General features: G+C 40.6%; 55 protein-coding genes (1 of these 55 running past the window's edge). 32 read left to right on the plus strand and 23 right to left on the minus strand.

The genetic code is table 11. The annotated features are described in order from the left end of the window. The 7 genes from ACTRWE_RS09915 to tcdA form a co-directional block, all read left to right on the plus strand. On the plus strand, nucleotides 1-354 hold a 354-nt coding region (locus tag ACTRWE_RS09915; protein WP_462879932.1), incomplete at its 5' end, for a ComEC/Rec2 family competence protein. A 60-nt stretch (nucleotides 355-414) separates the two neighbouring features. Further along, complete coding sequence (gene msbA, locus ACTRWE_RS09920) at nucleotides 415-2160, plus strand: lipid A export permease/ATP-binding protein MsbA (RefSeq protein ID WP_350653633.1); 1746 nt, start codon at nucleotides 415-417, stop codon at nucleotides 2158-2160. Then, nucleotides 2157-3137, plus strand: a complete 981-nt coding sequence (lpxK, locus tag ACTRWE_RS09925; RefSeq protein WP_013465020.1) for a tetraacyldisaccharide 4'-kinase — start codon at nucleotides 2157-2159, stop codon at nucleotides 3135-3137. Before msbA ends, lpxK begins: the two co-directional genes overlap by 4 nt. Further along, nucleotides 3127-3324 (plus strand): Trm112 family protein, encoded by a 198-nt coding sequence (locus tag ACTRWE_RS09930; protein ID WP_008112074.1) that lies wholly within the window; start codon nucleotides 3127-3129, stop codon nucleotides 3322-3324. The genes lpxK and ACTRWE_RS09930 overlap by 11 nt, the downstream gene beginning before the upstream one ends. After that, nucleotides 3312-4076 carry a 3-deoxy-manno-octulosonate cytidylyltransferase gene (gene kdsB, locus ACTRWE_RS09935; RefSeq protein ID WP_013465019.1) on the plus strand — a complete coding sequence of 255 codons (765 nt, stop codon included), beginning with the start codon at nucleotides 3312-3314 and terminating at the stop codon, nucleotides 4074-4076. Before ACTRWE_RS09930 ends, kdsB begins: the two co-directional genes overlap by 13 nt. Beyond that, nucleotides 4069-4749, plus strand: a complete 681-nt coding sequence (locus ACTRWE_RS09940) for a TIGR01621 family pseudouridine synthase (RefSeq protein ID WP_016900375.1) — start codon at nucleotides 4069-4071, stop codon at nucleotides 4747-4749. Before kdsB ends, ACTRWE_RS09940 begins: the two co-directional genes overlap by 8 nt. Further along, nucleotides 4750-5547, plus strand: coding sequence for a tRNA cyclic N6-threonylcarbamoyladenosine(37) synthase TcdA (gene tcdA / locus ACTRWE_RS09945; RefSeq protein ID WP_013465017.1), 798 nt, complete (start codon nucleotides 4750-4752; stop codon nucleotides 5545-5547). Between the two features lie 36 nt (nucleotides 5548-5583). Here tcdA and ACTRWE_RS09950 read toward each other — a convergent pair whose 3' ends face one another. The 3 genes from ACTRWE_RS09950 to ACTRWE_RS09960 all read right to left on the minus strand — a co-directional run bounded on the left by ACTRWE_RS09950 (nucleotide 5584) and on the right by ACTRWE_RS09960 (nucleotide 8637). Next, nucleotides 5584-6000, minus strand: coding sequence for a SufE family protein (locus tag ACTRWE_RS09950; RefSeq protein WP_013465016.1), 417 nt, complete (start codon nucleotides 5998-6000; stop codon nucleotides 5584-5586). 12 nt (nucleotides 6001-6012) lie between these two features. Next, complete coding sequence (locus ACTRWE_RS09955) at nucleotides 6013-7239, minus strand: aminotransferase class V-fold PLP-dependent enzyme (protein WP_013465015.1); 1227 nt, start codon at nucleotides 7237-7239, stop codon at nucleotides 6013-6015. A gap of 111 nt (nucleotides 7240-7350) precedes the next feature. Then, nucleotides 7351-8637, minus strand: a complete 1287-nt coding sequence (locus ACTRWE_RS09960; RefSeq protein WP_013465014.1) for a citrate synthase — start codon at nucleotides 8635-8637, stop codon at nucleotides 7351-7353. 406 nt (nucleotides 8638-9043) lie between these two features. Between ACTRWE_RS09960 and sdhC the strand changes: the two genes are divergently transcribed. The 8 genes from sdhC (at nucleotide 9044) to sucD (ending at nucleotide 18902) form a co-directional block, all read left to right on the plus strand. Continuing rightward, the gene (gene sdhC / locus ACTRWE_RS09965; protein ID WP_076916082.1) at nucleotides 9044-9421 is read left to right on the plus strand and encodes a succinate dehydrogenase, cytochrome b556 subunit; all 378 of its coding nucleotides are present in this window, start codon (nucleotides 9044-9046) and stop codon (nucleotides 9419-9421) included. Next, entirely contained in the window at nucleotides 9412-9759 is a 348-nt protein-coding gene (sdhD, locus tag ACTRWE_RS09970; protein WP_013465012.1) for a succinate dehydrogenase, hydrophobic membrane anchor protein, read from the plus strand. The genes sdhC and sdhD overlap by 10 nt, the downstream gene beginning before the upstream one ends. Further along, on the plus strand, nucleotides 9760-11532 hold the full coding sequence (gene sdhA, locus ACTRWE_RS09975; RefSeq protein ID WP_013465011.1) for a succinate dehydrogenase flavoprotein subunit: 1773 nt from the start codon (nucleotides 9760-9762) through the stop codon (nucleotides 11530-11532). It abuts the gene before it with no gap. A 10-nt stretch (nucleotides 11533-11542) separates the two neighbouring features. Next, complete coding sequence (locus ACTRWE_RS09980; RefSeq protein WP_008112091.1) at nucleotides 11543-12259, plus strand: succinate dehydrogenase iron-sulfur subunit; 717 nt, start codon at nucleotides 11543-11545, stop codon at nucleotides 12257-12259. Between the two features lie 87 nt (nucleotides 12260-12346). Next, the gene (gene sucA, locus ACTRWE_RS09985) at nucleotides 12347-15166 is read left to right on the plus strand and encodes a 2-oxoglutarate dehydrogenase E1 component (protein ID WP_064662497.1); all 2820 of its coding nucleotides are present in this window, start codon (nucleotides 12347-12349) and stop codon (nucleotides 15164-15166) included. A gap of 3 nt (nucleotides 15167-15169) precedes the next feature. After that, complete coding sequence (gene odhB / locus ACTRWE_RS09990; RefSeq protein WP_138686938.1) at nucleotides 15170-16687, plus strand: 2-oxoglutarate dehydrogenase complex dihydrolipoyllysine-residue succinyltransferase; 1518 nt, start codon at nucleotides 15170-15172, stop codon at nucleotides 16685-16687. A 176-nt stretch (nucleotides 16688-16863) separates the two neighbouring features. Then, nucleotides 16864-18030: an ADP-forming succinate--CoA ligase subunit beta gene (sucC, locus tag ACTRWE_RS09995; RefSeq protein ID WP_008464053.1), complete on the plus strand. Its 1167-nt coding sequence runs from the start codon at nucleotides 16864-16866 to the stop codon at nucleotides 18028-18030. After that, a complete protein-coding gene (sucD, locus tag ACTRWE_RS10000) occupies nucleotides 18030-18902 on the plus strand; it encodes a succinate--CoA ligase subunit alpha (protein ID WP_024603036.1) in 873 nt (290 codons plus the stop codon). Before sucC ends, sucD begins: the two co-directional genes overlap by 1 nt. 78 nt (nucleotides 18903-18980) lie before the next feature. Here the strand turns inward: sucD and ACTRWE_RS10005 are convergent, their stop codons facing one another. Then, nucleotides 18981-20051 carry a DUF3083 family protein gene (locus ACTRWE_RS10005; RefSeq protein ID WP_008112101.1) on the minus strand — a complete coding sequence of 357 codons (1071 nt, stop codon included), beginning with the start codon at nucleotides 20049-20051 and terminating at the stop codon, nucleotides 18981-18983. Nucleotides 20052-20267: 216 nt separating this feature from the next. Here ACTRWE_RS10005 and glnS point away from each other — a divergent pair, with 216 nt between their 5' ends. Next, nucleotides 20268-21932, plus strand: a complete 1665-nt coding sequence (gene glnS, locus ACTRWE_RS10010; protein ID WP_462879933.1) for a glutamine--tRNA ligase — start codon at nucleotides 20268-20270, stop codon at nucleotides 21930-21932. 65 nt (nucleotides 21933-21997) lie between these two features. Here the strand turns inward: glnS and fur are convergent, their stop codons facing one another. The 5 genes from fur to ACTRWE_RS10035 all read right to left on the minus strand — a co-directional run bounded on the left by fur (nucleotide 21998) and on the right by ACTRWE_RS10035 (nucleotide 24530). Continuing rightward, on the minus strand, nucleotides 21998-22441 hold the full coding sequence (gene fur / locus ACTRWE_RS10015) for a ferric iron uptake transcriptional regulator (RefSeq protein WP_010390113.1): 444 nt from the start codon (nucleotides 22439-22441) through the stop codon (nucleotides 21998-22000). Between the two features lie 182 nt (nucleotides 22442-22623). Continuing rightward, nucleotides 22624-23151, minus strand: a complete 528-nt coding sequence (fldA, locus tag ACTRWE_RS10020) for a flavodoxin FldA (protein WP_008113772.1) — start codon at nucleotides 23149-23151, stop codon at nucleotides 22624-22626. A gap of 13 nt (nucleotides 23152-23164) precedes the next feature. Then, complete coding sequence (ybfE, locus tag ACTRWE_RS10025; RefSeq protein ID WP_008113775.1) at nucleotides 23165-23443, minus strand: LexA regulated protein; 279 nt, start codon at nucleotides 23441-23443, stop codon at nucleotides 23165-23167. 2 nt (nucleotides 23444-23445) lie between these two features. Next, nucleotides 23446-23667 carry a DUF2788 domain-containing protein gene (locus tag ACTRWE_RS10030; RefSeq protein ID WP_008113777.1) on the minus strand — a complete coding sequence of 74 codons (222 nt, stop codon included), beginning with the start codon at nucleotides 23665-23667 and terminating at the stop codon, nucleotides 23446-23448. A 95-nt stretch (nucleotides 23668-23762) separates the two neighbouring features. Continuing rightward, complete coding sequence (locus ACTRWE_RS10035; RefSeq protein ID WP_462879934.1) at nucleotides 23763-24530, minus strand: alpha/beta fold hydrolase; 768 nt, start codon at nucleotides 24528-24530, stop codon at nucleotides 23763-23765. A gap of 314 nt (nucleotides 24531-24844) precedes the next feature. Here ACTRWE_RS10035 and seqA point away from each other — a divergent pair, with 314 nt between their 5' ends. The 6 genes from seqA to ACTRWE_RS10065 all read left to right on the plus strand — a co-directional run bounded on the left by seqA (nucleotide 24845) and on the right by ACTRWE_RS10065 (nucleotide 32244). Further along, the gene (seqA, locus tag ACTRWE_RS10040) at nucleotides 24845-25429 is read left to right on the plus strand and encodes a replication initiation negative regulator SeqA (protein WP_010390110.1); all 585 of its coding nucleotides are present in this window, start codon (nucleotides 24845-24847) and stop codon (nucleotides 25427-25429) included. Nucleotides 25430-25438: 9 nt separating this feature from the next. After that, nucleotides 25439-27076 carry a phosphoglucomutase (alpha-D-glucose-1,6-bisphosphate-dependent) gene (pgm, locus tag ACTRWE_RS10045; protein ID WP_462879935.1) on the plus strand — a complete coding sequence of 546 codons (1638 nt, stop codon included), beginning with the start codon at nucleotides 25439-25441 and terminating at the stop codon, nucleotides 27074-27076. An 81-nt stretch (nucleotides 27077-27157) separates the two neighbouring features. Further along, nucleotides 27158-28210 (plus strand): succinylglutamate desuccinylase, encoded by a 1053-nt coding sequence (gene astE, locus ACTRWE_RS10050; protein WP_036954674.1) that lies wholly within the window; start codon nucleotides 27158-27160, stop codon nucleotides 28208-28210. Between the two features lie 265 nt (nucleotides 28211-28475). Continuing rightward, nucleotides 28476-29690, plus strand: coding sequence for a thiamine pyrophosphate-dependent dehydrogenase E1 component subunit alpha (locus ACTRWE_RS10055; protein ID WP_096038451.1), 1215 nt, complete (start codon nucleotides 28476-28478; stop codon nucleotides 29688-29690). Then, entirely contained in the window at nucleotides 29690-30667 is a 978-nt protein-coding gene (locus ACTRWE_RS10060) for an alpha-ketoacid dehydrogenase subunit beta (RefSeq protein ID WP_013464999.1), read from the plus strand. The genes ACTRWE_RS10055 and ACTRWE_RS10060 overlap by 1 nt, the downstream gene beginning before the upstream one ends. An 8-nt stretch (nucleotides 30668-30675) precedes the next feature. After that, nucleotides 30676-32244 (plus strand): dihydrolipoyllysine-residue acetyltransferase, encoded by a 1569-nt coding sequence (locus tag ACTRWE_RS10065; RefSeq protein WP_058154663.1) that lies wholly within the window; start codon nucleotides 30676-30678, stop codon nucleotides 32242-32244. Between the two features lie 80 nt (nucleotides 32245-32324). On the opposite strand, the gene ACTRWE_RS10070 is transcribed toward ACTRWE_RS10065, so the two are convergent. Then, entirely contained in the window at nucleotides 32325-33494 is a 1170-nt protein-coding gene (locus tag ACTRWE_RS10070; RefSeq protein WP_462879936.1) for a putative manganese transporter, read from the minus strand. Nucleotides 33495-33579: 85 nt separating this feature from the next. Then, nucleotides 33580-35208, minus strand: coding sequence for a M28 family metallopeptidase (locus tag ACTRWE_RS10075; RefSeq protein WP_462879937.1), 1629 nt, complete (start codon nucleotides 35206-35208; stop codon nucleotides 33580-33582). Between the two features lie 107 nt (nucleotides 35209-35315). On the opposite strand from ACTRWE_RS10075, the gene ACTRWE_RS10080 reads away from it, so the two are divergent. Genes ACTRWE_RS10080 through ACTRWE_RS10090 form a run of 3 tightly spaced genes read left to right on the plus strand, consistent with a single transcriptional unit; the run spans nucleotide 35316 to nucleotide 38114 of the window. After that, nucleotides 35316-36128, plus strand: a complete 813-nt coding sequence (locus ACTRWE_RS10080) for a DUF3025 domain-containing protein (protein WP_462879938.1) — start codon at nucleotides 35316-35318, stop codon at nucleotides 36126-36128. Next, nucleotides 36125-36913 (plus strand): ABC transporter ATP-binding protein, encoded by a 789-nt coding sequence (locus ACTRWE_RS10085; RefSeq protein WP_462879939.1) that lies wholly within the window; start codon nucleotides 36125-36127, stop codon nucleotides 36911-36913. The genes ACTRWE_RS10080 and ACTRWE_RS10085 overlap by 4 nt, the downstream gene beginning before the upstream one ends. Further along, on the plus strand, nucleotides 36906-38114 hold the full coding sequence (locus ACTRWE_RS10090; RefSeq protein ID WP_090493040.1) for an ABC transporter permease: 1209 nt from the start codon (nucleotides 36906-36908) through the stop codon (nucleotides 38112-38114). Before ACTRWE_RS10085 ends, ACTRWE_RS10090 begins: the two co-directional genes overlap by 8 nt. A 161-nt stretch (nucleotides 38115-38275) precedes the next feature. On the opposite strand, the gene ACTRWE_RS10095 is transcribed toward ACTRWE_RS10090, so the two are convergent. From ACTRWE_RS10095 to ACTRWE_RS10115, 5 genes are all read right to left on the minus strand, one after another. Then, nucleotides 38276-40000 carry a proline--tRNA ligase gene (locus ACTRWE_RS10095; RefSeq protein WP_033103411.1) on the minus strand — a complete coding sequence of 575 codons (1725 nt, stop codon included), beginning with the start codon at nucleotides 39998-40000 and terminating at the stop codon, nucleotides 38276-38278. Nucleotides 40001-40129: 129 nt separating this feature from the next. Next, nucleotides 40130-40834 (minus strand): tRNA (N6-threonylcarbamoyladenosine(37)-N6)-methyltransferase TrmO, encoded by a 705-nt coding sequence (gene tsaA / locus ACTRWE_RS10100; RefSeq protein ID WP_033103412.1) that lies wholly within the window; start codon nucleotides 40832-40834, stop codon nucleotides 40130-40132. 172 nt (nucleotides 40835-41006) lie between these two features. Next, nucleotides 41007-41576 carry an outer membrane beta-barrel protein gene (locus ACTRWE_RS10105; protein WP_462879940.1) on the minus strand — a complete coding sequence of 190 codons (570 nt, stop codon included), beginning with the start codon at nucleotides 41574-41576 and terminating at the stop codon, nucleotides 41007-41009. A 245-nt stretch (nucleotides 41577-41821) separates the two neighbouring features. Then, nucleotides 41822-42286: an acyl-CoA thioesterase gene (locus tag ACTRWE_RS10110; protein ID WP_024602547.1), complete on the minus strand. Its 465-nt coding sequence runs from the start codon at nucleotides 42284-42286 to the stop codon at nucleotides 41822-41824. Between the two features lie 101 nt (nucleotides 42287-42387). Continuing rightward, nucleotides 42388-44034 (minus strand): electron transfer flavoprotein-ubiquinone oxidoreductase, encoded by a 1647-nt coding sequence (locus tag ACTRWE_RS10115; RefSeq protein ID WP_462879941.1) that lies wholly within the window; start codon nucleotides 44032-44034, stop codon nucleotides 42388-42390. 220 nt (nucleotides 44035-44254) lie between these two features. Between ACTRWE_RS10115 and ACTRWE_RS10120 the strand changes: the two genes are divergently transcribed. The 4 genes from ACTRWE_RS10120 (at nucleotide 44255) to ACTRWE_RS10135 (ending at nucleotide 47184) form a co-directional block, all read left to right on the plus strand. Next, the gene (locus ACTRWE_RS10120; RefSeq protein ID WP_008113816.1) at nucleotides 44255-45004 is read left to right on the plus strand and encodes an electron transfer flavoprotein subunit beta/FixA family protein; all 750 of its coding nucleotides are present in this window, start codon (nucleotides 44255-44257) and stop codon (nucleotides 45002-45004) included. Next, entirely contained in the window at nucleotides 45005-45931 is a 927-nt protein-coding gene (locus tag ACTRWE_RS10125; RefSeq protein WP_462879942.1) for an electron transfer flavoprotein subunit alpha/FixB family protein, read from the plus strand. It begins immediately after the preceding gene. Nucleotides 45932-46118: 187 nt separating this feature from the next. Then, nucleotides 46119-46745, plus strand: a complete 627-nt coding sequence (locus tag ACTRWE_RS10130; RefSeq protein ID WP_462879943.1) for an acyltransferase family protein — start codon at nucleotides 46119-46121, stop codon at nucleotides 46743-46745. After that, entirely contained in the window at nucleotides 46729-47184 is a 456-nt protein-coding gene (locus tag ACTRWE_RS10135; protein WP_462879944.1) for a hypothetical protein, read from the plus strand. Before ACTRWE_RS10130 ends, ACTRWE_RS10135 begins: the two co-directional genes overlap by 17 nt. A gap of 61 nt (nucleotides 47185-47245) precedes the next feature. On the opposite strand, the gene asnS is transcribed toward ACTRWE_RS10135, so the two are convergent. Then, complete coding sequence (gene asnS, locus ACTRWE_RS10140) at nucleotides 47246-48643, minus strand: asparagine--tRNA ligase (RefSeq protein WP_013464983.1); 1398 nt, start codon at nucleotides 48641-48643, stop codon at nucleotides 47246-47248. A 291-nt stretch (nucleotides 48644-48934) separates the two neighbouring features. On the opposite strand from asnS, the gene ACTRWE_RS10145 reads away from it, so the two are divergent. Further along, entirely contained in the window at nucleotides 48935-49369 is a 435-nt protein-coding gene (locus tag ACTRWE_RS10145) for an AAA family ATPase (RefSeq protein ID WP_462879945.1), read from the plus strand. A 3-nt stretch (nucleotides 49370-49372) separates the two neighbouring features. Here ACTRWE_RS10145 and ACTRWE_RS10150 read toward each other — a convergent pair whose 3' ends face one another. From ACTRWE_RS10150 to bioA, 6 genes are all read right to left on the minus strand, one after another. Then, the gene (locus tag ACTRWE_RS10150) at nucleotides 49373-50002 is read right to left on the minus strand and encodes a Vat family streptogramin A O-acetyltransferase (protein ID WP_462879946.1); all 630 of its coding nucleotides are present in this window, start codon (nucleotides 50000-50002) and stop codon (nucleotides 49373-49375) included. Nucleotides 50003-50032: 30 nt separating this feature from the next. Next, nucleotides 50033-51043: an ABC transporter ATP-binding protein gene (locus tag ACTRWE_RS10155; RefSeq protein ID WP_462879947.1), complete on the minus strand. Its 1011-nt coding sequence runs from the start codon at nucleotides 51041-51043 to the stop codon at nucleotides 50033-50035. A 13-nt stretch (nucleotides 51044-51056) separates the two neighbouring features. Further along, complete coding sequence (locus tag ACTRWE_RS10160; RefSeq protein WP_024602540.1) at nucleotides 51057-52556, minus strand: ABC transporter permease; 1500 nt, start codon at nucleotides 52554-52556, stop codon at nucleotides 51057-51059. Continuing rightward, entirely contained in the window at nucleotides 52556-53602 is a 1047-nt protein-coding gene (locus ACTRWE_RS10165; protein ID WP_033103420.1) for an extracellular solute-binding protein, read from the minus strand. Before ACTRWE_RS10165 ends, ACTRWE_RS10160 begins: the two co-directional genes overlap by 1 nt. After that, a complete protein-coding gene (locus tag ACTRWE_RS10170) occupies nucleotides 53603-54415 on the minus strand; it encodes a hypothetical protein (RefSeq protein WP_013464977.1) in 813 nt (270 codons plus the stop codon). A gap of 180 nt (nucleotides 54416-54595) precedes the next feature. Beyond that, the gene (gene bioA, locus ACTRWE_RS10175) at nucleotides 54596-55897 is read right to left on the minus strand and encodes an adenosylmethionine--8-amino-7-oxononanoate transaminase (RefSeq protein ID WP_462879948.1); all 1302 of its coding nucleotides are present in this window, start codon (nucleotides 55895-55897) and stop codon (nucleotides 54596-54598) included. Nucleotides 55898-55992: 95 nt separating this feature from the next. Between bioA and bioB the strand changes: the two genes are divergently transcribed. Both bioB and ACTRWE_RS10185 read left to right on the plus strand, forming a co-directional pair. Then, nucleotides 55993-57033 carry a biotin synthase BioB gene (bioB, locus tag ACTRWE_RS10180; RefSeq protein ID WP_138765408.1) on the plus strand — a complete coding sequence of 347 codons (1041 nt, stop codon included), beginning with the start codon at nucleotides 55993-55995 and terminating at the stop codon, nucleotides 57031-57033. A gap of 55 nt (nucleotides 57034-57088) precedes the next feature. Continuing rightward, nucleotides 57089-57671, plus strand: partial view of an aminotransferase class I/II-fold pyridoxal phosphate-dependent enzyme gene (locus ACTRWE_RS10185; RefSeq protein WP_138765409.1) — the 5' portion only. It continues 572 nt past the right edge of the window; 583 of the gene's 1155 nt are visible here — the first part of the coding sequence; the start codon lies at nucleotides 57089-57091; its stop codon lies beyond the right edge, outside the window.

Raw genomic sequence — 57671 nt, forward strand, 5'->3', positions numbered from 1 at the left:
GCAAACTATAGTGTGCTACTTACCGGTGACATATCAAAAACGCGAGAGTCGCAATTAATTAAAAAGAAAGATGATTTACAAAGTACCGTTTTGATAAGCCCACACCACGGCAGTGACAGCTCCTCGAGTGACGAGTTTATTAAGGCAGTAAACCCAACGATTGTGATTCATTCAAGTGCCTATCAAGGTCAGTGGCAATTTCCAAGTAAAGCGGTAGTTGAGCGTTACAATAAAATAAACGCCAAACAATATAGCACCGGTGATGTAGGACAAGTTAGAGTTGATTTTTATGCTAAGCACCTTGAGCTTACTACAGCTAGGGCGCAGGAAAGTTATTGGTTTATCAAAGATTGACGTTTTGTTTTGCTGTTGCTAAGGATACAATAGAGGCTGTCAGTGGTTTTAGAGAGTGTTATGGATCAAAGTACTACACAAATTTATAAACGGCTTGTTTCTTACGTTGGTGCCTATAAGTCGGTTGCCATCGTCGCAATTATTGGAATGATAGGTTATTCAGGTATGGATGCATTATTCATCCAACTGATGAAGCCGTTTATCGATGAAGGTTTAAATGAGCGTAATAGTCAGGTACTTACTTATGCGCCATTTGTGGTTATTGCGTTGGTGATCGGGCGTGGCGTATTTAATTTTATGTCATCGTACTGTTTAAGCTATGTTGGTTCGCAGGTAGTGCGTGCGCTTCGCCAAGAACTATTTGAGCATATATTACATTTGCCAGTATCGTTTCATGATAAAAACTCGACTGGCGACCTTATTTCAAAAATTACCTTTGATACAGAGCAAGTACAGCAAGCGATTACCAAAGCATTGCTTATTGTAGTTCGTGAAGGCGCTTTTGTGGTGTTTTTACTTGCAGTTATGTTTTATACCAGCTGGCAATTATCGTTAATCTTTTTAGTTATTATTCCATTAGTGGCTATTATTGTGGCGGTGGTATCTAAACGTTTTCGTCATATATCTAAAAATATTCAGTCTGCGATGGGGCAAGTTACCCGCAGCTCAGAGCAAATGCTCAGTGGTCACAAAGTGATCCACGGTTTTGGTGGTCAAACTCAAGAAATCGATCAATTTTCTAAAATTAATAATCATAATCGCCAGCAACGTATCAAAATGGATGCGACTAAGGCGTTAAGTGTCTCTATCATTCAAATTTTAGCCGCCAGTGCAATGGCCGTTATTTTATGGGTGGTGTCTATGCCCTCAATGATAGACAGTATTAGCTCTGGGGATTTTGTAGTGCTCATTTCTTCGATGATGATGTTACTACGCCCGTTAAAACAGCTTGCCAATGTGAACAGCGATTTACAACGCGGTATTTCAGCTGCGCAGAGTGTATTTTTAGTGCTAGATGAAGAAATAGAAAAAGACACGGGCACCTTATCGGTTGATAAAGTTAAAGGTCATATTGAGGTAAAAAATGTCACCTTTAAATACCCAACCAAAGACGAGCCGGTATTAAATAATTTGTCTATGACTATTAAAGCGGGCGAGAGCATTGCGCTTGTTGGCCGCTCAGGCTCGGGTAAATCCACCATATCAAACTTATTACCTCGCTATTATGATTTAGAAGCGCCCAGTGAAATATTACTGGATGGTATTGCTTTAAATGAATATAAGCTCACCGATTTACGTCGTCAATTTGCTTTAGTATCGCAGCAAGTGGTGCTTTTTAATGAAACGATTGCAAATAATATTTGTTATGGCCTCCAACGCGATGTATCGATGGAAGAGCTTCATGCTGTGGCTAAACAAGCTCATGTGTGGGAGTTTGTTAAAGATTTACCGGAGCAACTTAACACTATGGTTGGTGAAAATGGGGTGATGCTTTCAGGTGGTCAGCGTCAACGTATCGCGATTGCTCGCGCAATATTAAAAGATGCACCAATTTTAATTTTAGATGAAGCGACCTCGGCGCTGGATACTGAATCAGAAAAACTCATTCAACATGCCCTCGATACATTAATGAAAGACAAAACGTCTATTGTAATTGCGCATAGGTTATCGACTATTGAAAATAGTGACCGCATTTATGTAATAGACAGTGGTCAAGTTATTGAAAGTGGTACCCATACAGATTTACTTGCTAACGATGGCACTTATTCTGCGTTATGCAAAATGCAGTTTGGTGAGCAAGGGTGAGTAAAATAGAGCAAAGCTGGTATAAACCTTTTAGCTTAATTACGTTATTGCTATTACCACTGTCCGCTATTTTTGGCTGTATTTCTTTGCTGCGTAGATATTGCTATAAGTTTGGCATTTTTAAATCGTTTATCAGCAAAACACCGGTTATTGTGGTTGGTAATATAAGCGTTGGCGGTAATGGTAAAACCCCATTTGTATTATGGCTGCATGATCACTTAATCGCCCAAGGTTTATCCGTTGGTTTAATTAGTCGAGGTTACGGCGGGCAAGCAACTCATTACCCGTTATTGGTTACTGCACAAACGACTACACGAGAGGCTGGTGATGAGCCGGTGCTTTTATTTAACCGTTTACAGTGCCCATTAGTGGTTGGCCCTAATAGGCAACACAATATAGAAAAGCTCAACGCAAACTTTAAGCTTGATGTGATCATTTCTGATGATGGCATGCAGCATTACAAAATGGCACGCAGCATAGAATGTTGTATTGTTGATAGCGAAAGAAAATTTGGTAATGGTTTGCTAATGCCCGCAGGGCCACTGCGCGAAACCGTCTCTCGATTAAAGAGCGTAGACGTAGTAATTGAAAATGGCTCTGAGGGTGAGTTTAGTTATCGCTTGCAGCCATCGGTTATTAAACGCGTTGCCGATAACACGGATATAACGACGCCTTTAAAGGCTGCGCATGCGGTGAGTGCTATTGGTAACCCAGGTCGTTTTGAGGCTTCACTGCAAGCACAAGGTATTAAATTACTGTCTACACATCATTTTCGCGATCATTATGCTTATAGCGCTGATGATTTCGCTCAATTTGGCGATGACTGTGTATTAATGACAGAAAAAGATGCGGTTAAATGCCGTGATTTTGCAAAGCCTAATTGGTATTACCTGCCTGTTGATGCTCAACCAACAGCGGCGGTAATAAACACATTAAATTTACTATTAAAAGAAAAAGGGATCCATCATGGCCTTTGATACGAAGTTACTCGAAATTATTGCTTGCCCCGTGTGTAAAGGTAAGTTGCGCTTTGATAAAGAAAACCAAGAGCTGATAAGTACAGCTGCAAAGCTTGCTTATCCTGTACGCGATGATATTCCAGTATTACTTGAAAATGAAGCCCGAGAATTGTCTCTTGAAGAGGTAGAAAAGTGGAATTCGTAGTAGTTATTCCTGCGCGTTACGCTTCTACTCGTTTGCCAGGTAAGCCACTTGCTGATATTTGTGGCAAGCCAATGATCCAACATGTCTATGAAAAAGCGTGTTTGTCGGGAGCGAGTAAAGTGGTTATTGCCACCGATCATCAAAAAGTATTTGATGCGGCTAAACACTTTACCAATGATGTATTGATGACTCGAGAGGATCATCAATCAGGGACTGAACGGTTAGCAGAAGTCGTTGATTTACTAAATTTATCAGAAGATACTATCGTAGTTAATGTGCAGGGCGATGAACCATTATTATCCCCTGATAACGTGTCACAAGTGGCTACATTATTAGCGCAATCAACCGCGCCTATGGCAACCCTAAGTGTTGCCATTGAAGAGCGTGATGAGGTGTTTAACCCTAACGCGGTTAAAGTGGTCAGCGATATTAATAAAAATGCTTTGTACTTTTCAAGAGCCAGCATTCCATTTGATAGAAGTGCTATGATGGCAGAGCAGCAACCACTTAATTTAGCGCCTTTTCAACGCCATGTGGGTATTTACGCGTATCGCGCAGGGTTTATAAAGCAATATATTCAATTATCGGTATCACCATTAGAAGTTTTAGAATCACTAGAGCAGCTAAGGGTGCTTTACCATGGCTATGCGATTAAAATAGAGCAAACGCTGGTGACCCCTCATGCTGGGGTTGATACACCAGAGGATTTAGCTAAAGTCGTTGCGCATATTCAAAGTAAAGCGCGTGAATAAAGCAGATACGCCTGTGTTAAAGGTGCAATACACGCACGATGATTTTTATATTATAACTAAACCTGCAGGGCTTAATTTTCATTCAGAAGAAAGCCCTGGTTTTGTGTTTCTTGCTGAGCAACAACTAAACGAAAAATTGTTTGCGGTTCATCGTCTAGACAAAGTGACTTCAGGGCTGATCATATTAGCGCGGCATAAAGACGCTGCGGCAAAGTTTACCCAGATGTTTACTGAGCATACTATTAATAAATTTTATTTAGCTGTAAGTGATTCTAAGCCTAAAAAAAAGCAAGGCTGGGTTAAAGGTGATATGGCTAAGTCTCGCCGTGGCACGTATAAATTATTAAACTCACAGAGTAACCCCGCTATTACACGTTTTTATTCGTTTAGCTTTAAAAGCGGTTTTAGAGCTTACCTATTAAAACCCTATTCGGGAAAAACCCATCAGCTTAGGGTGGCATTAAAGAGTATAGGTGCCGCTATATTAGGCGATGCTAGTTATTCTGGGAGTGCCGCTGATCGCACCTATTTGCATGCATTTGCGTTGGACTTTGAGTGGGCTGGGGAACAAATACAACACACTCTGTTGCCAGAGTGTGGAGTGGAATATGCGCAATTAATTAAACATCAAGATTTTGATTCTTGGCAAACGCCTTGGAAATTGGATTGGTAAATGAGTGAACAAGTAACTGATATCCGCTTTGGTGGTATTAAACGACTATATGGTCAACAGCAATTTGAATGGTTACAACAGGCACATTTCTGTGTTGTTGGTATAGGTGGCGTAGGCAGCTGGACTGCAGAAGCATTAGCGCGCACCGGCGTGGGCAAAATTACTCTAATAGATTTAGATGATATATGCGCAACCAATGTTAATCGTCAAATTCATGCGTTAACAGGCACTATTGGGGAAGCAAAAGTGGACGCCATGAAGGCACGCTGCGAGCTTATCAACCCTGAGTGTATAGTTAATGTTATTGATGACTTTATTACCCTTGATAATATTCAAGAACATATTCAAGGTTTTGATTATTTAATAGATTGTATAGATGCTGTAAAAGAAAAAGCGGCGTTAATCGCGCACTGTAAGCGTAATAAAATGCCTATAATTACCACGGGCGGTGCAGGTGGGCAAACTGATCCAAGTCAAATTACATTTGGAGATGTGGCAAAAACGACTCAAGATCCATTGCTTGCAAAGGTGCGCTATATTTTGCGTAAGCAGTATAATTTCAGCTCTAATCCAAAACGTAAATTTAATATTGACTGTGTGTATTCAACAGAGCAGCTTGTTTATCCTGGCAGTGATGGCAGTGTGTGCCATGCGAAACAAAATGCAGATGGCAGTATGAATATGGATTGTAATAATGGCTTTGGCTCAGTGACGATGATCACCGGTAGTTTTGGTTTTTTTGTTGCCGCTAAAGCGGTTCGAAAATACTTAGACAAGCGTGCGCGTCTAAATACTTAGATAAAGTGTTTTGGTTTAATAGTATTTAAAAAGCGCTTAAAGCGCTTTTTGTTTGGCCATGGTTTGTATTGTTTCAACCATGGCTTTTACTCCATTACCCCTTGACGCACTCAAATGACTGATTAAGCCAAGCTTTTCAAATTCATCATAAGCATTTACTGCTAACACTTCTTCGGGTGTTAAACCGTTATACAGGGCTAAAATTAACGCTAATAATCCTTTTACTATGCGAGTATCAGAGTCTCCAATTACAACCAGTGCATTCTCGGTTAGGTCAAACTCGACAAACATCCATACTTTACTCTCACAGCCTGGCACTAACGCATCATCTGTTTTTAATATATTGGCTAAAGGTGGCAGCGTTTTACCGAGTAACATAATTTCACGGTACTTTTGTTGCCAGCTACTACTGCTTTGAATACTTTTAGTTACGAGTTGATATGTGTGTGTCATTATTTATCCAAATTAGTCTAATAAAGCAATGCATTCTTTGAGTGCGGCAATAAATTGGTCTACATCTTTAGTCGTATTATAAAAAGCAAAACTCGCTCTCAGTGAGCCATTTAGGTCTAAATGACTCATTAAAGGTTGGGTACAATGATGACCACTTCGTACAGCAACACCATAGCCGTCAAGTAAAGTTGACAGATCATAAGGATGTTCATTTTTATAATTAAAGCAAAGTGTGCCAATATTCGATTTGAGATTGCTGTAGATAATAATACCGTCTATTTTGCTCAATGCGTTCGCTGCATAAATAAACAACTGCTGTTCATAGTGCTGTAATGTTTGCAGATCAAGCGCCATTAAATACTCAAGTGCAGCGCCAAAACCTAAAACGCCGGCTATATTTGGCGTTCCTGCTTCAAATTTAGCAGGAGCGTCACGATAAGTACTGTGCGTTAAGGTTACTTTCTCAATCATTTCACCGCCTGTTTGATAAGGCGATAGTGCATTTAGGGTTGTATAACGGCCATATAAACCGCCTAGCCCTGTTGGCCCCACCATTTTATGAGCAGAAAACACGTAAAAATCACAATCGAGCTTTTTTAAATCCGGTCTTAAATGCAGCGCCCCTTGTGCGCCATCCACTAAGGTTAGCGCACCTACCGCCTTCGCTGAGGCTATTAAGGGGGCTAAATCAGTAATATTGCCTAGTGCATTAGAGGCGTGAGTAATAGCCAGTAGTGCAGGGTTGGTGCGCTTAATCACTTCACAACACTGTGCTATATCAAATGTAGCATCTGCGTTAAGTGGTAAAGTTTTTAATGTTGCCCCGGTTTGCGCTGCCAGTTCTTGCCACGGCACGATATTAGCGTGGTGTTCGATTGGGCTAATTAAAATAGTGTCAGCAGCTGTTAATGTATTTCTTAAACCATGAGCAACTAAGTTAATCGCTTCAGTGGCGCCTTTGGTCCAGACAATTTCGCTACTGGTTACCTGAAAATAATCGGCAACGCGTTGACGTACTTGCTCATAAGCCGCTGTAGCTTGCTCACTCAGCGTATGACGTCCGCGATGAACATTTGCATTCTGTAAGGTGTAAAACTCTGTGGTAGCGTCAATCACGCATTGTGGTTTTTGTGTTGTTGCTGCTGAGTCTAAATAAACCAAAGGGTAGCCATTGATTGTCTGATTTAGAGTAGGAAAGTCATTACGGATTTTTTTAGGATCAAACGAGGACACAGACATAGGCTCATAAAGTTAATCAAGTGGGCAGGAATTGTAATCTGTTTAAGATAATTCTCAAGTAACATGTAATAAAAAAGGCCGCAGAGGCGGCCTTTTAAACTAACTTAATGCTTAGCGCTTGTCAGTTGCTTTATAATCACGGTGTGTTTCACCTGTGTAAAGCTGACGTGGACGGCTGATCTTGTGGCCAGGTTGAGAAAGCATCTCGTCCCAGTGTGAGATCCAACCTACAGTACGTGCCATTGCAAAGATTACAGTGAACATGCTGGTAGGGATGCCGATTGCTTTTAAGATAATACCTGAGTAGAAATCTACATTAGGGTAAAGTTTCTTCTCAACAAAGTACGGGTCTTCAAGTGCAATTTGCTCTAGTTTCATTGCGATATCAAGTAATGGATCTTGAATGTTTAGCTCTGCTAACACTTCATGACATGTTTGACGCATTACTGTTGCACGAGGATCGAAGTTTTTGTAAACACGGTGTCCAAAGCCCATAAGACGGAACGGGTCCGCTTTATCTTTTGCTTTTGCTACGTATTCGTCAATGCGATCAACTGAGCCAATTTCTTCTAACATGTTTAAACATGCTTCGTTAGCACCGCCGTGAGCAGGGCCCCAAAGTGATGCAATACCAGCAGCAATACATGCATAAGGGTTAGCACCAGAAGAACCTGCTAAACGTACTGTAGACGTTGATGCATTTTGCTCATGGTCAGCATGAAGCATGAAGATTTTATCCATTGCTTTAGCTGTGACAGGGTTTACTTTGTATTCTTCAGCAGGCACAGAGAACATCATGTGTAAGAAGTTTTCTGCATAGCTTAAGTCATTGCGTGGGTATACAAATGGTTGACCGATGTTTGTTTTGTACGCCATTGCTGCAATTGTTGGTAACTTAGCAACTAATTTAATAGCGCTTGTTTTACGTTGAACTGCATCAGTGATATCCAGATCTTCATGGTAGAAAGAAGATAAAGCACCAACCACACCACATAGCATCGCCATAGGGTGAGCGTCAAAACGGAAACCTTGGAAGAAGTTTGCGATTTTTTCATCTAGCATAGTGCTACGAGTGATTTTTGTAGCGAAATCATCGTATTGCTCTTTAGTTGGTAACTCACCATTTAATAGTAAGTAGCATAACTCAACGTAGTTAGAGCTTTCTGCTAACTGTTCGATTGGGTAACCACGGTGTAATAAAACACCCTTGCCACCATCGATGTAAGTGATGGTAGATTCACAAGAACCAGTCGACATGAAACCTGGGTCATAAGTAAAGTGACCATGTGAGCCGAGTGTACGTACGTCAATTACATCTTGGCCAGCAGTACCTTGATAAATTGGAAGTTCGATTGGATCTAGCCCATCAATATGGACTGTGGCTTTCTTATCTGCCATCTATGTATCTCCTATTAAGATAACTATTCTGATTTTTATATTCTAAAATCTATTCTAAGCACATCTTTACATTTTAACGTGAAAGAGGGGTATAAAGTCAATTTTTATAAGTATTATGCACATATGTATAATAAATATTCGGTATAGATTGAATATTATACCATTGGCTAATTCGCAAACGACTCAAAGTAAACAAGAATTGTAAAAGAGTCTCCGGCTATATATACTAACGGAGGTTTTTAACCAATTTGTATTTGGGTAAACTTTTTTTTACATAATAATTTTCATAAAAAGTGAACTTTATTAGTATCAATACGTTTATTTTGATAGTTCCACCAGAAACATTTGGTGGGTTTTAGAAAAACAAGTAGATGAGCCCCACTGCGGGCAAGATGGGCAAGTAACTGTGAAAAAGCAAAGACCTGTAAATCTAGATCTAACAACTATATCTATGCCGGCAACGGCTAAAGCTTCAATTTTTCACCGCGTCACCGGTGTTGCATTATTTTTTGCTTTAACGTTTGTCATTTGGGCTTGGTCAGAGTCTCTTTCTTCAGCTGAAGGTTTTGAATTCGTCAAGAGTCTGTTTAACGGATTCATTGCCAAATTTATAGCTTGGGGCACCCTTTCTGTATTGGGTTATCACCTTATCGGTGGTATCCGTCACATTATTATGGATATGGGGCATTGGGAAGAACTTGAATCAGGCAATACTAGCGCTAAAATTGCGATGGCACTTGGCGTTGTGTTTGCTGTATTGGCAGGGGTGTGGATATGGTCTTAAATCAAGCAACTCTTAAACGTGATGGCGTACAAGATTTTGTATCTTTACGCACAACGGCATTAATAATCAGCGCGTATGCAATCTTTATTATTGGCTATTTTTTAGCAATGCCAGAAGTCACATATGAAGCCTGGACAGGCCTATTCTCAAACCTAGCAATGAAAGGGGCAACGTTAATCACCCTAGTTTGCATTATGGTTCATACCCGTATCGGCCTTTGGCAGGTTCTTACCGACTATGTAAAGAACGCTAAATTGCGTGCTTTTTTAGGCTTTGTACTAAACCTAATGGCTGTTGCTTACGTAGCTGTGGGTTTAATCGTTTTATGGGGTGTTTAAGTGAAATATTCTGTTCGTGAATTTGACGCCGTAGTAATTGGTGCCGGTGGTGCAGGTATGCGCGCTGCTCTTGCTATTACTGAATCTGGCAAAACATGTGCGCTAATCTCTAAAGTTTTCCCGACACGCTCACACACTGTATCTGCTCAAGGCGGTATTACAGTAGCGTTAGGTAACTCGCATGAAGATAACTGGGAATGGCATATGTATGATACCGTTAAAGGTTCCGATTTTATCGGTGACCAAGACGCTATCGAATACATGTGTCAAACTGGCCCAGAAGCTATTACTGAATTAGAAAACATGGGCTTACCATTTTCGCGTTTTGAAAATGGCCGTGTTTACCAACGTCCTTTCGGTGGTCAATCGAAAAACTTTGGTGGTGAACAGGCTGCGCGTACTGCAGCAGCAGCTGACCGTACGGGTCATGCATTATTACACCTTCTTTATCAACAAAACGTTAAAAACAAAACCAATGTATTCTCAGAATGGTATGCACTTGATTTAGTTAAAAACGATAATGGCGATGTAGTAGGCTGTACAGCGATTGAAATTGAAACAGGTGAAATCACTTTCTTCAAATCAAAAGCAGTTGTGTTAGCGACAGGTGGTGCAGGTCGTATTTTCGCATCAACAACCAATGCTCACATCAATACCGGTGACGGTGTTGGTATGGCTGCACGTGCTGGTATTTCTATGCAAGACATGGAAATGTGGCAGTTCCACCCGACAGGTATAGCTGGCGCTGGTACGCTAGTAACTGAAGGTTGTCGTGGTGAAGGTGGTTATCTTTTAAATAAAGATGGCGAACGCTTCATGGAACGTTATGCACCAAATGCTAAAGATTTAGCGTCTCGTGACGTTGTTGCTCGTTCAATGATGACAGAAATTCGTGAAGGTCGTGGTTGTGATGGTCCTTGGGGTCCTCACCTTAAGTTGAAACTTGACCACTTAGGCGAAGAAACGCTTAACTTACGTCTTCCAGGTGTATGTGATCTTGCTAAAACATTTGCTCACGTTGACCCTGCAAAAGAACCGATTCCAGTTATCCCAACATGTCACTACATGATGGGTGGTGTGCCAACAAACGTAAATGGTCAAGTACTTAATATCGATGCTGCTGGCAACGAAAAAGTAGTACAAGGTTTATTTGCTGTTGGTGAGATTGCCTGTGTATCTGTACATGGTGCTAACCGCTTAGGTGGTAACTCATTACTTGACTTAGTTGTATTTGGCCGTGCAGCAGGTAACTTCTTAGGTAAATACCTAAATGACGTTGAAATTTCTAAAGCAGCTTCAGAGTCTGACCTAGAAGCGTCTCTTGCGCGCTTTAACCGTTGGGAAAACTCAACAGCTGGTCAAGGCGAAGACCCAGTTCAAATCAAGAAAGACCTACAACAATGTATGCAGCTTAACTTCTCGGTATTCCGTGAAGGTGACTCAATGGCTACAGGTCTTACTGAACTTAAAGAAATCCGTGAACGTTTACAGCACGCGCGTCTTGATGACAAATCATCAGACTTTAACACCATGCGTATTGAATGTTTAGAACTAGACAACTTAATGGAAACAGCTTACTCAACTGCAGTAGCTGCAAACTTCCGTACTGAAAGCCGTGGCGCACACTCTCGCTTTGACTTCCCAGATCGTGATGACGAAAACTGGTTATGTCACTCAGTATTTAATCCGGTAACGGATGAAATGAGCAAGCGTAAAGTAAACTACGAGCCTAAAACACGTGAAGCTTTCCCACCTAAAGCACGTACCTACTAGGAGCGAGACGATGGCACAAGTACAATTTTCAGTTTATCGTTACAATCCGGATGTTGATAACGCACCTCGTATGCAAGATTACACTTTGCAAACTGAGGAAGGCCAAGACATGATGGTATTGGATGCACTTTTACTATTAAAAGAGCAAGATCCTACACTATCGTTTCGTCGTTCATGCCGTGAAGGCGTGTGTGGTTCAGACGGCGTAAACATGAATGGTAAGAACGGTTTAGCATGTATTACTCCTTTATCTACGCTGCAAAAAAATGGCAAAGGTAAAATCGTAGTGCGTCCATTACCTGGACTTCCTGTTGTTCGAGACCTTGTTATTGACATGAGTCAGTTCTACACTCAATACGAAAAAGTAAAACCGTATCTAATTAATGATGAGCCTGCTGCAGGTGAACGTCTTCAATCTATCGAAGAACGTGATAAATTAGATGGGCTTTACGAGTGTATTTTATGTGCATGTTGTTCTACATCGTGTCCTTCTTTCTGGTGGAATCCAGATAAGTTTATAGGTCCAGCAGGCCTTCTTCATGCTTACCGTTTCTTAGCTGATAGCCGAGACACAGCAACAGAAGAGCGTTTAGCTGACTTAGACGATGCATTCAGTGTGTTCCGTTGCCACAGTATCATGAACTGTGTTAGCGTTTGTCCTAAGGGTCTTAATCCGACCAAAGCAATTGGACAAATAAAATCTATGTTATTAAACCGCTCGGTTTAATTTCTAGTAGACGAAAGATGGCTAATAATTTATTAGCCATCTTGTTATATAACTATTAATTTCTGCGCTAAAAAAAAGGGCTTATAAATGCACGAAGGTGTGATGAAGGCATGGCTAGAATCTTCACATTTAAACGGCGGTAACGTTGCTTATGTTGAAGAGCTTTATGAAGCGTATTTAGACGATGCGACTTCGGTGCCAGAAGAATGGCGAGAAGTGTTCGAACAGTTACCAAAAGTAGATGGTGTGGATGTTGAAGTAAAACATTCAGAAGTTCGTTCACAATTTGCGGCGCTTGCTAAAAACAAGCATAGAGAAGTAGTGGTAGCAGAGGGCAGTGGTGGCGACCTTAAACAGGTTAAAGTACTGCAACTTATTAATGCTTTCCGTTTTCGTGGACACCAAAATGCAAACCTAGATCCACTAGGTATTTGGCAACGAGAACGTGTACGAGATTTAGAGCTAGAGTACCACGACTTATCGGATGCTGACTTTGACCGCGAATTTAACGTAGGATCGTTTGCCGTTGGCCGCGATACTATGCCTTTAGGTGAGTTATACCAAGCACTAAAAACCACTTACTGTGGTTCTATTGGCGCCGAGTATATGCACATCACATCAACAGAAGAAAAGCGTTGGTTACAACAGCGTTTAGAGTCTGTTCAGTCTAGGCCAAAATTTGATAAAAATGAAAAGCTACGAATCCTCAAGGGATTAACGGCGGCTGATGGTCTTGAAAAATATTTAGGGGCTAAGTTCCCGGGTGCTAAGCGTTTCTCACTTGAAGGTGGCGATGCGTTAGTGCCTATGTTAAAAGAGCTTATTCACCGCGCGGGTGAAAGTGGCCAAAAAGAAGCCGTTATTGGTATGGCTCACCGCGGTCGCTTAAATGTTCTTGTTAATGTGCTAGGCAAAAATCCATCAGAACTTTTTGATGAGTTTGCTGGCAAGCACAAAGAAACGTTAAGCTCAGGTGATGTTAAATATCACATGGGTTATTCATCAGATTTCGCGACTAAAGGTGGCAACGTGCACATGGCACTTGCGTTTAACCCGTCGCATTTAGAAATCGTAAACCCGGTGGTTATGGGCTCTGTGCGTGCACGTCTTGATCGTCTTAATGACAAAACAGGCAGCAAAGCACTTCCAATCACTATCCACGGCGACTCAGCAATTGCAGGTCAGGGTGTTGTTCAAGAAACGTTTAACTTATCGCAAACTAATGCATTTAGTTGTGGCGGTAGTATTCGTATTGTTGTTAATAACCAAGTTGGTTTTACAACAAGTAAAAAAGACGATGTACGCTCAACTGATTACTGTACTGATATCGCAAAAATGGTTCAATCGCCAATTTTCCACGTAAACTCTGACGATCCTGAAGCGGTTGCTTTTGTAACGCAACTCGCGCTTGATTTTAGAAATCAGTTTAAACGTGACGTTGTGATTGACCTTGTTTGTTACCGTCGCCATGGTCATAACGAAGCTGATGAGCCTAACGCTACCCAGCCAATTATGTACCAAAAAATTAAAAAACACCCAGTACCTCGTTTAATCTACGCGGATCAGCTGATTTCTGAAGGTTCTTTCACAGAAGATGAAGTGAAAGCACTTGCTGATGATTACCGTAATGGTTTAGACGATGGCAACTGTGTAGTTGAAGAAATACAGCCAGAAACATCACACTCTTCAGATTGGGCTAAGTATGTAGGCCATGAATGGAGTGTTGATTACGATGCTAGCGTTTCGGTAGAAAAGCTTAAAGAACTTGGTAACATAGTTGCAAGTTACCCAGAAGAGTACAAAGCACAATCTCGTGTTAAAAAAATATACGATGATCGTAAAGCAATGGCTGCTGGCGAAAAACCACTTGATTGGGGTATGGCAGAAACTCTAGCGTATGCAACTATTGCAGCTGAAGGCACTGATATTCGTCTAACTGGACAAGATTCAGGCCGTGGTACCTTCTTCCACCGTCATGCGGTTGTTCATAGTCAAAAAGATGGTGCAACGTATTTACCATTACAGAACCTTAGTGAAGACCAAGGTACGTTTGAAGTTTTTGATTCGGTACTGTCTGAAGAAGCGGTATTAGCATTTGAATATGGTTATGCAACTGCAGAGCCGACTTCATTAGTATTGTGGGAAGCACAATTTGGTGATTTCGCTAATGGTGCACAGGTGGTATTTGACCAGTTCTTAAGTTCAGGTGAGCAAAAGTGGGGTCGCTTATGTGGCTTAACGTGTTTGTTACCTCATGGCTATGAAGGTCAGGGTCCAGAGCACAGCTCGGCTCGTCTAGAACGCTTTTTACAGCTTTGTGCTGATCACAACATGCAAGTGTGTGTACCATCAACACCGGCACAAGTGTACGCAATGTTACGTCGTCAATCAGTTAGACCACTGCGTCGTCCATTGATTGTAATGACACCGAAATCGTTATTACGTCATCCATTAGCAACATCGACACTTGAAGAGTTATCTGAAGGTGTGTTCCACAACATCATTGATGAAATTGATGAGATTGATGCTAAGAAAGTAGAACGTGTTGTATTTTGTAGCGGCAAAGTTTACTACGAACTATTACAAGAGCGTCGTAAACTTGAGCAAGACAATATTGCAATTGTTCGTGTTGAACAGCTTTATCCGTTCCCACATGACGAAATGAAAGCAATTATTGAACGCTACCAGCACGTTACTGATTTTGTGTGGTGTCAGGAAGAGCCGCAAAACCAAGGCGCTTGGTACTGCTCACAACATCACTTTGTTGATGCAATTCCTCAAGGTGCAAAATTGAAATATGCAGGTCGTAAGGCGTCAGCATCTCCTGCATGTGGATATATGTCAGTACATACTAAAGAACAACAAGCGCTCGTTGCCGACGCGCTTACTATAGAAAAGAAAGGATAAGCAATGAGCACAGAAATTAAAGTTCCTGTTCTTCCTGAGTCGGTTGCAGATGCTTCCGTTGCTACATGGCATGTAAGTGTTGGCGACAAAGTAAGCCGTGACCAAAACTTAGTAGATATTGAAACAGACAAAGTGGTTTTAGAAGTGGTTGCACAAAATGACGGTGTGATCACTGAAATTTCACAAGAAGAAGGTGCTACGGTACTTGGTGACCAAGTGATCGGTTTAATTGGTGATGCGCAAGAAGCATCACCAAGTAAAGAGTCAAAAGAAGATAGCTCAGCATCAGAAAAATCAGAAGACGCGCCGGCGGCGCAATCAGCACCAGCATCAGAAGGTAAAGAAGTGGATATTAAAGTACCTGTACTTCCAGAATCAGTTGCAGATGCAACAATTGCTACTTGGCATGTTCAACCAGGTGACGCGGTAACACGCGACCAAAACTTGGTTGATATTGAAACAGATAAAGTTGTACTTGAAGTGGTTGCCCAAGAAGACGGCGTTATGGGTGAAATCATTCATGACGAAGGCGACACTGTTCTTGGTGAGCAAGTAATTGGTAAAGTAAAAGCAGGCGCTGCACCCGCTAAATCTGACGCTAAAGCGGACGCACCAGCAGCCAAAGAAGAAAGTTCAAGCGAGAGTTCAGATGTGTTAACGCCATCAGTTCGTCGTTTAATTGCTGAGAAAGGCCTTGATGCATCAAAAATCAAAGGTTCAGGCAAAAATGGTCGTGTGACTAAAGAAGATGTTGATCAATTCTTAAAATCACCTGCGCCAGCGGCAAAAGCAGAAGCAGCGCCAGCAGCACCTATCGGTGACCGTACACAAAAACGTGTGCCTATGACACGTTTACGTAAAACCATTGCGAATCGTCTTCTTGAAGCGAAAAACTCTACTGCAATGTTAACTACATTTAACGAAGTTAACATGAAGCCAATCATGGATCTTCGTAAGCAGTACCAAGAAGTATTTGAAAAGCGCCACGGTATCCGTTTAGGTTTCATGTCTTTCTACGTGAAAGCAGTGACTGAAGCGTTAAAGCGTTTCCCAGATGTAAATGCATCAATTGATGGCGATGATATTGTTTACCACAACTATTTCGACATCAGCATTGCTGTTTCTACACCTCGTGGCTTAGTAACACCTGTACTTAAAGACTGTGACAAGCTATCTGTTGCAGAAATCGAAAAGGGGATTCGTGAGCTAGCGCTTAAAGGTCGTGATGGTAAGTTAACGCTTGACGATATGACCGGCGGTAACTTCACTATCACCAACGGTGGTGTATTCGGTTCGTTACTATCTACTCCAATTATTAACTTACCGCAGTCTTCAATTTTGGGTATGCACAAAATCCAAGATCGTCCAATGGCTGTAAACGGTAAAGTTGAAATCTTACCTATGATGTACTTAGCGTTATCTTACGATCACCGCCAAATCGATGGTAAAGAATCAGTTGGCTTCTTAGTAACAATTAAAGAGTTACTTGAAGATCCAACACGTTTACTGCTGGATGTTTAATTAAGTAGTATGAAATATAAGCTGTGAGTTAAAATCACAGCTTTTTTTTTGTGCCTATGGTCATACTGGGGTTTTCATGTAGCGCCATCAGATCTATACTAGGCACGCAATTTGGGATAGTTGTTTATTTGCATAAATATTCAACTCTTTTAATATAAAAAATTGGATAAAGCATCATGAATTTGCATGAGTATCAGGCAAAACAACTTTTTGCCGAATATGGTTTACCAGTTTCTCAAGGTTTCGCTTGCGATACACCTGAAGAAGCTGCAGCAGCTGCTGAAAAGATTGGCGGCGATATGTGGGTTGTTAAAACTCAGGTTCACGCAGGTGGACGTGGTAAAGCTGGCGGTGTAAAGCTAGTTAAAACTATTGACGAAGTTAAAGCGTTTGCAGCTAACTGGTTAGGTAAAAACCTAGTTACTTACCAAACAGACGAGAAAGGCCAGCCAGTTGCTAAAATTTTAGTAGAAAGCTGTACTGACATCGCTAACGAACTGTACCTAGGTGCTGTTGTTGACCGTGCTTCTCGTAAAGTTGTGTTCATGGCGTCTACTGAAGGCGGCGTTGAAATTGAAACTGTTGCTGAAGAAACACCAGAACTTATCCACAAAGCTGAGATCGATCCATTAGTAGGTCCTCAAGCTTACCAAGCACGTGAGCTTGGTTTTAAATTGGGTCTTAACCCAACACAAATGAAACAGTTCGTTAAGATCTTTATGGGTCTTGGCAACATGTTCAACGATTTCGATTTCGCATTACTTGAAATCAACCCACTAGTAATAACAGATGAAGGTAACCTTCACTGTCTAGATGGTAAAATTGGTATCGATGGTAATGCACTTTACCGTCAACCTAAAATCCGTGAAATGCACGATCCATCTCAAGAAGATGCACGTGAAGCTCACGCAGCAAGCTTCGAGCTTAACTACGTAGCCCTAGATGGTAACGTAGGTTGTATGGTTAACGGTGCAGGCCTAGCAATGGGTACTATGGACATCGTAAACCTACACGGTGGCAAGCCAGCTAACTTCCTAGATGTTGGTGGCGGCGCGACTAAAGAACGTGTTTCTGAAGCATTCAAAATCATCCTTTCAGATGACAACGTTAAAGCTGTTTTAGTTAACATCTTCGGCGGAATCGTTCGTTGTGACATGATTGCAGAAGGCATCATTGGCGCAGTTAAAGAAGTAGGTGTAACAGTACCAGTAGTTGTACGTTTAGAAGGTACTAATGCTGAATTAGGCCGTGAAGTACTTGCTAAGTCTGATCTTAACATCATTGCTGCTGAATCATTAACAGACGCGGCTGAAAAAGTTGTTGCTGCTGCGGAGGGCAAATAATGTCTGTATTAATCAATAAAGATACAAAAGTTATCTGTCAAGGTTTCACTGGTGGTCAAGGTACTTTCCACTCAGAGCAAGCGCTTGAGTACGGTACACAAATGGTTGGTGGTGTAAGCCCAGGTAAAGGCGGTCAAACGCACCTTGGTCTTCCAGTATTTAACACAGTACGTGATGCTGTAGAAGCAACTGGCGCAACTGCATCAGTTATCTACGTACCGGCACCTTTTTGTAAAGATGCAATCTTAGAAGCAATCGATGCGGGCATCGAGCTAATTGTTTGTATCACTGAAGGTATTCCTACACTTGATATGGTTGACGTTAAAGTTAAACTAGATCAAACAGGTACACGTATGATCGGTCCTAACTGTCCAGGTGTTATCACTCCTGGTGAGACTAAGATTGGTATCATGCCTGGTCACATCCACAAGCCTGGTAAAGTAGGTATTGTTTCTCGCTCTGGTACTTTAACGTACGAAGCGGTTAAGCAAACTACAGATGCTGGTTTTGGTCAGTCTACGTGTGTTGGTATTGGTGGTGACCCAATTCCAGGTACTAACTTTATCGACGTTTTAGAAATGTTCGAAAAAGACGACCAAACTGAAGCAATCGTAATGATTGGTGAAATTGGTGGTACTGCAGAAGAAGAAGCTGCAGAGTACATTAAAGCTAACGTAACTAAACCTGTTGTTTCTTACATTGCTGGTGTTACTGCACCAGAAGGTAAGCGTATGGGTCACGCTGGCGCAATCATCGCAGGCGGTAAAGGTACTGCTGATGAGAAATTTGCTGCATTAGAAGCTGCGGGCGTAAAAACTGTACGTTCACTGGCTGATATCGGTAAAGCACTTAAAGAAAAAACAGGCTGGTAATCAGCGGTTACTCTTTAAAAAAAGGCTCGCAATTGTGAGCCTTTTTGTTATCTATGACTAGAGCGTATTGCCTTAATCTTAAAACGGGTAACTAATATGCTGAAAAAATCTCAGAGATAAATCTTGGCGCTGCTTATTTATAGCTAATTCATCACAGAATGCATGAACGGTTTTCTCTACTTGGTTCATAAAGCGACCATAGCCAATTTCATGTTTGTTATGTGCGGCGGCAACAATCACAAAATGTAGCGTCTCTACGAGTTTATTTTCATCAAAAAATACTTTTATTTGTGGCGCTGAATCTTCTATATCAAAACTAATTTTTTGTAACTCACCATTTCCCTCATTTCTATCCACTTCACTATTACGAATTATTGGCATTGCCCCATTGGCAACCATCGCTGCATGGGTGAGTTTATTATCTTCACAAAGTTGACTAAATAACTGTGAAAAGTGGCTATAAAACGGCTTATAAGTTTGGCTGTTAATCTCACTTTGAAACTGCGTTTTAATATTACGAGTTATCGGTATCGAAAAAGTGACATAGGTCATTTCTGCGTGTGTGCTTGGTATCTCGCATTGTCTTGATTGATAACGAGGATATAAACTTCTTAATTTATAACCGTAACTTTCTTTATTGCCTTTTTCTTTAGCGAATAAATCATAGGTCAAATGCTGATGATCACGTAATTTAAAGCTTGGTTGCTCTACAAATAATTGCTGTTGTAAAAGATCCAAAACTTTTTGTACATTATTATGGAATTGGGCGGAGTGAGCGCGAATATCATCCCCAGTGGCTAAAAACAGTAAGCGAATCTTTTTGCTTTGCTGATCTTCGGTGTAATGAAGTTTATGTGCTTCATGGTAACGAGGATTATAGAAAAACAACATTTGCTTATCGGTTTCAAGTTGATAAGACTCATCATGAAATCGCACGACCGGCAGTTTATCATTGGCGAGTAAATGCACATTGTGAAGTTCATATTCATCACAAGCGGCAAATAGTTGGCGAGCAATACGCTGATAACACGCATTAATATTACTAAAGCTCTTATAAAACTCATCGTTTGGCGTGATTTCAGCTAATAAATAATGGTTTGCTCTAGCATTGCTTGGTATATAAACACGGTGTTGATTTAATGAAGCCATCTTTCGTTCCTGTAAGTTGGGTTTATTTTTGTACTATAAAGTGCTTTGATGACTTAAATATTGCGCTAAAACAAATTTTGTTCATAAACTATCCCTTATTAAACAAACTTTGTTAATTACCAGCATAAACCCGTATCTATTACTGTATGTTACGCTTGGTTTTTGTAATAATGCATTAGTTTTGTTATCACGCAATATACAGAGGTTTATACTCCTATGGCGGAAATCGAGAATCGCCCAAGTAACTTTATTAGAACCCGAATTGATGAAGATTTAGCAAGTGGAAAACATGCCACAACGCATACCCGTTTTCCACCAGAACCAAATGGCTTTTTACATATTGGCCATGCAAAATCAATTTGCCTAAATTTTGGTATCGCCAAAGACTATAACGGTTTATGTAACCTTCGTTTTGACGATACAAACCCAGAAAAAGAAGATATTAACTATGTTAATTCAATTAAAGAAGACGTACAGTGGTTAGGGTTTAATTGGGATGGTGAGATTAAATATTCGTCAAACTATTTTGATGTGCTTTACGGCTATGCAGTTGAGTTAATTGAAAAAGGTTTAGCGTATGTGTGTTTTTTAACTGCCGATCAAGCGCGTGAATACCGTGGCACATTAAAAGAGCCAGGTAAGAATAGCCCTTATCGCGATACCTCGGTTGAAGAAAACCTCGCATTATTTGAAAAGATGCGCAATGGTGAATTTAAAGAAGGTGAATGTGTTCTACGTGCTAAAATTGATATGGCCAGCTCATTTATGGTGCTGCGCGATCCAATTATTTACCGCGTTCGTTTTGCACATCATCACCAAACAGCTGATAAATGGTGCATTTACCCAATGTACGACTTCACGCATTGTATTTCTGATGCGCTAGAAGGTATAACACATTCATTATGTACCTTAGAATTCCAAGATAACCGTCGTCTTTACGACTGGGTTCTTGATAATATCAGCCTTGAATGCCACCCACAGCAAATTGAATTTTCACGGTTAAACCTTGAATACACAATTATGTCAAAGCGTAAGCTTAATGACTTAGTGGTAAATAACAAGGTAGAAGGGTGGGATGACCCGCGTATGCCAACGATTGCGGGTCTTCGTCGTCGAGGTTATACACCGGCTTCAATTCGTGAGTTTTGTTTACGTATTGGTATTACTAAACAAGAAAATATGGTTGAAATGGGTATGCTTGAAGCGTGTATCCGTGATGATTTAAACGAAAATGCACCGCGTGCGATGGCTGTACTTGATCCGGTTAAAATCGTGATTGAGAATTATCAAGCCGACACTGTTGAAACATTGTCTGTTGCTAATCACCCAAATAAAGAAGAAATGGGTCGTCGTGATGTGCCTTTTACCCGTGAAATTTTTATTGAACGTGAAGATTTCCGCGAAGAAGCAAACAATAAGTTCAAACGTTTAGTACTTGATAAAGAAGTACGCTTACGTGGCGCTTATGTAATTAAAGCAGATCGTGTTGAAAAAGATGATAACGGTGAAATTACCACTATTTACTGTACTTACGATCCTGAAACATTGGGTAAAAACCCAAGCGATGGGCGTAAGGTAAAAGGGGTGATTCATTGGGTGTCAGCACCTGAGTCAGTGACGGCGGAAGTACGTTTATATGACCGTTTATTCAGTGTGCCTAATCCTGCTGCAGCAGAAGATTTTGAAAGCACATTAAACCCAGAGTCGTTAGTTGTTATTAATAATGCAAAACTAGAACCTTCACTGGAAAATTCACAGCCTGCGCAAGGTTTCCAGTTTGAGCGTACTGGTTACTTCTCTCGTGATAGTAAATCTGAGAATGTGGTATTTAATCAAACTGTGGGTCTGCGCGACTCATGGGCTAAAATAGATCAGAAGTAATTCTGTTCTATTTTAGACACAAAAAAACCTGCTTTTAGCAGGTTTTTTTATGCAATCAATAAAAATTAACTGTTGTTTTGTGCAAACGCCTTACATGCGTCTTTATCTTCACACTCACCGTATAGGTAAAGAGAGTGGTTAGTTAGCTTAATACCGTTTTCTTCAGCAATCTCGAGTTGACGACGTTCAATTAAGTCATCTTCAAACTCAACAACCTTGCCACACTTTAAACACACTAAATGGTCATGGTGAGTACTGCCAGAAAGTTCAAATACAGACTTGCCACCTTCAAAATGATGACGGCTAACAATACCCGCATCATCAAATTGATTTAAAACACGGTAAACAGTCGCAAGACCAATTTCTTCGCCTAGATCCAATAAAACCTTGTAAACATCTTCAGCGCTTATGTGTTGGTTATCTGGAGATTGAAGAATCTCTAAAATTTTAATACGCGGTAAAGTTACCTTTAGCCCGGCTTTTTTAAGTTCCAAGTTATGATCAGTCATTAAATCTGTCTCAATTTTATTTAGTTATACTAGACATCTTGCAAGATGTACTCGTCACAATAACAGTTAGGATAACGTGCCTTTGCAGGAAGTGCAAAGAACAATTGATCTATATCAATATTAACGCGGAAAATGCTAACTGTTTGATAATATTTTAAACAGTTAGCATAAAAAAGGGGGGATTAATCTGCTAACTCACTTAAGCACATTTCATCATATACTTGAGCACACCATTGTTTAACGCGTTGCTCTGTTAGTTCCGGCTGACGGTCTTCATCAATACCTAAGCCTACAAAGTGCTTGTCATCAGCCATACCTTTTGATGCTTCAAAATCATAGCTGTCTGTTGGCCAATGTCCAACAACAATAGCACCACGCTCTGTTACGATATCGTTGATCATACCCATAGCGTCTAAGAAGTATTCTGCATAGTCTTCTTGGTCGCCACAGCCAAAAATAGCTACTAGCTTACCTTCAAAGCTTACTTCTTCAAGCTCAGGAAAAAAGTCATCCCAATCACACTGCGCTTCGCCATAGTACCAAGTTGGAATACCGAATAAGATCAGATCAAATTCAGCAATCTCTTCTTTAGAGCTTTTTGCAATGTCATGCACAGCAACGAGCTTTTTACCCAATTCTTTTTGGATCATTTTTGCTACGTGTTCTGTGTTACCTGTATCACTTCCGAAAAAAATGCCTACACTTGCCATGGATTTAAACCTTTTATCTATCAATAGCCAATCTTTCTTGTAAAATTGTTTCGATCAACGCACTACGGCTAATATTTTGTGCATCTGCCATATCACTCAAAGCCTGATACAGCTGTGACGAAACTTTAAATTCAACACGCTTTAAGCCACGTGCTTTATCTCTTTTTATTTGATTACGTTTATTGACCTTTAACTGCATATCCCGTGGAAGGGGATTGGTTTTCGGCCTACCTGGACGTTTCTCGTATTCAAATAAATCAAGTGTTGTTCTATCTGTTTCTGACTTGGCCATGCTTAACCTACACCCGCACCTTGCCAAAATACCTGAATAAGTCCTTTGGCAATAAAGCCAGAGCAACCTAAAAAAAGTACCAGCCACACAATATAACGACCAAATTTAGGCACATTGCCGCTTTTCAGTACGTCTTTAATTGCCAAGCCGATAAAAATAAAAATACCTGCTAAGCCAAAATACAACCCTAAGGTATCAAATTCGTTAATAAACTGACTGACCATCGACGTATAACCTTTAAATTAAACGGCGCGTACTATAGCACATAAATCTTTAATTATTTAGTGTGATAAATCAAAAACACGCCACAAAAATAACATTAAACTTCAGTTAAAAAATCATTGATTGCTTTGTTTACAGCCTGTGGTTTTTGGGCATGCAACCAATGACCCGCACCATGGATGATTTTTGCACTTACATTTTTAAACAGCGAATTAATTGCTTCACGGTGCTCAGCTAATATGTAGTCAGAGTCATTACCTTTAATAAACAGAGTTTCGCATAAACAAGAATTATTTGCATTAATGTTGTCGGTAATTGTTGAATATTTATTATCAAGCACTGATAAATTGAATCGCCATACAAATTTCCCTGCATCATTTTTATATAAACTCTTTAGTAAAAATTGACGTACACCTAACTCTTCTATATACGGTTGCATTAATAAATCAGCTTGCTTTCTATCACCAATATCGGCATTTTTTACTGCATTTAATGCCTCAATGATTTGGGTATGACGAGCCGGGTAGCTAACTGGGGCGATATCAAGTACCACTAATTTATTGACTAATTCGCTATGGGTTAATGCAACTTGCATTGCCACTTTACCGCCCATGGAATGCCCTACAAGGTGGGCTTTTTGTATTTTCAATTTCGTCATTAATTCAACAACATCATTAGCCATTGCAGTATAATTCATTTCATCGCTGTGGGGCGAAAGGCCATGATTACGTAAATCAACATTGGTTACGCAAAAGTGTTCACTTAATGGTTTTGCAATCACATTAAGGTTTTCTAATGAGCCAAACAGTCCATGGATCAAAACAACATCAGGACCTTGACCAATTTGTTTGTAATTTAATTGCATAAACGTCTCCCATAATTTTGCGCATAGTTTGCCGAGCATTAACTAAAAAAGCAAAAAATACAGATATTATTTAAACGCTGGATGCAAAATACCTAGCTCTCTGATTATTTGGTCATTATTAATTATAGTTATGTTAAGGCAGTGAGGGTTTAAAAGCGATTTATACTCGTCATAGCTTTTAATAATAGAACGACTATTATTTGCAATATTGTCTTGCCTAATATCGCTTTTAATTCCAACGACGCTCGCATCTTGAGGTGATTTGGGTATAATCATATCGAAAGAAAAATGTGACCCGTAATGACAGGAAGAACATGAAACAAATCGACATAGACGACGAGTTATATCAGTACATTGCTAGCAATACCCAGAGTATTGGTGAAAGTGCATCGACTATTTTACGTCGTTTATTAAATCTCAGCGGCGAAAAAATTCACACTACAAAATCAGACACTGATCATAAAAATGAAACTGTTAGTGTGTCTAATCCATCTGAAGAACAACAAGTTGCTGCCGTTGAACAGCCAGCCTCTGTGGCGAAACCGCCGGTAAATAAAAAGAATGCGAACGTATTTAATATTTTAAATAAAGAAGAGCTGGCAATGCAAAAAGGCGTTGTAGGTCGTTTCTTATTTATTTTAAGTGCATTTTATCGAACGCATAAAACAGACTTCTCTGCGGTGTTAGATATTAAAGGTCGAGATCGTGTTTACTTCGCGACCAGTAAAGAAGACTTAGTGAATAGCGGTAGTAGTATGAACCCAAAAAATATCACTGACAGTGAATATTGGGTGATGACCAATTCTAATACCACGCGTAAAAAAATGATGCTGCATGAAGTTGCACTTAGTTTAGGCTACAGCAATGAGCAAGCTGAAAAAATTCGTGATTATCTTTAAGGAAAGACCATGGCAATTCATTCCGGCGCAGGGAAAACTGCACCACAATCGGTTTTAGTGAATGTACCAAAGTTAGTGTCTGCGTATTATTTAAATGAGCCTGACTTAGAGCAAAACCCCGAGCATTGTGTTGCATTTGGCACCTCAGGGCATCGAGGCTGTGCCTACGATGTAAAATTTAACGAATCGCACATATTATCAATTACCCAAGCTATTTGTGATTACAGAAAGCAAAACGATATATTTGGTCCGTTATTTTTAGGTAAAGATACCCACGCACTGAGCGAGGCGGCCTTTAACTCAGCAATTGAAGTGTTGGTTGCTAATGAAGTCCAAGTGATCACCCAAGAAAATGGCGACTTCACACCAACACCAGTAATTAGCCACGCTATTGTTAGTTATAATAAAAATCACCCAAATGAATTGGCCGATGGCATTGTCGTTACTCCGTCTCATAATCCTCCTGAAGATGGCGGGTTCAAATATAACCCACCTAATGGCGGTCCTGCAGATACAGATGTAACAAAATGGATTGAAGATAGAGCCAATCAGCTTTTAATGGAAGACTTAGTTGAAGTAGAACTGTTTCCATTTGCTAAAGCGTCGCGTTCTGGTTTTATCCGCTATGAAGATTTAATGACACCGTACATTAATGATCTTGAAAACATTGTTAATTTAAAAGCGATTAGTGATGCTGGTATTAAAGTAGGTATCGATCCATTAGGTGGTTCAGGCATTAACTTTTGGCCAGTGATTGCTAAAAAATATAATCTAGATTTAACCGTTGTAAATGACAGTGTTGATCCGCGTTTTGCATTTATGCCACTTGATAAAGATGGCAAAATTCGTATGGATTGCTCATCACCTTATTCAATGGCTAATTTAATTGCCCTTAAAGATGATTTTGATTTATCGATTGGTAATGACCCTGATTATGACCGTCACGGCATAGTAACACCAGATGGGTTAATGAATCCTAATCACTTTTTAGCCGTAGCGATTGACTATTTACTAACGCATCGTGATTGGGATGCCAGTGTTGAAATCGGTAAAACTCTTGTTTCTAGCTCAATGATTGACAAAGTAACTGAGCGCAACAAGCGTAAAGTAAAAGAAGTACCCGTTGGCTTTAAATGGTTTGTTGAGGGTTTAAACAAAGGCAAATTGGCCTTTGGTGGTGAAGAAAGCGCTGGAGCGGCTTTCTTACGTTTTGATGGCACGGTTTGGTGTACAGATAAAGATGGCTTTATCATGGGCTTACTCGCCGCTGAAATTCTTGCTGTTACAGGTAAAACACCGTCTGCGCTGTATAAAGAACTAGAGCAAGAGTTTGGTGCGCCACTTTATAAACGCCTAGATGCGCCAGCAACGCCTGAGCAAAAGTCGCGATTAAAAGCACTCAGTGCTGGTGACGTAAAAGCAGATACCTTAGCGGGTGAGCCTATTTTACAAAAGCTAACTCATGCGCCAGGTAATAATGCAGCTATTGGTGGGCTAAAAGTGGTAACTGAAAGTGGCTGGTTTGCGGCGCGTCCGTCAGGTACAGAAGATATTTATAAAATTTACTTAGAATCATTTAAAGGCGAAGAGCACTTGGCCTTATTAGAAAAAGAAGCTAAAAAACTGGTTGATTCAGTGATTAGCTAATATGCAATTACAACTAAAAACGGCTGATTTTATCAGCCGTTTTTGTATCTATAATTTACAAAAAAAAGGGCTTTTATCGTTATGTCAGCCACTGCAGAATATATTAATCAATTAAAACAAGATGGTGATTTTTTAACGCTTTCGCGAAACCATGAATGGCATTTAGAGGCAGGTCAATTTACGCTTAACAACCAGACTAAAGTAACCATACACGATACCGGAGTGATTGAGTTTGAACCAGATTGTATAACCTCAAAAAATGTGGTGCTATCCAGTGCCATTCATGGCAATGAGACAGCCCCCATTGAAATTTGCGATGAACTCATTAAACACATTATTAGTGGGCAACTTGAATTACAACAACGGGTTTTATTTATTTTTGGTAATCCTCAGTCAATTAATATTGGTAAACGATTTGTAGAAGAGAACTTAAACCGCTTGTTTAACGGCCACCACACTGTTGATGGTATAGCGATGAACGACGAACGCGTTCGCGCTGATAAACTTGAGCAATATGTTAGCGATTTTTACGCCCGTTCAGAGCAGGGTACGTATCGCTGTCATTATGATTTACATACCGCTATTCGCGGTTCTAAAAACGAAAAATTTGCTGTTTACCCATTCTTACATGGCAAGCCTTGGAAAAAGTCGCAACTGCAGTTCTTATTAAGCTGTGGTGTGAATACAGTATTGATGATGAAGTCGCCAGCCACCACGTTTAGCTACTATTCGTCGTTTGTGCATGGTGCCGACTCATTTACTGTAGAGCTTGGGCAAGTGAAACCCTTTGGTGAAAACGACATGTCACGCTTTGCAAAAACAAAACAAACTCTAACTGCATTAATTAGCCAAAAAGAAGTAAAATACCCAGAATTTAATGCAAGCGACTTTGAGTTGTTTTCTGTTCATCGAACTATTAACCGCACAGAGCAAAACTTTAGTTTTCCGTTTTCTGACGATGCCGAGAATTTTACAGGGTTTGCAAAGGGTGAGCTTTTAGCCACCGATGGCGATAATGCCATATATGCCGACGTAGAAGGGGAAGCAATTATTTTTCCTAACGCACAGGTAGCCATTGGGCAACGTGCATTACTTACAGTAGTCCCTATGCAAGTGGATAGCCGCTTTAGCTAAATCAACACATCAGACCACTTGTTATTAAAGTTTAACCAACTGATTAATAAGTGGTTAATTATATGTATAGTTAACTTGCCAGTTTTTTGCTCATTATTTACTTTTGTTTGGTCACAGTTTTGTTGAATAACACTTTACGTTAACGTAAAGTGTTGGCAGCTTTAATTAAATACAGTGCAGATGTTGCAAAGTTTATTCAGCAACTATCACCCATAATAATAATCCAAAGGGGCGCTGTGATACCGACAACAAAAGAAGGTAGGTTATGAGTAATCCCAATAACGTATCGCTGAATATTAATCATGAGCTTGAGTTTATTGACGGCCACGCACTTAATATTCCAACCCTGAGTATTTTAACTGAGGACGGCGACATTCATCCTAGTGCTCCTGCACCTGATATTTCTAAACACACCGCTATTAAATTATACGAAACCATGCGTTTTATTCGTTTATTGGATGAACGTATGCAGGGTGCTCAACGCCAAGGGCGTGTTAGCTTTTACATGCAGTGTTTAGGGGAAGAAGCGGCGGTAACAGCCTCTGCTGCAGCCCTTGAACAAGATGACATGATCATGGCGCAATACCGTGAACAAGCAGCCTTACACTATCGTGGTTTTACCCTTGATCAATTTATGAACCAAATGTTTTCGAATGAATTAGATTTAGGTAAAGGCCGTCAAATGCCGATCCATTATGGTTCTAAAGCACTTAACTACATGACCATTTCATCACCTTTGGGAACACAAATTCCACAGGCTACGGGTTACGCATATGGTCAAAAAGTAAAACACATTGATGCTAAAACAGGTGAACTAGCAAGTACTATTGATAACGTTACTATTTGTTATTTTGGTGAAGGGGCTGCCTCAGAAGGTGACTTTCATGCAGGCTTAAATATGGCTGCAGTACATAAAGCACCGGTTATCTTTTTTGCACGTAACAATGGTTATGCTATTTCAACCCCAGCCGATGAGCAATTTAAAGGCGATGGGATTGCATCGCGTGGTGTGGGTTATGGTATTAAAACCATTCGTGTTGATGGCAGTGATGCGCTCGCCGTTTACGCGGCTACTAAAAAAGCCCGCGAAATTGCTGCAACACAAGGTGAACCGGTATTAATTGAATCGATAGCGTATCGTTTAGGTGCGCATTCAACATCAGATGATCCAAGCGGTTACCGTTCAAAAGATGAAGAAGCAAACTATAAAACATGCCCAATTGAGCGCTTTAGAAAATGGTTAGTAAAACAAAATTGGTTAGATGACGCAGAAGATATCAAAGCGAAAGAAACAATTCGTGATGATATTTTAGCGGCACTAAAACGCGCTGAAGTAATTGATAAGCCGGCGTTAGAAGAGCTAATTTCAGATGTTTACGATACGCCAATTCCATCTTTACAACGTCAATATGATGAACTTAAAACGCATATAAAAGCACATCCAGACGCCTACCCAACAACAGCAGGGAGAATTAAGTAATGGCTAAAATGAACATGCTACATGCAATTAATTCTGCTTTAGATATCACCATGAATGAACATCCTCAAGCGTGTATTTTTGGTGAAGACGTGGGTTATTTTGGCGGTGTTTTTAGAGCAACATCAGGGTTACAAGAAAAGTACGGTAAGCATCGCGTATTCAATACCCCGCTCACAGAGCAAGGTATTTTAGGCTTTGCAAATGGTTTGGCAGCCTTTGGTGCACCTGCATTGGCAGAGATTCAATTTGCTGATTACATCTTTCCTGCGTTTGATCAAATTGTGAATGAATCGGCTAAGTTTCGTTATCGTAGTGGTAATGAGTTTAATGTGGGTAATCTAACGATTCGTACACCTTACGGTGGCGGTATTGCTGGTGGTTTGTATCACTCGCAATCGCCAGAAGCGTACTTTGCTCACACGCCAGGGTTAAAAATTGTCGTGCCGCGTAACCCGTACCAAGCTAAAGGCTTACTGCGTGCGTGTATTAAAGACGACAACCCAGTGCTATTTTTTGAGCCCAAACGTTTATACCGTGCTTCAACTGGTGAAGTGCCTGAGGAAGATTACAGCATTGAACTTGGTAAAGCTGAAGTGGTTCAAGAGGGTACTGACGTTACTTTATTAGCGTGGGGTGCACAAATGGAAATTATAGAAGCAGCGGCAAAGCAAGCCAGTGAACAGGGCATTAGCTGTGAAGTGATTGACCTTCGCAGTATTTTACCATGGGATGTTGAAACGATTGCTAAATCAGTGACTAAAACAGGCCGTCTTATTGTTAGTCATGAAGCACCTATTACTAACGGTTTTGGCGCAGAAATAGCCGCAACCATCGCTCAAGAGTGTTTTCTGCATTTAGAGTCGCCTATTTTACGTGTTTGTGGCCTAGATACGCCATACCCGCTGGCGCTCGAAAAAGAATATGTTCCAGATGCATTAAAAGTAATGGCCGCAATTAAACAATCAGTGAACTTTTAGGGGTTTCCATGGCTAAAGATTTTATATTACCTGACATTGGTGAAGGCATAGTTGAATGCGAAGTAGTCGAATGGCTGGTACAAGAGGGCGACACTGTAAAAGAAGATCAGCCTATTTGTGATGTGATGACAGATAAAGCCTTAGTGCAAATTCCAGCGGTACACGATGGGGTGATCACTAAGCTGCATTGTAAAAAAGGCGATATTGCTAAAGTACATGCGCCGTTATTTGCAATGGATGTTGCCGGTGAAGCGCCTAGTGAAGAGACTCAAACAGCTTCTTCACCAACAAGTACTCGTGAACACTTAGAAGACTTTATTTTACCCGACATTGGTGAAGGTATTGTTGAGTGTGAAATTGTTGAATGGTTAGTTGCAGAGGGCGATGAAATAGAAGAAGATCAAGCCGTTTGTGATGTAATGACCGATAAAGCATTAGTACAAATACCAGCTAAATACACCGGTACAGTGCAAAAGCTGTATTATCAAAAAGGTGAAATTGCGAAGGTGCATAGCCCATTATTTCAAATGACGGTTGCAGGGCAAGTCGCAAAAGAAGACGTTGATGTTAACCAAGCAGTTGTAAAAGCACAAAGTAACGCAACGTCAGACGCACCTGCTAAGCAAACGCAAACTGCAATAGTTAACGAAAAAGCGGTTGCATCACCGGCGGTTAGGCGTAAAGCGCGTGAGCTTGACGTTGATTTAACCTGCGTACCAGGTAGTGGTAAAAATGGCCGTATTTATAAACAAGATATTGAAGCGTTTATAAAAAATGAAGTGCCATCTGGCATGGATACCTCTGAGCTTAACAAGCCACAAACTACCCAGAGTAAAAACACTCGTAGTACTGAACACGCAACTAGCGCGGGTGGAACGCGAACAGAAGTAATTAAAGGCATTAAAGCGGCCATGGCAAAACAAATGGTGGCTTCAGTTTCAACGATTCCGCACTTTACTTACAGTGACGAAATTGATCTAACTGATTTAATTGCACTTCGAACTGATCTTAAAGAGCAATATAAAGCACAGGGCGTTAAACTTACGATGATGCCGTTTTTTATTAAGGCATTATCTTTGGCAATGACTGAATTCCCGGTACTTAACTCAAAAGTAAATGATGATTGCAGTGAAATTACCTACTATGATGATCACAATATTGGGGTTGCAGTGGACTCTAAAGTGGGCTTATTAGTACCAAATATTAAAGCCTGCCAAACTAAGAGTATTGTAGAGGTGGCTAATAATTTAACGCAATTAACTGACTCAGCTCGAGAAGGCCGCGTAGCACCAGATGATTTAAAAGGCGGTACTATTAGTATTTCTAATATTGGTGCGATTGGTGGCACTATAGCTACACCAATTATTAATAAGCCAGAAGTGGCGATTGTTGCCTTAGGTAAATTACAGCACCTTCCGCGCTTTGACGAGCAAGGGCAAGTGGTATCGCGTGCAATTATGCAAGTAAGTTGGTCAGGGGATCACCGTGTAATTGATGGCGGCACTATCGCGCGCTTTAATAATTTATGGAAAGAATACTTAGAGCAGCCAGCTAAAATGATGATGGCTATGCGCTAAGTCTTTATATTCATTTATAAATTAAAAAACCAGCAACTAGCTGGTTTTTTTATAACTAAATAAATAAAAGCTAGACTGATTTAGCTCAGAAAATACAGGCCATAACCAACCATTAATGCCGGTATGGCGGTATAAATTGTAGCAATAATAGCCGCTTTAGGTGTCATGGCAATGGCTGGGAAAAGCGCATCGCCATCGTTGGAAATGGCATTGGCCGCTAATGCGCTAAACGGAATAACCCCTTGAATATATAAAGTGGTAACAATTATTTGCGGGCCACAGCCAGGTAAAAAACCAATTAATACCGCTATGAGCGGGGCCATATAAGCATAATTTAAAAACCATGTTTTTAAATCAAGACCAAACACTGTCACCAGTAGTTCAAATAATATAAAGGAGGCAACCACCCACGCGGTTACAAAATGAGTATCTTGTAGTACTTTTGTGAGTTTTGAAGGTGGACTGCATATATCATCTTCTGAGGTTACTTCTTTATAGCTTTCACCTTTTGAAGATAACGCCCACATAAATACGACAAACAACGCCATTAATGCGCCAAAATGAGTAACAGTGATTGTGGTGTACTGCCCAAATTGGCTCAAATCAATATTAAAAGCGAGTAAAAAGGCAATGAGTAACCCCGGAATAATAGCGATGTACCAAATAGGCTTACTGAGCGTAATTATTTTCGTCGGTAAAAGGGTAACCTGTGGTGTGTGCTTTTGATCAGTTGGGCATAAGTAGCCTGTTTTATGAAGTGTGTTGACGATTAAACCCGTTACTGAGCCAACCACAAACCCTATTGCCATGATGGTTAAACCCTCGGTAGGGCGAGTCGCTAATAATAAAAACGCGGCATCACCCATAGTGGCCGTTAATACAGCAACAATTGCGCCAAAGCTAGCTTGGCCTTTTGTAAATTGAGTCACCACAATAATCGCGCCACCACAGCCTGGTAACATGCCTAAAAAAGCAGCAAAGCTGACCTCTAATACCGGTGACTTAGCATTTAGGTAACGAAGCTTTAGTTGGGGTAAATGATCAATCGCGTAGTAGTAAATAAATAAGGTCGCAACAACAAACACACTGACTTGAAAAAAAGCATCACTCAGTGCAGTAATTGTTATGGCGCGTGAACCGGGCAGGGCTAAACAGACTAAAATTAACAGAGGTAAAATTAGGCGTTTATTTTGATGAAAAACACGTTTTGCAGCTGGCGAAATAACTCCTAAATGGGATGTTAAAAACATACAGTACGACCTAATTAAAGAATGAGATCGCACTGTACTATTTTATCAAATGATAATCAATATCATTTACGTGTTGGCGCAGTAGTTATTTTTTACGTTGAAACTCTGAGTTTTCATTCCACGTAGGCCACTGAGTTTGTTGTGAAATATCAAAACCTACTTTATAAAATAATTGTAAATCTTGAACCGCACCTGATAAATCCCACTCATCACGGTATCTATCACAAGGTTGGTGGTAACAACCACGCAGTACTAAGCTCATACGCTTACGGTAATTTGCAGTTTCTTCATCAAACGCTTGTGTACCGCCACCGGCATACATGGCAGGAACACCCATATTAGCAAAGGCAAAGTGATCTGAGCGGTAGTAACCACCTGAAGATGGTTTAGGGTCGCCCGATACTTTTCTGCCTTGCTCTTTGGCCGCAGTTGCTAATAGCTCATCCATTTGTGATTTACCAATACCCACCACACTAATATCTTTTACTTTACCTAATAGGTTTAAGCTGTCCATATTAATATTTGCAACGGTTTTATTAGCTGGAATAACTGGATTCGCAGCATAATATTTCGAGCCTAATAAACCTTGTTCTTCAGCGGTTACCGCTAAAAAGGTCATTGAGCGGTCAGGGCGTTTACCTAGTTTGGTAAATGCTTCAGCCACTTCGATCATACCGGCTGTACCTGTCGCATTATCGTGGGCACCATTATAAATTTGATCGCCTTTACGATTTTTATCCGTTCCTAAATGATCCCAATGCGCAGAGTAAATAATATGCTCATCTGGCGTTTTACTACCGGGAAGAGTGGCAATAAAGTTATAAGATACCGATTTTTTGATGGTATTTTTTACATTCACAGTGGCAGCTAAATCGCCCATATCTACATGGTAAGCACCTTTAGCTGCTTCTGCTTTAGCAGTATCAAAATCAAGGCCTGCTTTAGTAAATAGCTCTTTTGCTACATCAACAGTAACCCAACCTTCAACAGCAACACGATCCATGTTGTTATTATCTTTTACAAAACCAAACTGCTCGCCACTCCACGAGTTCTCAACCACTGACCAAGGGTAAGAAGCAGGAGCCGTTTCATGAATGATAATAGCGCCCGCTGCACCTTGACGGCTTGCTTCTTCGTATTTATAAGTCCAGCGCCCGTAATAGGTCATGGCATCACCGGTAAATAAGTTTGGATCTTTAGTTGCAAAACCAGGATCATTTACCAGCATCACGACGGTTTTACCCTTAACATCTAGGCCTTCGTAATCATTCCAATTATATTCAGGTGCGTTAACACCGTAGCCGACAAATACCAGCTCTGAATTTTCAATCCCTTCTTGCGCACTTATACGGCTACTACCCATTACCATGTCTTTTTTGTATTGGTAGTCTTTACCGCCAATATTAAGCACCATGTCAGAGTCTGCTTCTAATGATACAAGCGGGACTTCTTGGAAAAAGCTGTCGCCATTACCCGGCTCAAAGCCTAAAGCAGTAAATTCTTTTGTTAAGTAATCAAGCGTAAGCTTTTCACCTTCAGATGAAGGAGCACGTCCACCAAATTCATCAGAAGCTAACACTTTTACATGCTTAGCAATTTCATCCGCTTGAATGCTGTTGTAGCCTTTAGCGACATCATCAGATGTAATACTTGTTGTTGCACAGCCGGCTAAAATTGCCGTTGTTATTAGGGTCAAAGAAAAATAACGTTTCATATTGGCTCTTTTTTTGTTCTAAGTGGCGTTAGTATATGAACTTCTGTTAATTAGAACCAGTTTTTGCGGTAAACTGTTGCTGATAAAAATGTACAGTAAAGGTAACAATGAAGCGTTTTACTCCCCCAGAACAATTTCAAGTAACGAGTATAAATGGAGGTGCATTTGAGCACCTTCGTCAGCTGTTTAAAATAGATCAGCAAACAGACTGGCCTGAGCCTGCGTACTTTACCCCGTATTTAAACGCCATCAATGCTAATAACCTCCCCATTCGTTTTGTCGATGATGCCAAGGTTGATTTTGCTGAGCGCTATTATGAACAAGTCATTTTTGAAACAGGGGACGTGCCCACCCGACAACAAAACTGGCATGATCTGTTTGGTGGTTTTATTTGGTGCTTATTTCCAAAAACAAAAGCCCTTATTAATCAGCGTCATGTTGATGAAATAGCGTTGCATGGATTAAAACAACGAAGTAAACACCGTAACGCACTGACCTTGTTTGACGAGTGTGGGGTTGTGCTAGCTGTCAGCGAATCACAGTGGAAAGAGTGGTTAAGAGATCATCAATGGAAAACTGCATTTGTAGAGCACAAAGTACAGTGGGGTAAAACCATTGCGCCTTTCATGTTTGGCCATGCTAATTATGAAATGTTAACCAAACCTTATATTGGACTGACTGGCAAAGCCTTATTTGTAAATGTACCGGATGAAATATTTTGTAAAGATTTAGTAACGCAATACCAGTACCTAGATCAGCGCCTTTATGAGATGATTAAAACTGATGATTGTTTAGCCGATAACAAACAGCTTTCACCTTTACCTTTATTAGGTGTTCCTGGTTGGTTTGATGAGAATAACAATCCATCATTTTACGATAACACGGACTATTTTAGACCGAAACGAAGGACACTAAAATGATAGAAGTTACCGCGCTTAAAAAGAAGTTTAAGCTCACTAAAGATCATAAAAAAAATAAAATAGATGATATAGACCCCCGTGAAGATAAAGATTATTTTCACTCGGTTAAAAATGTCAGCTTTAGCTGTGCAAAAGGCGAAGTACTAGGGCTATTAGGACCGAATGGCGCGGGCAAAACCACAACATTAAGAATGATCTCTACCGCTTTAAAACCGGATGATGGCAGTATTACTATTGCAGGAAACGACATAATTAAAATGCCACTCATTGGGCGTAAGTGTATTGGTTTTTTATCCGGCTCGACTGGTTTATATGGTCGTTTAACGGTAAAAGAAAACATAGAGTACTTTGCAAAACTGCACGGCATGAGCAAGCAGGCTATTAAGGCACGCTGTGAAGAATTATTTACCTTACTTGATATGCATAAATTTATTGATAAACGCGCTGAGAACCTATCAACCGGCATGAAGCAAAAAGCCAACATTGCGCGTGCTGTGGTACATCATCCAGACGTTGTTATTCTTGATGAGCCAACTACCGGCCTCGACATTATGACCACCCAAACGGTGATCAACTTTATTAAAGGCTTAAAGGCACAAGGTACTCCTGTTATTTTTTCTACGCATCATTTAGATGAAGTAGCCCTTTTATGTGACCGCGTTGCGGTGATTAATGAAGGCGTTAGTTGTTTTGATGGCACGCTCGCTGAATTTAAACAGGCAGGCAACAGTGAAGAATTAAACCAAGCGTTTATGAACATATTAACGGAGAAACATGATGTTTGAAGTATTTAAAAAGGAATTAACCGAGCTGCTACGCGATAAAAAAACCTTATTGTTCGTGGTGGTATTTCCCATTGTGGTTTTCCCGTTGTTATTTGCTGTGGTTGCGTTTATATCCTCGCAAGCTGCGCTTGATGCTGAACAAAAAGTAAATACCTATGTGATTATCAATGGCGACTATGCACCAGAATTTACTGATAAAGTATTTTATCACAAAAGCTTTGAGTTATATAAAGGTGATAAAACCTTCAACAGTGTTGAGGAGCTAAAAGCTGGTGTAAACGCCGGCGATATCGACATGGGAATATACCTGCCAAGTGATGCAGTGCAAACATTAAATGAGCAAAAGCAAAGCGAATGGCAAGTTGTATTCAATGATTCAAAATCAATTAACTTCTTATTTGAGCGTGTCAAAGAGCTTGCTAAAGAGTACAGTGATACTTTACAAGAAAGTAAATTATTGAGCTTTGGTATAGATAAAAGCGCACAAGAAGCTATTTTAAAGCCAGTTAATGTAGTTAAAGTAGACACTGCCGATAAGCGCGAAAACCTAGGTGAAAAAGTGGGTGGGTTTTTACCTTATCTACTTATTCCGTTAGTACTGGTAGGCGCAACGTATCCGGCTATTGATTTAGGGGCCGGTGAAAAAGAACGAGGTACCTTAGAAACTTTATTACTTACACCTATTACTCGTACCGAGCTAGTATTGGGTAAATTCATTACTCTACTCACTACGTCAATTGCATCAACCACGATAACCGTTATTAGTATGGGGTGTTGGATAGCCTTAGCGCTGGCTTTTGCTGATCTTGAATTTATCAAAGCCGCTTTTAGTACATTGGCTATCACAGACTTACTAATGATTTTTGTCTTATTATTGCCTATAGCTGCAACCTTTTCTGCATTAGCTCTGGCAATATCAATCTATGCACGCTCGTTTAAAGAAGCGCAAAATTACATGACGCCATTAAGTATGGTCGTGTTTTTCCCGATTATTATTTCAATAATGCCTAACATGGAACTGACCTCGAAAACGGCGTTTATTCCGGTAACTAACGTCGCCTTAGCGATTAAAGAAATTGTTAAAGGCACCGTTGATTACACGCTGGTGGGATTGATATTCCTAGCAACAGCACTCATCGCTGGGGCACTACTGGCATTTTGTGTGAAATGGTTTAACCGTGAAGATGTGTTGTTTAGATAATTCATAAGTATAAAAAAGGTCGCAGAGCGACCTTTTTTATTAATTATTATTAGGTTTTAGTGCTGAAATGAGTACTTAAAAAATCGAGCTTGGCTTACAGGAATTAATAAAAAACCGCTGTATGAAAAAATCATACAGCGGTTTTTTAATTAATTTTAAGCTTATGCATTAAATTGATTTTTGATTGTTTCAATCGCGCTATCAATATCTATCATTAGCTTTTCACCAGTGCGGCGGTTTTTAAGTTCTACCTTGTTTTCATCAAGGTTACGCTCACCAATTACAAGCGTGTAAGGTACACCGAGTAATTCCATGTCGTTAAACATAACACCAGGGCGCTCTTTACGGTCATCAAATAGCACATCTAAACCTGCATCTTTCAAACCTTGATATAGATTATTAGCAATATCAGGGATACGATGCGATTTATGCATATTCATTGGCACAATTGCTAAATCGAAAGGGGCGATGGCTTTAGGCCAGGTAATACCGTATTGGTCGTTATTTTGCTCAATAGCTGCAGCAACAACACGCGATACACCAATACCATAACAACCCATAGTCATTGTTTGGTTTTTACCTGATTCGCTCAGTACACCTGCTTTCATTGCTTCTGAGTACTTAGTACCTAGTTGGAAAATATGACCAACTTCAATACCGCGCTTAATTTGCAACGTGCCTTGACCACACGGGCTAGGATCGCCCTCAACAATATTACGGATATCAGCAACTTCGTAGTCTGTTACGTCGCGATCCCAGTTAATACCACTAAAGTGCTCATCGTCTTTGTTGGCACCAGCTACAAAATCAGCCATTACATTCGCTGTTCTATCAACAATAATTGGCATGTTTAAGCCAACAGGGCCTAAAGAACCCGGTTTTGCGCCAATGGCAGCCACAATATCTGCCTCGGTTGCCATTTCTAATGGTGCAGCAACCAGTGGGTGTTTTTCAGCTTTAAGTTCATTAAGCTCGTGATCGCCACGCAGTACTAGTGCAACTAAGCCACGTTTTCCGTCTTCATCAGGGGCGCCATAAACAATCAGTGTTTTAACACCGCGATGTGGTTTTACACCATAGTGTTTTTTCAGCTCATTAATTGTTTTAGCATCAGGCGTTGGGAATGCTTTTAGCTCTTTGCTTGCTTCAGGGCGCGATTCAGTTGGCGCTAGCGCTTCAGCTTTTTCAATATTAGCGGCGTAGTCACTAGCATCACTAAAGGCAATAGCGTCTTCGCCAGATTCAGCAAGTACGTGAAACTCATGCGATACACTACCGCCAATAGAGCCGGTATCAGCAATAACAGGGCGGAAATCAAGACCTAAACGTTCAAAAATATTACAGTAGGCTTTGTGCATAACTTGATAAGTTGCATCTAAACATTCATCGGTTAAATGGAATGAGTAGGCATCTTTCATAGTAAATTCACGAGCACGCATAACACCAAAGCGCGGACGACGTTCGTCACGTACTTTAGTTTGTACTTGGTACAAAGTAATAGGCAGTTGCTTGTAGCTGTTAATTTCTTTGCGGACAAAATCGGTGATCACTTCTTCATGGGTAGGACCCATAGCAAATTCACGATTGTGACGATCGGTAAAGCGCATAAGCTCAGGACCAAACTCACTCCAGCGGCCCGATTCTTCCCATAAGTCAGCCGGTTGAATTACTGGCATTAGCATTTCAATTGCGCCTGCTTTATCCATTTCTTCGCGTACAATGTTTTCTACTTTTCTAAGCACACGTAAACCAGAGGGTAGCCAAGTGTATAAACCCGAAGCGACGCGACGGATCATTCCGGCTCTAAGCATTAATTGATGCGATACAATTTCCGCATCTGATGGCGTTTCTTTAAGTGTAGCGAGTATATATTGACTAGTACGCATGTTTTTTCCGAAATAGAGTAATATGTTCTTTTAATTAAGGCGCTCAGTTTACCAGCGGATGCATTGACACTAAAGCGCTAAGTGATTTTTTATCGCATTTTATAGCCATAGCAGGGTCTTAAAGTTAGTTTAACTGAGCTCTATATGAGTAACCAGATGATGAGAGTCAGTCACTTGCCAAGTAATGTTGTATTCATACAAATTCATACCATAACTTTGCATGCCTTGTTTTTGCTTTTTATACGCTGGGCGAGGGTCTTGTTTTAGTACATTACTAATAAACGCTTGTAGCTCAGGATAGTGGCTTTGTTTATTTATAAATTCCAAAGCTTGCTCACTAAATTCAACACTCATGTGAGTTTCTGGGCGCGTGTCGGCAAAGCCTGCACTGGCATCAGGTAAAGCGTCTGAATAGGGCAAATAAGGCTTAATATCAACAATAGGTGTACCATCAAGTAAATCAATACCGGCGAGCAATAACGCTAACTGCCCATTTTTGTATTCAATTCCCTCTAACTTAACAGCACTCATCCCTATAGCGTTAGGTCTGAATGTAGCGCGTGTGGCAAAAACGCCTTTACGCTCATTGCCACCAAGGCGCGGCGGGCGCACCATTGCTGAATAGCCTTTATCTGCGGTTTCATGAAAACGAAATAATAGCCAAATATGGCTAAATTCATCTAAACCACGAACAAATTCTTCACGATTAAAATCTGGAGCAAAAATAAGTTTAGCTTTTGCTTCTGGCACTAATCGAGGTTGTCTAGGAATGGCAAACTTTTGTTTATACGGTGATTGAATATGGCCAATAGCCGAAATCTGATAATCGCTCATAATGCTCGCTAACAAATAAAATAGGGGGGTATTCTACCTGTAATTACCATTGGTGGCATTAGCTTAATATAATCAGCATAAAGAGAGTTTAGACTGACTGGTTTAAATGTGGAATAAAAAAGGGCAAGGCTAAACCTAGCCTTACCCTTATATTGCAACTATTGAGTTGTTATTAAAACATATATTGGAAAGATACTGACGCAACGTCCATTTCTGGATCAATATCATCATCTAATTCGTAACGCTCATACTCTAAACGCACTTGCATATTGGTCGTGAAAGCATATTCAATACCTGCACCATAAAATACGTCACCACCGTCTTGTGATACGCTAACGCTGCCTACTGGTAGTTCTTGAGTTAAATCAGCATCCCATTCAAACCAACCGCCTTTTGCATAAACAGAAAAATCTTCAGTGATTGGCGCTGCAAAACGCGCTGCTAGTGATACCCCATCAATTTCTGCTTTACTGTCTATGTCACTCACTTCATCAAAATTTTGATAGGCAAGTTCAAGGCTTAAATGTTCATTAAATTGAGTACCGATATAACCTTTTAACATTTGCGCGTCGTCATCGAAATCGGTGTCGTTTTCGCTATCTTCAAACTGAAATGAATATTGGCCGTAACCAATACCCGTATAAACACGTGGAGAGTCCATGTCGGTAACATCAGCCTGTGCTGCTGAATTAAAACCCAGTGTTGCTAAAGCAAGTGCAGAAAGAGAAAGTGTTTTAATCATTGTATAGCTCCTTTAAAAAATAAAATCTAATGTTCGATAGATTCATCAAACGTCGATTTATTGCAGTGAACATGCCAATAATTTTTTTGTTTAATATTTGCTCTTAAAGTGTATTTATTGAACTTTTTTGGTGGTTTAAGTACGCAAAACATCCAGCTGTTAAGCGTACTGTTAATTTGTAAAAAATAAAAATTGTAGAATTTACAGCTTGTTGTAGTTTATACATACCTGCAAAAGGTACTTAATTAAACTTGATAAAGTAAGTTTTCTGTTTCTATCGCTATTTGTTTCATTTTAATGGCGTAATTTTCTAGCTTTTTATCTTCGTCAGTAACAGATGTGAATTCAGGAACGGCAACAGGGTAACCCGTCTCATCCATAGCAACAAAACTTATTACACAATGATTAGTTTCAACTAAGTTTTGGGTTTTAGGGTCGCCACAGCGTACTTGAATGAAAATTTGCATACTGGTTTTACCGGTGTGTGCAATTTTGGCTTCCACTTCGACAATTTGGCCAACCAAAATAGGACGGCTAAACTTAACGCCCGCAACCGATACGGTTACGCAGTAATGACCGCTCCAACCTGCAGCACAGGCATAGCCTGCTTGGTCAATCCACTTCATGACCACACCGCCATGCACCTTGCCACCAAAATTTACATCGGTAGGCTCTGCTAAAAAACGAAAAATTACACTCGACGACGCCATAACATACTCTCATTTATTCATATTACTTAACAGCATAGCGCAAAAAAGGGGCCGAAGCCCCTGCAATTTAGGATAAGTTTATAATTTCTTTAGAAAGGTTGTTACATATTGGGGTAGTTAGGACCGCCAGCACCTTCAGGAGTGACCCAGGTGATATTTTGGCTCGGATCTTTAATATCACAGGTTTTACAATGCACACAGTTTTGTGCATTGATCACTAAGACTTGCTCGCCTTCGACTTCTTGTACTTCATAAACGCCGGCAGGGCAGTATCGCTGTGCAGGTTCATCAAATTTAACTAAATTTACCTTAATCGGAATTGATGCATCTTTGAGTTTTAAATGACACGGCTGCGATTCTTCATGATTAGTGTTTGATAAAAATACCGAAGAAAGCTTATCAAAGCTGAGTTTGCCATCAGGCTTCGGATAGGCAATCTTTTCAGCTTGATCAGCGTCTTTTAAAGTGGCGTGATCGGGTACGTTATCTTTAAAACTAAACGGTAGGGCACCCTTAAATATGTTTTGATCAAGGGTGTTGTATGCACCGCCTGCAAATTTACCTAATGTATGCATTGCAGGGCCAAAGTTACGAGATTGATACAGCTCTTTATACGCCCATGACTTTTTAAACTCAGCGGTGTACTGGGTTAAATCAGTGTTAGCTAAATCGTTTTGTAGCGCATTAAAAATGACCTCAGCGGCTATCATGCCTGACTTCATAGCCGTATGATTACCTTTAATTTTTGCAAAATTAAGCGTGCCTGCATCACAGCCCACTAACAAGCCACCCGGGAAATGCATTTTAGGCAAAGAGTGTAGACCGCCTTTGGCAATGGCGCGCGCACCATAAGCAATACGCTCACCCCCTTCAAGGGTGTTTTTAAATACCGGGTGGTGTTTTAAGCGCTGAAACTCATCAAATGGGCTTAAATGTGGATTTGAATAATTTAAATCAACAATTAAACCAACCACCACTTGGTTGTTTTCGCTATGGTACATAAAAGCACCACCGCCAGTATCGCCAATCAATGGCCAACCGGTTCCGTGAACTACTTTACCAAGCTGATGTTTAGATTCATCAACTTGCCAAATTTCTTTAAAACCTAAACCATAATGCTGTGGTGAACTTTCATCGTCTAAAGCAAACTGATTGATCAGTTGCTTACCTAGATGACCGCGACAGCCCTCAGCAAATACCGTGTATTTAGCACGTAACTCCATACCCGGCATGTAACCGTCTTTTTCGTCGCCGCTTTTATCCAGCCCCATATCACCGGTAATAATGCCTTTAACAACATCATCTTCAATAATAAGAGAATGAGCACTAAAGCCTGGAAATATTTCAACGCCCAAGTTTTCTGCTTGCTCAGCAAGCCAACGACATACATTCCCCATAGAAACAATGTAGTTACCGTTATTATGAAATGTGTTAGGGGTTGCAAAATGAGGAATAGAGGTTGCTTTTTGTTCGTTATTAAACCAATAAATTTCATCACTTTGGACTTTAGTCGTAACAGGCGCGCCGAGTTCCTGCCAATTTGGCAGTAATTCATCCAATGCTTTGGTTTCAAAAACGGCACCTGATAATACATGTGCACCAACTTCTGAGCCTTTTTCAACTACACATATCATGCACTCTTGTTGTTTTTCTTGTGCTTGCTGCGCGAGTTTAATTGCTGTTGAAAGCCCCGCAGGACCTGCCCCTACAACTACAACATCAAATTCCATGGTTTCGCGTTCAATCATAATAACCTCTTTATCTATGACGGACTCACCTTTGCATTATTTGGCAAAAAGTAAGCTAAGCAACCTGTTTCTTTGTTATGCAAATTAATCGTTACAGGTTGTGAATAGTTTAAGGTTATTTTAGGTTGACGTTTACGTCAACAGGAAGTAGTCTGATTTCATAAAATAAATAGGTTGACGTAGACGTTAGCTTATAGGTTTAAATAATTATGGAGTCCCTATGAAAGTTCTCGTACCAATAAAAAGAGTGATCGACTACAACGTAAAAGCTCGCGTTAAACCTGACAACAGCGGTGTTGATTTAACTAACGTAAAAATGGCCATGAACCCATTTTGTGAAATTGCTGTGGAAGAAGCGATTCGTTTAAAAGAAGCGGGTACTGCAACCGAAGTAGTTGTTGTTACTATTGGCGCTAAAGCATCTCAAGAACAATTACGCACAGCACTGGCTTTGGGCGCAGATAAAGCGATTCATGTTGAAACAGAAGAAAATTTAGAGTCTTTACATATAGCAAAATTGCTTGCCAAAGTAGTTGAACAAGAATCGCCTGAACTGGTTATTTTAGGAAAACAGTCAATCGATTCTGATAATAATCAAACAGGTCAAATGCTAGCGGCGCTGACTAACCGTGGTCAAGGTACGTTTGCTTCTAAAGTGGTTATTGAAAATGGCAAAGTAAATGTTACTCGTGAAGTTGATGGCGGTTTACAAACCGTTGCACTTAATTTACCCGCAATAGTCACCACCGATTTACGTTTAAATGAGCCTCGTTATGCGTCGCTACCTAATATTATGAAAGCCAAACGTAAGCCGTTAGAAGTTATTGCGGCTGATTCGCTAGGTGTAGATTTAGCCCCGCGTATTGAATTGGTCAGTGTAGAAGAGCCTGCAAAACGTAGCGGCGGGATTATTGTTGAAGATGTTGCACAGCTTGTAGAAAAACTTAAAACAGAGGCAAAGGTGATTTAAATGAAAACTCTTGTAATTGCAGAGCACGATAACGTTGCCTTAAAACCAGAAACCTCAAAAACGATTAATGCCGCTAAAAAATTAGGCTTTGACGTAGATGTATTATTAGCAGGCATAAACCTTGGCGCCATGAGTGAGTTACTCGCGAGCATTGAGGGTGTTGCGAATGTTTTACTTGCTGATAATGCAGTTTATGAGCATCAACTTGCTGAAAGTATGACAGATCTAGTGTTATCACTTGCAGATAGTTACAGCCATATTGTGGCAAGTGCAACTACTACAGGTAAAAACTTTATGCCGCGTGTTGCCGCATTATTAGATGTAGCACAAATTTCAGAAATTATTGATGTAATTGACGCTGATACATTTAAACGTCCAATTTACGCGGGTAATGCTATTGCAACGGTTAAATCGCTCGATAGTAAAAAAGTGATCACAGTGCGTGCAAGTAGCTTTGATTTACAAGGCGGACAAGCGCCAGCTAATGTTACAACCTTAGATACGGTCTCTGATTCACAGTTAAGTAGCTTTGTAAGTGTTGAGCAAACTGAGTCTGAACGCCCAGAGCTCACTGCAGCTGATGTGGTTATTTCAGGTGGTCGAGGCATGCAAAATGGTGAAAACTTTGCGCTACTTAATGGTATTGCCGATAAACTGGGAGCTGCAATTGGCGCTTCACGTGCAGCGGTTGACGCAGGCTTTGTCCCTAACGATATGCAAGTAGGGCAAACAGGTAAAATTGTTGCGCCTAATTTATATATTGCCGTAGGTATAAGTGGTGCCATTCAGCATTTAGCAGGCATGAAAGACTCGAAAATTATTGTGGCCATAAATAAAGACCCAGATGCGCCTATTTTCCAAGTGGCTGATTACGGTTTAGTTGCTGATTTATTTGATGTATTACCCGAGCTTGAGCAGGCTTTATAAAGTTAAATAATCACAGCATTATATAAAGTTAAATATTCTGATTTAAAGCCGCCGTTTCATTACTGATTCTGCGGCTTTTTTAATTCAATAACGCCACTTATCTAAATTACTTGCGATTTAAGTTTTTTTACTACAAAGTGACAGCGTTGTCATTTGTAGAAATACAAATTATTAAATAGGAGCCAAAATGACAAGGTATAAAGCACTTGATGCTATGCGTGGGCTAACCATAGCGTTAATGATACTGGTAAATACACCGGGTTCGTGGTCCCATGTGTATGCCCCTTTACTTCATGCAGATTGGCATGGCTGTACCCCTACGGATGTAATTTTTCCGTTTTTTATGTTTATTATTGGCTCTGCGATGTTTTTTTCGTTCAAAAAAACGAACAGTGCAGCCAGTGCTAGCCAAGTATTAAGACTAGTTAAACGTGGAGCAATTATATTTGCCATTGGTCTAGCTTTAAATATTTATCCTTTTACTACCAATATTGAAAACTTAAGAATACTGGGCGTATTACAGCGAATAGGCATTGCCTATATTTTAGCGTCTATCTGTGTATTGTTACTCAACAGGCGAGGGGTGATCAGCTTATCGGTTGTTATTTTAATTGCATATTGGTTACTGCTTTTAAGTGTTGGTTCTAATAATGCCTATACACTAGAGAACAACCTGGTTAGATCGGTTGATATAGCGGTATTAGGTGAATCGCATTTGTGGCAAGGTAAAGGATTAGCGTTTGATCCAGAAGGGCTTTTGAGCACCTTACCAAGTGTAGTAAGTGTTTTATTTGGCTTTGAGGTTACCCGCTAGCAGTCAATGGACAAGTATTAAGCGTTTGTTGGTCATTGGGGTTGTTGGTATCGCTTTAGGGCAATTAGGCTCGCTGATTATGCCAATTAATAAATCGCTTTGGACCAGTACCTTCGTTATTTACACCTCAGGGATTGCCTGTATTGTACTGGCCTTTTTTGTGTGGCTTTGCGACATAGTAAAACCCGAACGTCTTGTTAATCCATTAATTGTATATGGCTCGAATCCGTTGTTTATTTATGTGTTATCGGGTGTGTGGGTACTGAGCTATTCACTGGTTAATATTGGCGAGCTAAACTTAGGGGATTGGATGTATCAACAGTTAGCCTTAGTCATGAGTGCTAAATTGGCATCGTTCACCTTTGCTTTATTGCATGTTATTGGCTTTTGGTTAATTTCAAATATGCTTTATAAACGCAAGATATTTATAAAGATTTAGATAAAGACAATAAAAAACCAACCCTTAGGTTGGTTTTTTATTTAACGTTACAAAGCGTGGCTTAGTACGTTGCGCTGCCTTTAGTACGTGGGAATGCAATTACATCACGTACGTTACCCATACCAGTAACATAAGCAACTAAGCGCTCAAACCCTAAACCAAAGCCAGAGTGTGGCACGCTACCGTATTTACGTAGGTCGCGGTACCAGCTGTAGTCTTCTTTATTTAAGCCCATTTCGTCAAGGCGTGCATCTAATACATCAAGACGCTCTTCACGTTGTGAACCACCAATGATCTCACCAATGCCAGGTGCTACTACGTCCATAGCCGCAACAGTTTTGCCGTCTTCGTTTTGACGCATGTAAAATGCTTTAATATCGCGCGGGTAGTTTTTAATAACAACCGGTGCTTTAAAGTGTTCTTCTGCTAGGTAACGCTCGTGCTCAGACTGTAAATCTACACCCCATTCAACAGCGTACTCAAATTTCTTGCCACACGCTTTTAGAATCTCTACAGCGTCTGTGTAATCAACTTGTGCGAAGTCTTTTTCAACAAATTCTTCTAAACGGCTAATGGCTGTTTTTTCGATACGTTGAGCAAAAAACTCCATGTCGTCACGGCGTTCTTCAAGTACGGCTTTAAACACGTACTTAAGCATGTTTTCAGCCAATTTTGCGATATCTTCTAAATCAGCAAACGCAACTTCTGGCTCTACCATCCAAAATTCAGCTAAGTGGCGAGATGTATTTGAATTTTCTGCACGGAACGTAGGACCAAAGGTGTAAATTTTTGACATAGCTGACGCATATGTTTCACCGTTTAGCTGGCCAGATACCGTTAGGAATGCTTCTTTACCAAAAAAGTCTTCGCTGTAATCAATTTCGCCTTTATCTGTCATTGGCAGGTTTTGCATATCAAGGGTTGATACGCGGAACATTTCACCTGCGCCTTCACAGTCACTGGCTGTGATGATTGGTGTACTGATCCAGTAAAAGCCTTGCTCATGGTAAAAACGATGAATCGCTTGCGCTAAACAGTTACGTACACGCGTTACTGCGCCAATCATGTTGGTGCGCGGGCGAAGGTGAGCGTGCTCACGTAAATACTCAATGCTGTGGCGCTTAGCCGACATTGGGTAAGTATCTGGATTTTCAACCCAGCCTAACACAGTCACTGAGTTAGCTTGAATTTCGAAAGATTGGCCTTGTCCTGCTGATTGTACTAATACACCGGTAACCGATACAGAACAGCCTGCTGTTAAGCTTGTAACTTCATCATAATTATTCAGTGAATTAGGAACTACCGCTTGAATAGGATCAAAACACGAACCGTCATGAACGGCTAAAAATGATATTCCTGCTTTTGAATCGCGGCGTGTACGGATCCAGCCTTTAATGGTTACTTGGCTGTCTACCGCAACATTGCCTTTTAATAGCTCTGAAATCGCTAAATGGCTCATCTTCACTCCAATGATATAAGTTGCCTAACTATATAAATTAATTGTGCGTTACTCGTGCTATTTAGCATTTGAGGTCACTGCACTTGAACCTTGTATAATACCTAGTAAAGTAAAATAAAAAAACTGTTGTGGGCAACTCTTTAAAAGTTTTTAGTCATGCGCGGTTTTTTTGACCAGTTTTTAGTGTTAAATGGCCACTATTACCATTTGTTACTCTGAAAATTCATCAATTTGTGGCATTATTAGTAAACAAAACGAATTTACGTTTACCATTAATAAAAAATGGATGCTATGAAACAAGTTTTTATTTTACGAGGACTGCCAGGCAGTGGTAAGTCATATTATGCGCAAAATCTCGCTGACGAATTATCGGGCGCAGATGAAAGCAATTATTTTATTTGCTCAACAGATGATTACTTTGTAAACGAGCAGGGTGAGTATCATTTTGATAAGTTTAAATTATCGCAATACCACAACCTAAACCTAGCACGTTTTATTAACGCGTTAGCACAAGGTATTGAACTGGTTATTGTTGATAACACTAACATTAAAAAATGGGAATTCATTGCCTATTCGCAAGCAGCGATAGCTTTAGGGTATCAAATAAAAGAAGTGATTGTTGGTGAAGTAAAAGACAAATCAATGCAGCACTTATATGCCAAGCGCAATAGTCATAACATACCGCTTAAAACCATTAGTAAAATGGCCTACATGTTTGAGTGGTAATTATTAAATGTTAGCTAATACGTCTATATCAGCGTGGGTAATGGCATCTAAATGAGCGGTGATTTTTTCACTGCTCCAATCCCACCATGCAATCGCTAAAAGTTGATTGATAGTTGTTTCATTAAAACGCTTTTTTATTACTTTTGCAGGATTACCGCCTACAATGCTATAGGCAGGTACATCATTGGTTACCACAGATTTACTCGCTATGATGGCGCCGCTGCCAATTTTTACCCCCGGCATAATAGTGGCGTTGTAACCAATCCATACATCATTACCTATTTCAGTATTGCCCTTGAAAGGTAAGTCACCTTGTTGAGGAGCAGACTGTTCCCAACCGTTGCCAAATATAAAAAATGGATAAGTAGAAAAGCCGGAGGTTTGATGGTTAGCTCCATTCATTATAAAAATAACGTCTTTAGCTATGGCGCAAAACTTACCTATGATGAGACGATCCCCAATAAAATCGAAATGGTAGAGGACATTTTTTTCAAAATGTTCAGGCCCATCAGGGTCGTCGTAATACGTGTAATCACCTACTTCTATATTAGGTGACTTAATAAAGTTTTTTAAATAACCTACTTGAGGAAAACCGTCCATAGGTGATGGATTGTTTGGATTTGGTCCGTTCATGGTTTCCTCTCAAGTAAGATAAATAGGCTACTAGCTTTTAAATGCCGCCAATGGGTGAGATGTACTGAGCGAAACATGTACCTTGTCACCTGGGTGTACAACCACCTCATGGCTTACTCGGCTAGTTACTACGGTTTCACATGCAAGTTTAACCGCGCATAAACGGCTACCGCCTTCAAAGCGTACCCAAATTACTTCACCATTATTACCAATACTGCTTTGTACTAATAATACATCATCTGGACGAAGTAAAACTTCTACCTCTCCAGTGTCACAATCAACGCCGTTTGCAGGTACATTACCAATATCGGTAAGCGCTTGGCCGTTATTTAGGGTTCCTTTTATAAAGCTGGCTTCACCTAAAAAGCGGGCCACAAAGCGGTTGTTTGGGGTACTAAAACACTGCTCTGGGGTGTCAATTTGTTGTATTTTACCTCCTTTTAAAACACCCACACGATCGCCCACCGAAAGCGCTTCTTCTTGATCGTGCGTTACCCAAATTGCCGGTACACCAGCTTCTTTTAATGCGTTACGGATATCCCAACGCAACATATCTTTTAAGGCAGCATCAAGGTTAGATAACGGCTCATCAAGTAATACAAAGTCAGGTTGGTGGGCAAGGGTACGCGCTAATGCTACGCGTTGCTTTTGCCCGCCTGACAGTGTGGCTGGTTTTTTATGCCTAAATGCATCTAAACTAAGAAGTTTTAGCCAGTGATCGGCAGGGCTGGTGTCTTTAAGTTTAAAACATACGTTTTGTTCAACTGTTAAATGAGGGAACAACGCAAAGTCTTGAAACACCATACCTACGCTGCGTTTTTCAGGCGCCACAGTATGCTTTGGTGTCGCTGTCCATTTAGCCACTTTAATTTCACCCTCGCTAATCGGTAAAAGCCCCGCTAACGCTTGTAAAATAGTACTTTTTCCGCAACCTGTTGGACCAACAAGCATTAATATTTCGCTTTCACCTAAGGTGAAATTTAAATCGCTAACAACACGATTACTGCCATAATCTATAGACAACTGACTTACAGATAGCATTTTTTATAAATCCTTAATGTTCAAACTGGTTGCGTTTTTCGCCAGACATCATAATAGCTAAAGCACCCGCAGAAATCACCACCAACAATAAGCCAGGAATAGCAGCACGGCCAAAATAACCAGCTTCATAAACACGCCATAAGTAGGTAGATAGCGTTTCAAAGCCGGTGGGGCCTAATAAAAGTGTGGCTTCTAATTCGCGCATTGACTCTAAAAAGACCAAGGCGCCACCTGCAATAATACCACGCATAGTTAGGGGTAAAGTAATACGCGTAAAGGCTTCGCGCGGGTTTGCGCCTAATACCCGTGCTGATTTTACCAAACTTGGGTCAAGATGCTCGGTGCTGGTACGCACAGAACCTACCGCAAGTGGTAAAAAACGTAGCATATAAGCAATAATCAATAAGCCCAGCGTTTGATATAAAAAGGGTAGTTGTAAGCCGCCATACACAAGCGCTGTGCCCATAACAATACCCGGAATACCAAAACCAAAGTAAGTAACACGTTCCATTACTTTACCAGCCTTACCACTTAAAGCCGCATGGGCAACCGGAATGGCAACAATAACTGTAACAATAGCGGCAATGGCTGAAGCGTAAGTTGAATGCCAGGCAATACTAAAATCAAACGAGCTAAAGCCATCACGCACTAACCACAAAGTAAATACTGCTAAAGGTAGGCCAATAGCGAGTAACAAAATAGGTGCAAAGGTGGCAAACATAGCGCCTAGTTGCCATTTTTTAGGGAATAAAATAAGCGAACGACCTTGACGCTCTGAGGCGGTTTTTATTTGTGATTCAATCATTAATAAAAAGCCAACAATCACCATCAGTTGCAGTGATAACATAGCCGCACGGCTTAAGGCAAAGGCATTGTATTCCACATAAATAACACGGGTAAACGTATCTAAGCGCATCATTGCGGGAGTACCAAAGTCAGATAAGGTATACAGCGCAACCAATAATGACCCTGCAGCAATGCCATTTATTACGCGGGGTAAAATAACTTTAAATACGCTTTGCGTCATCGACATACCCAGTGTGCGAGCAGCGTTGACCATACTGGCATCTAAACTAAGTAAAGACGAACGGGTAGTCATCATAACAAACGGAAAAGTATACAAGGTCATGACAATGGCGGCTCCCGTTAACCCATACATAGAAGGGGTTTCAAAACCAAGTAAGTTGTTTATTTCACCGCCGGGACCAAATGCAGCATAAAGCGTAAAAGCGCCAATGTAACTGGGAATAGCAAGCGGGGCTGCAAACACCACCAGCCAAAACTTTTTAAACGGTAACTGCACATAGGCGCTAATGAATGCCAAGGGCACACCAATTAAAATTGAACCTAATACAGTTAATCCCATTAACGACAGGGTATTGCCTAAAATAGTTAAATTATGGCTATCAAAAAAAGAGCTTGCGTCAGAGGCAAGCGTAATTAAAACAAAAATAGGAGTCAGGGTCACTAGCGCTGCAAGCAGCGCCATTGGGTAAGATGTAGGTATTCGCATTATAAAACGCCGCTGCTGCGCATTAAATCTATAGTTGGGCGTAAATCAGCCAACTGGGTTAAATCAATTTTAGGTGGCGAAATACTGGTTAACTTTGGCAATCCATCGGGTTGAGTAATGCCATTAACCAGTGGGATTTCATAGGCTTCGCTTGCTAAATAACTTTGCACTTCAATGCTAAGTAAATAGCGCATAAAGTTGATTGCCAGTGGGTCTTCAGATAACGATAAAATACCTGAAGCGTTAACTAAACAGCCAGCATCATTTTGCGTAAAGGCTAAATCAAGTTTTGCATCTGGTTTACCTGATTTTAAGCGCAGCGTGTAGTAATGATTAGCAAAACCAATGTCTACTTCACCACGTTCAACGCCCATTACCACACCGAGTTCACCTGCGTAGGTTTTAGAACGTTTTTTAACTTTTTTGAGCCACTTAGCTGTTTTATCATCACCTTCTAAAAGTCGCATAGCAGTAATAAACGATTGAAAAGAAGCATAAGCAGGCGCCCAACCAATACTTAAATCACTGTCGGCTATTTCCATAATGCTTGTTGGAATTTGCTCTTTGGTTAAACGCTCAGTATTAAAAGGCAAAGTACGTATACGACCAGTTACAGGTGCCCATTCATCGTATCTAAATTGTGGCTGTAATTGCGCTGATAAATCACTCGGCATGGGCTTGGCAAGGCCGGCATCGGTAACTAAACCAATTGCCCCAGAGTCGACTGCCCAAAATAAGTCGGCACGTTTTACCCCTGCATTTGCTTCGGCAACAATGGTGTTGGCAAGCGCTGCGGTAGGGCCGCGACGAATGGCAAGGTCAAGATCAGGGTTCTTTTTTTGAATGGCTTGTAATACGTTTTCGTATAAGCCACCTTCACCACGGCCTAAATAAAGCGTCAATGCACCTTTTAATTTAGGCAATGTATCAACAGACACGGGGTTTGCAATAGCAATATCAGCGGCAAAAGCGCGTGAAAGCGATAGCGGTAAAGCACCCGCTACCCCTAACGCAGCTAAGCCTTGAATAAAGGTTCTGCGTTTCACTTAAAATACATCCTTACGTGCTTTTTCTGCTTTTTCAATCAGCGTTTGAGCGCGGCTTAGTTTAGTTTGCATATCAACAACCACATCACGAACTTCATCAACACTTTTATTATTAGAAATTGCTTGTGGAAGTGTTACGTTAAAGTCTTTTTCTAGAACTTCTACTAACTTCGCGTCTTGCTCAATTAGTGTACCTTCAACACCTTCAAATAAATGTAGGTAAGTGTCGTGCACTATGTTGGTGGCTTCATCGCTTAAACGTTCTGCGTATTTAGCGACCACTCGGTCTAATTTATGTTTAATTTCGTCGATAGTCGCGCTTTGCGTCATTTCTTTGGTTGCTGTTGCTTTAACGCTATCTAATAACCCTTTTTGTTGAAACTTAGCCGCCAGTTTAACTGCGCCTAATCCTTGCCATAAGGCATTATTCATTGCTTGTTGTTGTTTGCGTACTTCTAGCGCTGGTTTTTTATTATCGATAGCCATTTTTATGCCATACAAACCTTGCCAAATAGAGGCATAGACAGGCACGTAATTAGTTTCTATTGCGCTGTGGAATTTAACTGACTCCCAGTACTCAACCAAATCATCACTATTGACTGCTTTTGCGCCTTTTTTCTCGTAATCGCTTACCATGGTATCGACTTTAGATATCATCCATTCAACGTCTTCATTGTAAGTTTTTAAATTAGCTTGAAGGTGATTAACATGCTCACCAATAGGGCCATTAGCAAATACAGGTTGTGCAAAAATCGCAGAGGCGAGTAAAAAACTTGCACTTAATGTCTTGGCAGGCTTAAGTAATATTTTCATAGCAAGTGAGTCCATAAATGTTATTGTAAATGATAGGCATTATCATATCCCTAAAGATCACTCAGATCAACACACTAAATGACAGGTCAGGGCTAAAAATACCAATGTTTTGGGACGAATAGGCAGCAAACTAATTATTTGCATAAATTTTAACGTAACCCTTAATAATAGTTAACCTATCTATACGTAATGTTTACCTTTTATGGCGTTATAAATAGTATCACATAAAGCGCGAATACTGTTTTTGTCACTTATATACGGTGGCATTAGATAAATTAGCTTACCAAAGGGGCGTATCCATACTCCTTGAGATACAAAATAAGCCTGAATTTTAGCGACATCAATGCTACCAGCCTCTTCTGTAAGCTCTACTACGCCAATAGCTCCTAAAGTACGTACATTCACCACGGCGCTGAGCGCTTGGCATTTATGCAGCTGCTGTAATTGAGTATTTATTTCGCTGATACGGTGTTGCCAGTTTTGGCTTAGTAATAAATCAATACTGGCGCAAGCAACAGCGCAGGCCAGCGGATTTCCCATAAATGTAGGCCCGTGCATCAAAACCCCAGCTTCTCCTTCGCTGATTCCTGTGGCTATTTTGTCGCTAGTTATGGTTGCCGAAAGGGTCATTGCTCCACCAGTCAGCGCTTTACCTATACACAGTATATCGGGCTCTATATTGGCATGCTCTACAGCAAACAATTTGCCGGTGCGGCCAAATCCGGTGGCAATTTCATCGCAAATAAGCAGAACATCATATTGAGTGCAGAGCTTACGCACACAGGCTAAATACTCAGGATGATAAAAATTCATCCCCCCGGCGTTTTGCACAATAGGTTCAATAATAAACGCGGCGACTTGCTGGTGGTGCTTTAAAAAATAGCTTTCGAGTTCATCGGCCTCAGCTTGATTAAACGCACTATTAAATTGGCTAATAGGGGCAGGCACAAAAATATGCTCAGGCAAAAAACCAGCGTACAAACTATGCATAGAATTAATAGGATCGCACACACTCATCGCTGCAAACGTATCGCCATGGTAGCCTTTGAACGGGGTCATTAATTTTTGTTTTGTTGTAATCCCTTGGCTTAACCAATATTGCAGCGCCATTTTTATAGCTACTTCCACACTTACTGAGCCACTGTCGGCTAAAAACACCTTTGTTAATCCCTCTGGCGTTATCGCTACCAGCTTTTTACAGAGCTCTACTGCCGGCTGGTGGGTTATGCCACCAAACATTACATGGCTCATTTTATCTATCTGGGCGTGCATCGCTTCATTTAAAACCGGATGGTTATAGCCGTGAATAGCACTCCACCATGAGGCCATACCGTCAATAAGTTGTTCGCCCGTTTCTAAGTGAATAAGGTTGTGACTTGCATGCGTTACGGGGTAAACCGGAATAGGTTGAGTCATTGAGGTGTAGGGATGCCAAATGTGCTGACGATCAAAATCAAGGTCTATCGTTTGTTTATTAATCATATGTAAACTTTAACTAAGTGGGCTTCGTTGACAATGGTACGGCAATACGTATTCTAAGCCAATAACACCAAGAGCAAAAAATAAAAGAGAGTATTATGGAGCTTGCAACAGTTCGACACGATTGGACCCATCAGGAAGTAAAAGCCTTATTTGAAATGCCATTTAACGATTTATTATTTAAAGCCGCCTCTGTGCATCGCGCTAATTTTAATCCAAACGAAGTACAAATTTCTACGTTGTTATCTATTAAAACCGGTGCTTGCCCAGAAGACTGTAAATATTGCCCGCAATCAGGGCATTACAAAACTGATTTAGAACGCGAGCGCCTAATAGAAGTAGAAAAAGTGGTAGAGCAAGCGCGGTTAGCAAAACAAAAAGGCGCCACCCGTTTTTGTATGGGGGCTGCATGGTCAGATCCAAAAGACAGGGACATGCCATACATTTCGCAAATGGTAAAAGAAGTAAAAGCCCTTGGCCTTGAAACCTGTATGACTTTAGGCATGTTAAATAACGAAAAAGCCCATGAACTGCGCAGTGCAGGGCTTGATTACTATAACCACAACCTCGACACTTCACCTGAATACTATGAGCAAATTATATCAACTCGTACCTTTCAAGACCGCCTTGATACTATAGGCAATGTGCGAGACGCTGGTATGAAAGTATGCTCCGGCGGTATTGTCGGTATGGGTGAGCAAGCAAGCGATCGTTATGGGTTATTAATGCAATTGGCTAATTTGCCGCAGCAACCAGAAAGCGTCCCCATTAACATGCTAGTAAAGGTGAAAGGGACACCGCTTGAAAATGTTGATGACTTAGATCAGTTTGAGTTTATTCGTACCATTGCCACAGCACGTATTATGATGCCCCATAGCTACGTACGTTTATCAGCAGGGCGCACTGCAATGAACGAGCAAATGCAGTCAATGTGCTTTTTTGCCGGTGCTAACTCTATATTTTATGGTGATAAACTTCTTACTACCGAAAACCCAGAAGCCGATGCCGACATGCAATTAATTAAAAAGCTCGGGATGAACCCTGAAACAGCCGAAGACTATTCTGATGAAGCCGTTGCTGCGTCTTTGTCATCGCAAGTGGCCGATAAAGCAACCGCAGAATTATTTTACGAAGCGTAAAGTGCTCAGTACTATGCTAATGGTTTAAAGTATTGCGTTGAAGGTTAAAGCATTTATGTCATTTGAATTTATAAACACCCATTTAGATGAACGCAAAGCACAGCAGCTATTGCGTAAACGCTATGTAGTGCAAAGCGCAACGGCGCGCACTATTACGGTTAATGATAAAACCTACCTTAACTTTGCGAGTAACGATTATTTAGGGTTTGGCGATTCGCCGGTGGAGTTAACCAGTGCGCCATTACTCGGTAGCCACAGTTCAGCATTAGTGACGGGTTATCAACAACCACAGCAAGCGCTTGAGCAAGCTTTATGTAGTGCTTTGGGTTATGAAGCAGGCATGTTGTTTAATTCGGGCTTTAGCGCAAATAGCAGTGTGATTAAAGCCTTGTTCCAAGATAAAGCGACAGCGCAACACAGTGCGATTTTTCAAGATAAACTCAATCATGCCAGTTTAATTGATGGCGCATTACACGCCAACGCCGCGTTAATACGCTTTAACCATAACGATATAAACCATTTACGCTCACGGCTAGAAAAATCAAAAGCGCGCAATAAGCTCATTGTGTCTGAGGGTGTGTTCTCCATGGATGGTGATACCGCGCCAATTAAAGCGCTATTTACCTTAGCAAAGCAGC

It is taken from the genome of Pseudoalteromonas sp. G5_S1_54_S4, from assembly GCF_054968565.1.

Coding starts and splice junctions, on each gene's coding strand:
- ACTRWE_RS09930 (WP_008112074.1), top strand. CDS start 3,127: ATGGCCTTTGATACGAAGTTACTCGAAATTATTGCTTGCCCCGTGTGT.
- ACTRWE_RS10035 (WP_462879934.1), bottom strand. CDS start 24,530: ATGCAATTAAATTACAAACAAATTGGTCAAGGTCCTGATGTTGTTTTG.
- glnS (WP_462879933.1), top strand. CDS start 20,268: ATGGCGGAAATCGAGAATCGCCCAAGTAACTTTATTAGAACCCGAATT.
- ACTRWE_RS10130 (WP_462879943.1), top strand. CDS start 46,119: ATGACAAGGTATAAAGCACTTGATGCTATGCGTGGGCTAACCATAGCG.
- ACTRWE_RS10125 (WP_462879942.1), top strand. CDS start 45,005: ATGAAAACTCTTGTAATTGCAGAGCACGATAACGTTGCCTTAAAACCA.
- ybfE (WP_008113775.1), bottom strand. CDS start 23,443: ATGGCCAAGTCAGAAACAGATAGAACAACACTTGATTTATTTGAATAC.
- ACTRWE_RS10085 (WP_462879939.1), top strand. CDS start 36,125: ATGATAGAAGTTACCGCGCTTAAAAAGAAGTTTAAGCTCACTAAAGAT.
- ACTRWE_RS09950 (WP_013465016.1), bottom strand. CDS start 6,000: ATGACACACACATATCAACTCGTAACTAAAAGTATTCAAAGCAGTAGT.
- sdhD (WP_013465012.1), top strand. CDS start 9,412: ATGGTCTTAAATCAAGCAACTCTTAAACGTGATGGCGTACAAGATTTT.
- seqA (WP_010390110.1), top strand. CDS start 24,845: ATGAAACAAATCGACATAGACGACGAGTTATATCAGTACATTGCTAGC.
- ACTRWE_RS10080 (WP_462879938.1), top strand. CDS start 35,316: ATGAAGCGTTTTACTCCCCCAGAACAATTTCAAGTAACGAGTATAAAT.
- ACTRWE_RS10090 (WP_090493040.1), top strand. CDS start 36,906: ATGTTTGAAGTATTTAAAAAGGAATTAACCGAGCTGCTACGCGATAAA.
- ACTRWE_RS10155 (WP_462879947.1), bottom strand. CDS start 51,043: ATGCTATCTGTAAGTCAGTTGTCTATAGATTATGGCAGTAATCGTGTT.
- ACTRWE_RS10120 (WP_008113816.1), top strand. CDS start 44,255: ATGAAAGTTCTCGTACCAATAAAAAGAGTGATCGACTACAACGTAAAA.
- ACTRWE_RS10110 (WP_024602547.1), bottom strand. CDS start 42,286: ATGGCGTCGTCGAGTGTAATTTTTCGTTTTTTAGCAGAGCCTACCGAT.
- astE (WP_036954674.1), top strand. CDS start 27,158: ATGTCAGCCACTGCAGAATATATTAATCAATTAAAACAAGATGGTGAT.
- pgm (WP_462879935.1), top strand. CDS start 25,439: ATGGCAATTCATTCCGGCGCAGGGAAAACTGCACCACAATCGGTTTTA.
- msbA (WP_350653633.1), top strand. CDS start 415: ATGGATCAAAGTACTACACAAATTTATAAACGGCTTGTTTCTTACGTT.
- ACTRWE_RS10145 (WP_462879945.1), top strand. CDS start 48,935: ATGAAACAAGTTTTTATTTTACGAGGACTGCCAGGCAGTGGTAAGTCA.
- ACTRWE_RS10150 (WP_462879946.1), bottom strand. CDS start 50,002: ATGAACGGACCAAATCCAAACAATCCATCACCTATGGACGGTTTTCCT.
- odhB (WP_138686938.1), top strand. CDS start 15,170: ATGAGCACAGAAATTAAAGTTCCTGTTCTTCCTGAGTCGGTTGCAGAT.
- sucC (WP_008464053.1), top strand. CDS start 16,864: ATGAATTTGCATGAGTATCAGGCAAAACAACTTTTTGCCGAATATGGT.
- asnS (WP_013464983.1), bottom strand. CDS start 48,643: ATGAGCCATTTAGCGATTTCAGAGCTATTAAAAGGCAATGTTGCGGTA.
- sucA (WP_064662497.1), top strand. CDS start 12,347: ATGCACGAAGGTGTGATGAAGGCATGGCTAGAATCTTCACATTTAAAC.
- ACTRWE_RS10055 (WP_096038451.1), top strand. CDS start 28,476: ATGAGTAATCCCAATAACGTATCGCTGAATATTAATCATGAGCTTGAG.
- fldA (WP_008113772.1), bottom strand. CDS start 23,151: ATGGCAAGTGTAGGCATTTTTTTCGGAAGTGATACAGGTAACACAGAA.
- tsaA (WP_033103412.1), bottom strand. CDS start 40,834: ATGAGCGATTATCAGATTTCGGCTATTGGCCATATTCAATCACCGTAT.
- tcdA (WP_013465017.1), top strand. CDS start 4,750: ATGAGTGAACAAGTAACTGATATCCGCTTTGGTGGTATTAAACGACTA.
- ACTRWE_RS09960 (WP_013465014.1), bottom strand. CDS start 8,637: ATGGCAGATAAGAAAGCCACAGTCCATATTGATGGGCTAGATCCAATC.
- ACTRWE_RS10070 (WP_462879936.1), bottom strand. CDS start 33,494: ATGTTTTTAACATCCCATTTAGGAGTTATTTCGCCAGCTGCAAAACGT.
- ACTRWE_RS10030 (WP_008113777.1), bottom strand. CDS start 23,667: ATGGTCAGTCAGTTTATTAACGAATTTGATACCTTAGGGTTGTATTTT.
- ACTRWE_RS09980 (WP_008112091.1), top strand. CDS start 11,543: ATGGCACAAGTACAATTTTCAGTTTATCGTTACAATCCGGATGTTGAT.
- ACTRWE_RS10065 (WP_058154663.1), top strand. CDS start 30,676: ATGGCTAAAGATTTTATATTACCTGACATTGGTGAAGGCATAGTTGAA.
- ACTRWE_RS10060 (WP_013464999.1), top strand. CDS start 29,690: ATGGCTAAAATGAACATGCTACATGCAATTAATTCTGCTTTAGATATC.
- sucD (WP_024603036.1), top strand. CDS start 18,030: ATGTCTGTATTAATCAATAAAGATACAAAAGTTATCTGTCAAGGTTTC.
- ACTRWE_RS09955 (WP_013465015.1), bottom strand. CDS start 7,239: ATGTCTGTGTCCTCGTTTGATCCTAAAAAAATCCGTAATGACTTTCCT.
- ACTRWE_RS10160 (WP_024602540.1), bottom strand. CDS start 52,556: ATGCGAATACCTACATCTTACCCAATGGCGCTGCTTGCAGCGCTAGTG.
- ACTRWE_RS10095 (WP_033103411.1), bottom strand. CDS start 40,000: ATGCGTACTAGTCAATATATACTCGCTACACTTAAAGAAACGCCATCA.
- ACTRWE_RS10170 (WP_013464977.1), bottom strand. CDS start 54,415: ATGAAAATATTACTTAAGCCTGCCAAGACATTAAGTGCAAGTTTTTTA.
- ACTRWE_RS10115 (WP_462879941.1), bottom strand. CDS start 44,034: ATGATTGAACGCGAAACCATGGAATTTGATGTTGTAGTTGTAGGGGCA.
- bioA (WP_462879948.1), bottom strand. CDS start 55,897: ATGATTAATAAACAAACGATAGACCTTGATTTTGATCGTCAGCACATT.
- ACTRWE_RS10005 (WP_008112101.1), bottom strand. CDS start 20,051: ATGGCTTCATTAAATCAACACCGTGTTTATATACCAAGCAATGCTAGA.
- ACTRWE_RS10075 (WP_462879937.1), bottom strand. CDS start 35,208: ATGAAACGTTATTTTTCTTTGACCCTAATAACAACGGCAATTTTAGCC.
- ACTRWE_RS10105 (WP_462879940.1), bottom strand. CDS start 41,576: ATGATTAAAACACTTTCTCTTTCTGCACTTGCTTTAGCAACACTGGGT.
- bioB (WP_138765408.1), top strand. CDS start 55,993: ATGGAGCTTGCAACAGTTCGACACGATTGGACCCATCAGGAAGTAAAA.
- fur (WP_010390113.1), bottom strand. CDS start 22,441: ATGACTGATCATAACTTGGAACTTAAAAAAGCCGGGCTAAAGGTAACT.